The sequence below is a fragment of the Pedobacter sp. GW821-FHT01D05 genome, from assembly GCF_059422505.1.
The window spans coordinates 115,343-173,013 of the sequence record NZ_JBWKXA010000001.1 but is presented as its reverse complement, the minus strand read 5'-3'; the positions used below and the strand labels follow the sequence as shown (position 1 = coordinate 173,013).

Sequence of the window (57,671 nt, the reverse complement as noted above, 5' to 3'; positions counted from 1 at the left end):
TTCGGTTGCCGTTGAGCCGCCAAAGTAATATTTGATCCCATTGGGATCGGTAATCCGCAAGGTCCAATCGGCAGAAAATTCGTTATTGAAATTCGTTTCAATCTTTAAGGGAGAGGCTGCAAGCTGAACCACTTTTGTTTTTTCGGTTTGCTTGAGGTAAAACTTTCCTGAATAGCCGTTACATTCAAAACTGAATAAATCTGCCTGTGTATCATACAAATCCTTTCCGGCACTATCCAGATAATTATACACTTCGGGAGTATTGGCCCCGCTACTTTGCAGATTCGCAGGCGGGGTTAGCCATTTGGTACTTTCATCCGGTTTTCCAAATACCGTTCTGGAAATCACACCACCGGCATTGATATTCCAGTTCGTTCCTACCCTGGATGCCAGCTGGTTGACTTTTACACCGTTTCCAGAATTGTATGATAAACTGATGGGCACGGCTAACGCGCCATCTGTCACCTCGCCCAACGGTATCGTTGCATTAGCTGTACCATTTGAAAGGCTTAAGGGCAAACCACTGTATTTAGTAAGCTGATAAGCATTGGGCGCGGGCGGAAGCACTGCTGAAAGCGAGGGAGCATCAATACTTTGCTGGGTATTGGTCTGGGCCTTTGATACAGACACCATAAACATGAGGCAAAGCCATACAAAAGATTGTTTTAATTTCATTCTAAGCGGTTAATATTGAGATAAAATGTGACTACAGATAATTTTCAAGTTTGTGTCAGATGGATAATGCCATATCGGGGCGCATTGACCAGTCCTGTGTCAGAGGCCAGCACAATTATTTTATTGGCCCTAGCGTGGTAGGTAAGCAAGCTAGCCAGACCGAATGTCAAAAAGAACAAATAAATAAACGAAAGTTTTTGACGAACGAGGGTTTTCTGTTGACGAACGTGGGTATTTTTAATATAACCTAATATCAGAGTTTAAAACGTTCTAGTTAATGTGCTGTGCTAGGTATTAAAATAAGTTTCAAAGCACGTGGCTGTCCTTAGCGCAAAAAACCTTTTGCACATAATCCAGTTCCAAGATAGCCTAACCTGCTCGGCATTTCAGCAAACATATACTGAAATATACCCCTGATTAACCAATTGGAACAAAGACCGGACCGTAGTTCTAAGGTCATTGATTGTACTTTCCCGATTAAAGCTAGCCTTCCCAAACTTGGACTACTCAAGAAATAACAAAGCCCCGCAATTTTTAACCGCCAGGCTTTGTTCTGTAAGTTACATTTTGGTCTCAGCGAGACACTAAGACTAGATGGTTGCTGGGCGCTAATCAAACAAACTGAAGGATCTATGATATAGCTTCAGCATCAATTATAAATGACTTATCTCTTAAGTCTTATTGGTTTCAAAGAACCTCATCGGGAGCTTCATTAACTTAATTAGGAAATCCGTCAGTATAGAATATTTATTCTTGTGCTAATATGCAGTAAAATCCAAGATCGCATAAAATCTACGCTAAGCCGGCCTACCAAGAGCATTAATTGGGCCAGCAGGATAACATAAATAAAATTTAGGTTCCTTGTATTGATCCCAACATCAACGACAGATTGCGTTAAAAACGGAAAAATAAGTTGTAACAGGCTACCAATACCAATTCCTAATATGAGTTGAACAAGCAACGACTTATATCTAAACAGATAACCAAGTATCTGTGACAGATTCGCAGGCTTTACCTCATCCTCTTCATGGGCAAAAAAATTCAGTTGTTGGCGTAAGAGACAACAATATCCCGGTTTTTTGCTGCCCGGAATTTTCGTTTGACCAATGATGTAAAAACTCTCCTGCTATATTCGATCAGACCTTTTGCCGGATCTGCAATGTAAAAAATTTCTTTTCGGATTTTGTATAATACAACGAAGTGATTCTGGTTCCAGTGAAGAATTACAGGAAGCTCTGTTTTCTCCAATAAAGACAGGTTTAACTTTGAGCCTAATGTCCTGAATCCAATTCGTTCCGCGGCATCGCTGAGCCCCAAAAGTGAAACACCTTCGCGGTTATACCAGAAATTTCTCTAAGCCTCTGAAGACTAATGTTTTTTCCATAGTGCTTACCGATCATTTTTAAGCAGGTAGCCCCACAGTCCATTTGATCAGGCTGTTTGTAGAAAATAAATTTTTTCAAGAAGTTTATGGTTTTATTTAGGCAAAAGTTTAGCTAGGATAATTTGCGCATGTACAAAATCCTAAACATATAATTTGAATGGCCGCTTGCCAAACCGCTACCACCTATTATGATATTTTAATTATTTCAGATTTTCACCCAAAAAATATTTTAATTCGATCGGTGAAACATCTGTTGCCACTATCTTACCCTTTTGATCCAAAAGAAGGCTTGTTGGGTATATTTTCACATTGAACCTGTGCGCTTCGACGCCATTTAAATCCAAATACTGCGGCCATGGCAACTTGTGTTTTAAGATCACGGCTTTCCAATCGTTAACATATTTTTCCTTATCTGTGGAGATAGACAAAATCTCGAAACCCTTACCTGAAAACTCGTTATAGATGTCTTTCAGATCAGGGAACTGGGCGATACATGGAGCGCAGTGGCTGTACCACAGATCAATCAGTACGTACTTCTTGCTTGAATATTTTTGAAAATCAATTTTTCTCCCATCTTGGTCTTTTACATTTAACGCAGGAAGCTCGGATCCCGTAGCAATTTGCTTTGCCACATTTATCTTTTTTAACAAAAACTCACCATAAGGCGATTTTTTTAGCGCTGCAGAAAAACTTCCGTATGCCTCGCCAAGCGTCTGATTGTATCCAAAGTCGACAATATGATATAACTTAAGCAAAGCATAATACGAATTCGGATTGGCTTTAATGAAATTCAGCATCGCGATGTCATTCGCGGCATATGAATCCTTTAATTCCTTTCTGCTCGCATATTCAACTTCACCAGGGAAATTTCCCGGGTAAATTACTCTCAGGCTATCATAATGCTTTCTATATAGCTGTATTTTCAGTGCAGCATCTTTTAGGTAGTAGCTATACTTTCCCTCATCAGCCATTACAGAATTGGTATTTTTAGGAGAACTGTTGTTTGAATCTACATTTAGGCTTATTAGCTGTTCTCCCGGAGCAATAGCCGTATTGTTTGAAGAATACTTATCTCCAACCTTGAACGATACCCAGATCGGATACATGGTTTTACCTGTAATTAAAAATTTTCCATTTTTAATCGCAACTGAGAAATTTTTAAATCCGTCAGGATATAATGCCTGGTTTTCAGCCATTTCAACATCCAGCCTTCCGGTATCCAAATTAATCTTACCCTCAACTCTGAACGCTGTGGCATTTACATCTTGAGCTGAAGCAGCTAAGGGCATTAAACCCCATATGATTAAAATAATTCTTTTCAATTCTTAAGTTTTAAATGTCTAAATATAGGAAAAATTGGGTGGCTGTTTACAGACCACCCAATACAGATATAGCTGCTATATTAGCATTTTCCACCGTTTCTTGAAACACAAACGCCTGAAGTATCGCAGCACCAGCTATCCGCCTGGCAAACCACTTTATCACATGGCATAGCAGGTTCAGTATTTCCACCCATTACATTTTTCATGTCCGCACGGCTCAATAAAACTGCACCAGTTGTGTTTTCATTGTTGAATTTTACGCTTTTCATATTGTTTTTGTTGAAATTTAATATCCAAAAATTCTTCTTCGCTGATTTTCCACCTTTTTTTAAATTCGTCCGCAAAAACCACATTACCGTTTTCGATCGATTTTACCAGTACGAAACGTCCACCATTTTCTTTGAAATGCGCTATAAAAGGAAATAGTAAGTCGTGGGCATCGTAATCTTCCCGTTTGATAAAATAAGCCTGGTTTTCAATCTTCCAATCCGAGAGACAATCGCTCAGAGCAAGTAAGCTTGGATAACCAGGGTCCTCCTGCAAACAGTAGTCGGCTGTCGACTTTGTAATCCGGACACTCAAGCTGGTCAATAATTACTGGGTTATACTTTCAAGATTGGGACGGATGACTTTAAAAATCTGCATTGATGTACGGTAAATTGCTAATATGGATTTCGATCCGAAGAACATGCCTCCTTATTGAGCGCAAAATATAACATTAGCAAACACCGTACTATTTAAAAAGACAGAAATCCTTTATGAAGAGTAGTATTTTCGTTATAAATGACGTATTCTTTATTTAACACAATTTAATCTTTATATTACAATACAATATCAATGATTAGTTTTTATTTCAACAAAGCCTTTTAAACTGGCACATTGGTCTCTGCCATAAAAACCATCGTTGATGATTTATCCGGGATTAGCCTTTTTCAAGGTCAATATTTTCCTTTAACTTAAGTAATTCTTCTTTCGTAAACTTTCCTGTCATACTCATTTTGTTCCCGGAAAATTCTCCAAATATTGTTGAAACCTGAATAAGTTTGGAATTGATTACAAGTCCCATCTCCCGTCTTGCAGCAGAACCATCGGCTAAAGATGCAAGTTTTGCGCTTGCCTCATTATCCAGGGTAAAGTTTAGTATTGGATTAACCTTATTACTGTATCTCGCAGTAGCAAGGTCTACACTAATGATATGGTGAATCGATATAAATATATTCTTTTCGATCTTATATCTTCTGTCAGATTTATCTAAATTAATCGACATCGAATTTTTATTGTCCGTTATCAAATACCATCCGGATGCTAAGCTGTTTCTAGGGTTTAAACTCAGCGCACTACCAGATGAAATGATAAGTATGACTATAATGTTAACAATTGTTTTCATAATTCTAATATAGCTATTTAATAGCTTTGCCGATCATGCCGGGTTAGATATACTCATTATTGTTTATTGAGATCAGTTCTTTTAATTACCCACTTCGCTTTTGCTGGAAATCATTTTCCGAACAGAATGACTTCTGGATCACTCACGTACGGTTCCGCACAAGTTTCCATACTGACCAGTTCCAGCCCTTCAGGCATTGTGGATCTGAGCCTAAGCTTCGCCCAGCAGATTTGTGATTGCCGCTGTCTATTCGATCTGTGGGGAAATCTATGCATATAGTTTTTCCAAATTCATGGGCATACATTTTAAGTTAACGGTTTGAGCAGCAGCCAACCAGCTATCGGTGAAAGCAGAATTTTAGTAAGGTGTACATAACAAATGCAGATAAGCGGTGTTAAAAAGATACATCCTTCCGACAGGACACCAATAGCCAGGCAAACGTGCTGAAGTATAAAATAGCGGACCTACAGTATTTTAAACCGAAATCAAAAACCATGAATATTGGTTTGTCACCTACTAACCATTCAAAAATTCGAATTTTACTGGTTCGCCGCTTTCGAGCCAATAATTTTCTTAAAAAACTACCACTTTTTGTCTAAAATTTACATGAAAACCGTTGACAAAGCTTACTGCAATCGCCCTTTTTTGGTATATTTAAAATAATTAATAATGCCCTGTAGCATGTTTAAATGCACTTTATCTGGCTAGTACGTTACGATTTTACTAACCAATGATTCATTGTATTTCTGTGTTTAAAGCTCAAAAACAGAACGGATTAGAAAATACGTTTAAAAAAAGAGCTTTCAAAAATTGATTAGTTTTTCGGAAATATCATTTCAATGAAAATTAATATCTTGTGGAAATAAATTAGCAATCACAAATAACAGAAATGGCAGAATATGCTTTACCATATTTCGGAAATTTATCGACAGAAAATTTGGAAGAATATTATGATGTTGATATTGAATTAAATGGAAATGAAATTCAAGTAGACCTTAACTTTGAACACAAAACGGTTGGCACATTAATACTGGGCAAAGTAAAAAATTTCATTGAAAATTTGGAGAACTTTGACAAGTTGAATAGGACATATATTCTCAATGACTATAATGACGAAGATGGCGACACCGTAAAATTTTACTTAGAACATCACCTTGAGGAAGTTGATAAAGACGAACTTACAAAACTTGTGAACTTTGACGACACAATAATAGAACCCGAACTGCAGCTTCTGTCAAAATTGAAATTAGTTAGAATTGGACTTTATCCTGATAATGAAAACAACTTCGCGACTTTTGACTACTCAATTGGAAAAGATATAACAGATCAGTTGGTAGTAGTAAATACTGATGAAAACGGACAACTGGAGTATTTAACAATGGAAAGCTAAATACCTATTGCCAACATCGGTTTGGCACATTTCCATATCGCTTTAGCAGAGATTTAATTGACGGATTGTTAAGCACAAGTCAGGCCTATACTCTGGCCAGGAGCACTAAGACTTGCGCTAGATGGAGATAATAAGAAAAATTACTGTGAATATTTAAGAACAACAAACATGACAAACAGCTTCATCGCAATTAGAGGTAACCTATTCGACAAGGCAGACGAAATCTTTGAAACTTTTAAATATGTTGACACCAATCAAGACAAACAGTTTAGCGACTGGCAGGAGTTCAACGATTATTTATTTGACAATTATTTTGAGCTTGCAAATAAAGAAACAGCCATTAGAGGAATTTGGACAGATAATGGCTGGACAATAATTAACGATCCTGAAATGGTGGATACGGTTGACGATGAAGCTTTATTACGACTTTCAAGAATTTTAGATACCGACATTATAACATTCCTGATTCAGACTACTTCAAACTCATTTGGATTTACTGTATTTAACAAAATCATAAAAAGACAATTCTTTGTTTCAGACGGAGAAGTAACTGACAATTTAGGTTACCCTTTAGAACAGGAAAATGGTTTGAACATAAACGAGCATATTTTTTCTGACGACATTTTAAAGCTGGCAGGCAAATTTGGAATCGATTTGGAAGGAAAAAATAAACTTACCTATACCGTTAAACAACTAGTCTACAACGATGAAATGAAAAAGGAACTTGAACATTTTAAACAACAGAAGCAAGAGACAACTGAGGATAATAAGCCTTGGTGGAAGTTTTGGTAGTGACAAAATCATAATATTAAATGGAATTTCTGAAAAAGATATTTTCAACAAAGACAAAAGATAAAGACATACCGCTACCAGAAAGGTATCCCGAAAATTCTATTGGAGATTTTTATGTAGAGAACCAGGTTTGTATTACTTGTGGTGCACCTGAAGCAGAAGCACCAGACTTAATAGAACATTCTAAGCTTGAATATGGACACTGCTATTTTAAGAAACAACCTTCTACTCCAAGCGAATTAGACCGAGCAATTAACGCTATGCTAGTATCTTGTATTGCGGGCATTAGGTATGGCGGTAAAGACAAAGCGATACTTAAGCGGCTTTATGATTTGGGTTTACAAGCAGAATGTGATTATAAACTGGAGGATTTAGAATAATACAGATCCCATTACCAGCGCAAGTCTTAGTGTATAGGCTAGCGCGCTGGATGACTTGTGCTTTGATGAGTGATTTAATTGGAAGTCTTTTTAACACAAGTCAAGCTAAGGCTTAAGGCTATGAGCGCTAAGACTCGCGCTAGATGTGGAAATAGACCTTAGCGGCTGCAAGTTCCCCTCGGAGGGCGACTTTATCATGGTAAAGAACGTGTCGAAGCTATTCCTAAGCTGAGGGAATTTATGCTAAAAAACTGGGAAGGTGCTGAGCTGGAACAGGGACTTTCGTTAATAGATAACCTCTATTTTTGCAAAAAAAATACGGCATGACGACTGATGTCATTTCCACTTTGCACAGCGAATATCTTGGCAAAGGTTTCCAGGAAAAATTAGACGGTTTAATAAGGAAATATAATGCTATCTACATTTAATAGAGACCCTGACCACGGCACCAGGAACACATACTCTTAAAAAATATAGAAAGATTTTATCATACCTTGGCCTAAGTTGTATCTAGAAAGGAAACTATGGTCCGCTATTTAGATTTGGATAATTCTGCTGCCAGCAAAGGCATTCCCTTTTTGACCCAGTCTTTCTTTAGGGCATTTCGGATACAGTTACCCAATAAAGGACTTCTCCATAATGCACAGTGCCAATTGTTGTAGATAAACGGTACTTTAGTTGAAAATTATTTTGATGTTATCAGAGGTTCAAAGGCAATCATTTAGTAGCATATAAGGAAATTTTCAAGTCTCCGGCCGCAAAATGAAACCGATCTTTAAAAAATATGGGGATAGAATAAATGGAAGTACTACCAATTTTCACAGCAGAAAAGTCTTTTATTGACCTCTTTAGGGAATTTCTATTGGGGTATAACGAAACTGAACTCGATGATGAAGATGATGACACACTTTTCTTCAATAAGAAGGGAAAGGGATTTCATGAGATTTATTTTCACAACTATTTTGATGATACCAGACACGAGCTTTCGTACAATTATAGCGAGTCAGAAAAGTCAATAATCGAAAAATTCTTTGAAGGGAAGGAAATAAGGTCTTTTTCTATCCAATATAAAGATCTGGAATTCCTAGATATGGTTTTTCGCGACCTTAAATTTTTATTAAAGGAAAAGAAGAACGTGCTGCAATTTACACTCCTAGTCCATCCACTTAAGGGTGTCGCTAAGTTTTCCGATTTTTAATAAATAATTGTTTCATTGTAAGTTTCGCAAAAACTGGTTCTTAGTCGCTTTCTGCGAATAATTAGACATTCATTAATTAAAAAGTTTAGGCTAGATCATTTGGCTCTATGGTTTTTAAATCCTGAGTTAGATGATCGAGGTTATAAAAAAGGTATTATATAAAATCAATTATTTGTGATACTAAAATTACGGCATTAGGTTCTTGAAATTGTTTTTTAGTAAAATTTAAGTGGCTGACTAATGGCTGAGTTTATTATAACAAATCCATTAGGGATAAAGTTAAAACCGATTACAAGCGAATAGTTTTTAATGCAATATTCTCCCCAATTGATAGGATAAAAATAAATTCTGTTCCGAATCGTTCTTCCTAAATTTTATAAACTGGAGGATTTAGAATAACACAAATCCCATTACTAGCGCAAGTCTTAGTGTCTAGGCTAGCGCGCTGGATGACTTGTGCTTTGATGAGTGATTTAATTGAAAGTCTTTTTAACACAAGTCAGGCCAAGGCTTAAGGCTATGAGCGCTAAGACTCGCACTAGAATGAGAATATTTAACCTCCTAAAATTAGATTGATCAATAAAACCTGATTTCAAAGATCTCTCCGTTTCGCTGCTGCCCTAAAAAGGCACGCGCTCCAGTCGAGAAGACGATTTCACTCGAAGAATCGTCCTCCTGAACTTGATTCAGGATCTTAGCTTAACGAATTGTGTATGGTAAATGCACAAGTCATCACCCCAAGCCCCTGCGCGCTAAGACTTGCGTCAGTAGGGGTTGTGCTTTCAATACATTAATCTCACTAAAAATCTTATCGAGTGGCTACAGTATAATACACAAGCTGTTCATCACGCTGCCTTGTAAACGAACACTTCCGACGCTAAAGAGGTTAACAATTAGGAGGTGATATCTACAGATTTACTTCGGGCTTTGTTCGGGTACAATTGTAACAACGCTGTCAGAAGTCCGAACCAACTCCGAACCAACCCCGTCTCAACCCTCTATTAGAGACAACGATTTCACCTTTTTCTCTCCGCATTTACACTAAAAGTAATTCGGTACAATGTTAGGCATGAACAAGAGACCAAAAATTGAAACAATTGAATTTGCACTAAAACGAAAAGACGGAAAAATATGGGAAGACATTGCACTTGGCACAAACGACCTGACCGAAGGTGAAAAAGAATTCATTAAAAATAAGGGTTCATTTAGTACACCGGTCGACATTATAAATGAAAGATGAACTTAAAACTGCCTTTTCTTGTATTTGGCGATATTGGATCTGAAGTACTTTTTCATCTATCAGTTGGTCTCCCAACCACCGAAACCTAATCGGCATCATTACTAGCGCAAATCTTACTATCTGCGCTGGTAGATGGATGACCTACACTTAAACAGAGATTAATTGATCGTTTAAACACAAGTTAGGCCTTTGCTTTTGGCCTAAGCTCCAAGACTTGTGTAAGATATTTTAATAACTCATTTTAAATCAAAAACCCCTATTCCCCACGCGTTAACACCTCATCTATCATTCCAAATTCCTTTGCTTCGATGGCGGTCATCCAATAATCGCGACTGGCAATTTCATTTATCCGCTCATAACTTTGGCCACTATGTTTCGCCAAAATATGGTACAGATCCGACTGGACTTTCAACACCTCCCTGATCCTGATATCCATATCAATGGCGGTTCCCTCTGTCCCACCCGAGGTTTGATGAATCATGACCCTCGAGTGCTGCAGGGCCGAACGTTTACCGGCAGCTCCCGCGCACAACAATACCGAACCCATAGAAAGTGCAATGCCCGTACAAATGGTGGCTACATCTGGCGCGATATACTGCATGGTATCATAAATGCCAAAGCCTGCATACACCGATCCACCGGGCGAATTGATATACAACTGAATGTCGCTTTTGGTATCAACCGACTGCAAAAAAAGCAATTGTGCCTGTATTACATTTGCATTCCGCTCATCAACGGCTTCCCCTAAAAAAATAATCCTGTCCATCATCAAGCGCGAGAAAACATCCATTTGTGCCACATTCAGCTGGCGTTCTTCCGTAATATAGGGCGTCATGGCAACAGGCATGGTATAAGCAGCTGTTCTGCCCATATACCGATCTACATAGAGGCTGTTTAAGCGTTGGTGTTTTACCGCGTAAAGGCGGAATTCTTTGTTGATATCCATCATATTGATTTTAAATTTTTGGCATAACAATGCCCCTGCCCCGATAACGGAGCATGATTGATAAATTAAATTGATTGTTTATTTGCTGAACAAACGCATTACCTTTTGCCTGAAGCTTTGATGCGCATCGGTATTAAACAACGTTTCGTGTATGTTATCGATTTCATTTTTCAACTGCTTCCGGCCATAATCACGCACCATTTGGTAGGTTTTGTTTTGCCAGTAAATCTGCTGCTTCAGTTCAGGCTGCAGGATCATTTTGGCTTCGAAGAGGAAATTTTCTCCATCCTTATCGTCCGACAGCAGATAATGTTCTATCAAACGGAGCTCATTCAACGATGTCTTCATATTTTAAGGATTTTGCTTTAACCGTTTCTTTTACTTTTTCGAGGCATTTAAATTTCTGAGCGGTTGCAGAGCGTGCTCCCGAAAAGCCAAACCGCTGTGCCAGTGTTTCCATATCCAGTTTTTCGTAATAGAAAGCACTGAGCAACTGCATACATTTCTGTCCGGCCTGCTCCAGTAAATGCATCAGTTTACCCGAAGAAACTTCCTCATATCCGGTATCTGCCAAATCGATCTCTTCATTAAGGACAAGGCCAAGTGGATTAAGGGAAAAATGCTTGTCGTTTTCTTTATAACGTTTGATCCATAAATATTTGGAAATCCCAAATAAATAAGCTTTCTCCTGATACTTCAGCCGCAGGCCAGCAACCTGTACTTTTTCGTAATACACCACCAGCGCATCCTGAAAAATGTCTTTCGCTTCCTCAAATGATCCGCCCATCTTGCTTATGTGCCTTGCCACCAAAGGAAAAGCCTCTTTGTAGAGTTTGATAAAAAGTGCTTCGCGATGGCTGGGCTGCTCTTTAGTGGATGTTGCTGTCATGATTACTATGGCTTTTATAGTATGTGGGGATTTTTGATCAGATATCACCTAAAATTAACAATTATTTTTTTCTGTCCTTAAGCCTATTATGAAAACACATATTGTAAAACTTGTTTAGGGCATTATGCTAGCTTGCTTTGAAAACACACAGCCCTTACCGAAGCACGCCCGTCAATCCCAAGGGCCAGAAAATCAAAAAAACAGTAGCACAACAGTACAAATGGCACTACCAAACCTCAAACGCAGTGGTTTTGTATTTCATGTTTGCAAAAACTTTCACCCACCCTTAACTAACAAAACAAAGTGCCGCTGTTTTTTTGATGTGTACGGGGTTTGTGAAAAAGGCCCCTTGCTGGATTGACAAAGCATTTATTTATAGTTTAAGTAGTCTAATTGGTATAAATGAGCTACGCTATCGCTTCGGTTTTGCATACTTTTGATGCCTCAAAAGTTTGATGCCCCCGCTGCATAGAGCGGAAGAAGAATCCACGCAGTACCACATTAACCAATTCCCATCCTAACCCTTCAACTTACCCGGTGTTAAGCTAAATTTCTTTCTAAAAGCATTGCTGAAGTGTTGTACAGATGAGTAACCAAGCATAAATGCCACCGATTTTATGGGTAGACCATCCAGCAGCAACTCTTTTGCATGGTTGAGTCTATAATCACTCAGATAACCGAATATGCTGTTATCAAACAGGCCTTTAAAGCCCTGTTTAAGTTTAAATTCGTTAATGCCACATAATTTAGCCAATTCGGCAACCGATGGTGGTTGATGGATATTGGCAATGAGGTAATCCCTTGCCTGATAAAGGCAATCCCTATCGTAAGCAGAATGTAAAGCGGCTGGCTGTTTTTGGCTAATGGCACGTTCAAAAGCCTCGGCCTGTAGCACAAGCAGTTCAATACATTTCGATTCGATAAACATACTTTTCAGGCCTTCTGGGTAATTACAATCGAGAATATCGCGGATGCAGTGCTGCATGGTCCATGAAATGGGAAGGTTTTGCTCCGCCAGTTGCGTATAACGACCGGTATCGGCATAATCTGCCAAAACCTGCAATGCTTTGGTAGAATGTTCTGCCAGTTGCAAAAACTTTTCTTTAGCAAAATGGACCTCAAAAAAGCGGTAGCTATGGCTGGTATCGTATTCGCCTTTACCATCAAGCTCAGGCATGTAAATAATATTCTGCTGGTTGGAATTAAAGATGTACTGCTGTTTATTTACCCGGTTAAAGATGGTGCCATTGCCGGAGAGCGTAAAACGCAGTTTAACCATATCGGGCACATCGTAAGTGGGCCTGAAATACATCTGTTGCTGTTTAAATATGATATCGCCATACACAATATAGATACCGGGGATATTGATCTGCACCAATTCGGCATCGCTAAAAGAAAAACTGTATTTCTCCTTCCTTTCTGTTACCAATCCATCCCGAGCAGGAAGATCATCAAAGCTGCCCCCTACCTTTTTCCAGGCGCCGTAATCCTTACCAACATTGATTCCCATAAAGGCAATTATCACAAAAAAAGCCCAGCTAAAGTAATGGGGTTATCCACAATTCGGTTTTGTGTAAAAGAAAATCCCTTTGATGTAAAGGCGTACAGCTGCTATTTTTCAATTTTGCCCGAATTGCGAAATGCACCGCAAGAGACTAATAACGATACCATGGAGGAGCAAAAAGACCTGAACACATTAACGCCAGACCAAAAAATTGGCGCTCTCCCACCCAAAAACACCCTAATTTTTAAACTCATACAAGATTTACCGTTAAAAACGAATGCAAGAGTATTGGAAATTAGCCCAGCGGACATCGAACACCTCCCTTATTTGTTTCAAAAAGCAGAAAATATCAGTTATTCTGGCACTTATTCTACCGAATCCGCAATAAAAGAGGCCTTTCTTACTTACCAGGCTGATGGTAATGCTGTAGAGTTGATTAAAACAACGGATAATAAACTCGATTTTCAGGATAATTTCTTTGATTATTGTTTTACCGCAAATACCATTTATTTCTGGCCGGATCCGCTAAAATACTTAACTGAAAGCTACCGTGTGTTAAAACCCCGGGGAAAAATGAACCTTGCCTTTGTTGAAAAAAACTTTGGCGGCGACCTGCCCTGGACACAGCTCGATTTTACATTTTATGAGATTGATGAAGTAAAATCGTTTTTCAAACAATCGGGGTTTGCGAGTATTGAAGTAAAGAAAATGATGGAAACGATAATGGATCAAAACGGAAGGGAAATCAGCAAACCGTTTATCGTGGTGTCTGGCCGGAAATAATGGATGATCTGATTAAATTTAACAAAACATTCCCCTTAAAAGATCGGAGAGGCACAAAAGATTTTGGAAAAATTGCACTATTAAAGGCTCGATATAGCCAATAAAAACACAAAACAGCCAAATGCGCTCAATAGCGCATTGGCTACCTTCGACATTAAATTATTGGCACCAACCTCAGCAGATATTTAAAGTTCTGCCATAATACTTTTGGCATCCTGGTCGTCATATTGATCGATAAGGTTGTTTAATCTGCCTTTTAATTGAGCCACAATATCTTCGTACTCTTTTTTGCCGTATAAATTATTTTCTTCTGAGGGATCATTCTTCAGGTCGTATAATTCCCAACTATTAACACGTTTGTAAAAGCGGATTAATTTATATCGTTCGGTTCTAACGCCAAAATGAGGCGATACGGAATGTTCGCCATTTTCATAATAATGATAAAACATGGCATCCCTGAATGCTACTTTTTTTGTTTGAAACAAAGGCAACATCGATTTCCCTTGCATAGCCTGTGGCACTTTAAGCTTGGCTGCATCAAGCAAAGTTGGCGCAATATCAAGATTCATCACAAAAGCCTCGCTTTTGCTTCCTGGTTTAATCACACCGGGGTAACGCATCACCATTGGTGTTCTGAAAGATTCTTCATACATAAAACGTTTATCAAACCAACCATGCTCGCCTAAATAAAAACCTTGATCTGAAAGGTAAATTACAATCGTATTTTTAGTAAGACTGTGCTTTTCAAGGTAATCAAGCGTACGGCCAATATTGCGATCAAGCGATGCTGCTGTGCTTAAATAATCACGCATATAACGTTCATACTTCCATTCTACTAAGGCTTTGCCTGTTAAATTCCGGCTTTTTAAATCGGCTTCGATTGGCTTATAGTAGGCATCGAACCTGGCTCTTTGTGCTAAGTTCATTCGGTTAACGCTACCCTCTCCATTTTTGCTATATGAAAGCATTTTCAGGTCGTAGCCCATTAACATGGTTTTATCGATGGTCATATCCTGTACTTTTGCCGCTTCCCGGTTTACATAATTATCGTAAAAATTTTTAGGCAAAGGGAATTTCACTTTATCGAATTTCCCCATATCAGCCGTATCCGGAAGCCAGGTACGGTGCGTGGCTTTGTGCCCAATAACTAAACAGAAGGGCTTCGATGGGTCTCTATTATCTAACCACTGCTCAGCGGCATCTTCTATGAGATTGGTTACATAACCTTCTTTATGCACGGTTTTACCATCCATACCGATAAAATCGGGGTTGTAGTACTGCCCCTGATCTGGCAGAATGCTGTAATAATCAAATCCCTGAGGTTTATTACCCAGGTGCAACTTGCCTATCCATGCAGTTTGATAGCCCCCTGACTGAAGGTGTTTGGCAAAGTTATCCTGCCCATGATCAAAATGAGAGGTTTCATTATCTTTAAAGCCGTTTTTATGGCTATACAATCCTGTTAATATAACGGCCCTGCTTGGTCCGCAAATAGAATTGGTTACATAAGCTTTGTTAAAGGTTACCCCCGACCGGGCAATACGATCGATATTGGGTGTTTGCGTTAATTTACTACCATAACTGCTTATGGCCTGAAAAGCGTGGTCATCAGAAATGATGATTACAATATTGGGTTTTTGCTGGGCATAGCCTAGTTTGCAGCATAACAGCGCAGTGATTAATATTATTTTCCTCATAGATGATTTTGATATGAATCGTATATAAAAGGCTTATTATTAACGTTTTTAGCTTCTTGCTAAAGCTGAGTATGATGCGTACCCTATACCCGTAAATTTACAAAATGCCTGTTATTTTATATACTTTGGTAAAACGGGATTTACTATCTACCCTAACAGTTATGATTAATTTATCGTTATGTTGCTTAAAAATGATCTTCTTTGCATCTCCAAGTACTGTAACGTGTGGTACAAAATATACTTTAATTTATACTGATGCATCGTGTATTTTGGGCGTGCCCCCAAGCTGAGCAAGAGGTCGGGCTATGCGCTGCAAGTCCTCGCTCGTGCCTCGCTGTGGGCTTTTCGCTTCTATCCCTCACGCTTAATAACATCAGCAATAGTCCTTTGCTTACTTTGCGAAACCCTTAGCGTTCTTTGCGGTTAATTCATCATTCTAGTTAAGGATATTATTCATATCCGTTTTCAAAAACGATGGTCTGTCGTTTTTTCAGGGTCACTTCGGCAATTCCATCATCGCCCATTTTTACAATCTCAGCAGGTATATCCCTTACCACATAAGTTTTAAAAGGCAGCTTAATTCTAAGTACACCTGCTTTTTCTGCATAAACTTTTACTGTTGTTGGCAAACCGTTTTCTTTATTTCCGCTGACTAAAAAGGCGCCTTCAGCACGCAGATTATTAAAAGCTACATCTTTCCAGCTTTGTGGTACAGCTGGGAATGCCTGTATATACCCATTTCTGCTTTGCAATAAAAGTTCCTGTACGCCTTGTGCAAAGGCAAAATTGCCTTCTAAGGTAAACGGACGATAGGTAAAATCAGAGTATTGCCCACCTTTCTGATCGCCGTTTAAGTGAAAACTATTTGGTGAGCAGAAATTTGAAGCAAAAATTTCCAGTTGTTTTGCGGCTTTATCGGCCTGGTAAGCTCTCGCATACAAAGAAGCCATCCAACTAAAAGAATAACCGCACCATGCCCTTGTACCAATTTCTTCCAGCCGTTTTAAAGAATTGCCAATAATGTTTTTATCCCGCTCGTGGTTAATATCCAATAAATCGAGTGGATATATGGCCATATACTGCGAAAAATGCCTGTGTGAGCTCGCTAAATTAGATCCTGGTGCAATGGTAAAACCAGTTTCATTTATTTCGTAATCTGGTAACTGATTCAGTATTTCCGTCCAATGTTTGCTTTCGTCTATTTTACCTTTTGCCCGGCTTACTTCTGCCGCAGCTTTAAATAAGAACTTGGCTAAGGCCAAATCGAAATTAGTCCAGTTTAAGAACCAGGCTTTAACACTGTTATCGTTATATTCAGGACTAGAGCTCAAAGGCAGTGAACGTTTGCCGTCTTTCAACCTTGTAATATTCTCCAGATAGGTTGCCGCTTCATGAATATACGGATAGGCCCTGGTTTTAAGAAGCCTATTATCCATGCTATATTTCCACTGCCAATAAAAATGTTGCGCGGTCCATGCACTTACGGTTGGCGAAAGCGAGTATTGGATCCAGCCACCCATTGGGTCACCATTTAAGGTGGCCACACCAGGAACATTTAAGCCTTCAACACCAAAATACTGTTTGGTATAGGTCAGGTTACTTTTTCTGATTTTCCATAGCCAATCGGTAAAAGTGGCTCCTTCGACCAGGTGGTTAGCAGTATATGTTGGCCAATAACTTAATTGAGTATTTAAATCGTTATGGAAGTCGCCCTTCCAGGGGGGTAAGCTGCCATTATCGGCTGTCCAAACGGCTTGCAGAGTAATAGCGGGTGCGCCTTTTCTGGCTACACACCCTAATTTATACATTTCTAAATAATATTGTTTTTGAATAAGCTGATCCGGAACAGAGATATTCGATTTATTCCAGAAATCTTTCCACCATCCAGTATGAGAATCCCAGCCCGTCGGCTCTTTCGCTGTTGAAGAAATAGCAGGTAATTTTGCCGCTTTATCACTACTAATGGTCCAGGAACCGATTACATTGCCGTTCTCCATTGTTGTCCATTTAACCAACACTTCATAATAATGGCCATCATAAGTAGGCTGACGGTAACGGACACTATTTACCGTATTGTTAACTGTTCCTTTTGCATAGCCCAGTTTTTGCAAACCCTCACCTGCGTGGCTGTCATCGCCTTTTTCTATCAGATTATTGGCGTAATTATGCACAATCAGGTTAGGTATGATTGCCGTAGATTTAAGATTTTCGAAACTAAAATATCCCTGTTGCCGCTTTGCATGGATGTAACAGTTAAAAACAGTGCCATTATCAAATTTAACCGTGTTTAAAGCCGTTTCGATATCCAATTCGTTCGATACTACTTTACCTAATTTAGCAATATCAAACTCCATTGCCGCCGCAGGCAATTTGGTTGGGTATGGACTGTTATCATAAGGCTCATCACCTATTTTTTGAACGGCAGCGTAGTTGTTTTGATGAACCTGCTCTTCTACCCACTTAAAGTTAATTTTCGAAATATCCAGCGCTTTACGTTCATCCCACAGATCTGCACGATCTAATGAAAGGCGTAGTTTATTGTTCTTTTCCCATATTAATACGCCTAACATCCCATTCCCCAAGGGCATGGCTTCGTCCCATTTATTGGCAAGTTTAGGAAAGGAAAGATTATAAGGTTTTAATGATTGGGCATAAATAAAGTTCCCAATGCACTGAAGCACTAACAGTAAAAGGATTTTAGTTTTCATTTGTGTTTAGAAATGGTTAGTACCTGTTAATGAGGTATCGATTTCTAAAATAATGATATTAAATTACAATAAAATCCAGAAAATTTGCGCAAACGTTTGATAGGTAATATAAAACAGGCTTTTGCGAAAAAAAGGTTAGTGTACAATTTTGAAAACGAGCTCTTTTAACAGCTCTCCATCTTCAACATTTCCGGTGCTATCTAAACCCTTGCTTTTTAAATCGTATTCGCGGAGTAAACCAATCACCTGGAAAACTTTGCCTGTATTGTAATTTCTTGCAGCTACCTCATAATCTTTAATAAAGAATGGAGGCACACCCAAAGCCGATGCCGCATCGGCCTTATTTGGGATGTAATGGTATTTTAAAAGTTTAGTAAAGTAACCGCCTAAATTGGCCAAAACCATTACCGTTGGGTTGGCTTTAGGGTTGCTGGCGAAGTAATTGATAATTTTATTACATTTCAGCACATCGCGGATAGCCAGTGCCTTCTGCAGTTCGAAAACATTATATTCTTTACTAATGCCTATATTTTTCTGAACCAGGTCGGTATTAATGGTTGTTTCTTTTGGAACATTGAGCATTAACTTTTCGATCTCGTTGGCAATTTTAGAAAGGTCGGTTCCTAAATATTCGGCCATTAAAGCCGATGCCTGCTGATCAATCTTGTAACCTTTATCTTTAATAAATTCTTCAATCCAGGGCACCAGTTTATAATCGCGCACAGGATCTGACTGAAAAATCAACCCACTTTTATTAATGGCTTTGTAGATTTTTTTGCGCTTATCGAAATTGGCATATTTAAAAGCCAATACCAAAATGGTGCTGGGCAAGGGTTTTTCGAAATAATTGAGCACAAATTCGCCCTCTTTGCTGCTCGAATCTTCTTTGCCCCACTTTAAATCCTGTGCCTCTTTAACAATTACCACCTGATAATCAGACATCATCGGGTATCGCTTTGCTGCACCCAAAACGGTAGCCATATCAGTATCTTTTCCGTATAGAACCGTCTGATTGAAGCCCTTTTCGGCATCGTTCAACAGCTTATCTTCAATATAATCTGTTACTTGATCGATATAATAAGATTCTTCGCCATGCAATAAATACACAGGTTTGAATTTTCGGGCTTTGATATCTTTAATAATTTCGGCAGCAGTCATTGCCCGTAAAATTACGATTTAGCTTTAAGGATTTAGGCAAATGTTTATAATTTAAGAGAGGTGAGATATTAGAGGTGAGATTTGAGACCCTAGATTTGAGAGGTGAGATGATTGGAAATTTCCTTGCATCGCTTAGAATTAATTAACTTTGCCACAATGACAATTGATAGCCTGTTCCATTGTTAGCGGAGAACTTTCAACTGTTAACTGAAAACTGATTACTGCCAATTGCAAACTGATAACCGCCAACTGAGAAAATGTTTACTCCTACTCCACTTAACCTTCCTCCGTATCCGTTTAAAATTACCCAAAAAGATGATGTGGTTTTTATTTTCGATGAGTTGAGGAAAAAGCACCTCGTACTTACACCCGAGGAATGGGTACGTCAGCATTTTATACAAAACCTGGTTTTGGAAAAGAAATTCCCCCGCACACTGATCCAGATTGAAGGCGGTTTAGTGTTAAACCAATTACAAAAGCGGAGTGATATTTTAGTGTATAATACGGCCGGCGAAAAGCTGATGTTAATTGAGTGTAAGGCACCCAAGGTAAAGATTACGCAATCGGTTTTCGATCAGGCATCGCGGTACAATTCAATCCATCAAGCGAAATGGATTGTGTTAACCAATGGTTTGCAACATGTTTATGCGAAGATGGACGTTGAAAAAGGTAAGTTTAGCTTCGTACAGGAAATGCCAGAATATTTGGGGCTATAGCAAAATAATTTTGCTAGGTAAACACGGTTTTCTGTCGTCCTGATCCGATAGCTATCGGATGCAATGAAGGATCTTTATAGCATAATTCTTCTATTCATTTATCGGTTGGTGTCCCACCGACCGAAACTTAATCCGCATTCACAAAACTAAAGTAGAATAATAGTTCTTCTTGGTCGGTGGTACACCAATCAATAGAAAAAACCTGATTGACGCGAAAATCCTTTTTTGTCACCCTGAGCGGAGTCGAAGGGCAAAATAAAATGAAAGTAGAATAATATTCTTCTTGGTCGGTGAGACACCAGCCAATGGAAAAAAATCAACAGTAGCAGATCTCTCCATTACGCTGCGCTTCAGTCGAGATGACGATATTTAGAATGCTTTCAGAATGACTAAAGAGAATATGATCTAAACACGATATTCATTTATCGGTTGGTGCCCCACCGACCGAAACTTAATCCGCATTCACAAAACTAAAGTAGAATAATAGTTCTTCTTGGTCAGTGAGACACCAACCAATAGGAAAAAACAACAGTAGCAGATCTCTCCATTACGCTGCGCTTCAGTCGAGATGACGATATTTCGAATACATTTTTGTGAAGATGACAGATCACTTATACGCTATACTCAGATTTCCAAAACTGCTTATTACCACTGTAAATCGCCTCGTTACACATGGCCACACAGATAGCCGCTTGCGTTCCCGTATTGATATTTGATACAGGTTCTTTCCTGGTTGTTATCGATTTATAAAATTCATCTAAGGCATAATTTGTACCATCAATGGTGGCTTTATCCAAAATCGGGATTCCGCCATCTTTATTGACCACAATCTTTGTGGCCCCAGTTACGCCGTCAACAATGCCTAATTCTTTTTTAACACTTTCTTCAGGGTAAAACAAACCGGTATTGGTAAGCAAAGAAACCGAACCCTTAGTTCCTTTTATTTTAAACAGGTAACCATCATGTGCATTACCGCAAGTGGCTCCAAAATTGCCAATCATGCCTTTTTCGTTATAACGGAGAATGGCCTGAATATTATCGTAGGTTTCGCGTCCGTCTTTAAACACATCTATCCCTCCCGATCCCATAATTTCATCTGGCTGCGTTTCGAAAGCCCAATTGATAAAATCGATCTGGTGCGATAAAAGTTCGGCAGCTAAGCCACCAGAATATTCCTTGTACATCCGCCAGTTAATTTTGCGTTCTAAAGCTGGATCTGGCACTGCCCTACGCCAATTACCATTGCGGTCCCAACGGCAATCGATCTGGCTAACCTTGCCCAAATAACCACTTTGGATCATATCCTTCACCTTAAAATACAAAGGCGAATAACGATACTGATACCCCACCTGAAAAACCTGATTGGGATATTGTTTCACCAGTTTTTTAAGTTCGAGTGCCTGGGCAATATTGTAGGTCATGGTTTTTTCTACATACACATGTTTGCCAGCCAGTACCGCATCTTTGGCAATTCTGAAATGTTCATTTAAAGGTGTGGCAATAAAAACCGCGTCAATTGTTTTATCGTCTAAAACTTTGTGGTAATCTTTTACGGCCTTTGCATCCGCAGGAACATATTTTTCGGTTTCTTTAAACCTAAAATCGAGCAAATCGCAATAAGCCTTGATTTTATACTTTGCAGGCATTGATTTAATTACCGACAAAACACCTTTGCCACGATCGCCACAACCAATCATTGCCACATTAATAATTTCATCAGCCACTAAATTAGCAAAGCCCTGGTTACCCAAAAGTAAACCAGAGCCTAACAATGTGCTATGTTTTAAAAAAGATCGACGATACATGATATGTTAATATTTTATTCTTTTAAAATGATGATTTGGAGCGCCAGGATAATGCTGCAATTTAGTGGTAGTCCCGCCAATGCTGCAATCTTTTTGTTGCCGGTATCTACTACATTAACGAAAATGCACAAAAAGTATTTCCGCGTATGTCGGGGCTAATTAACATCATTTAGTGCCTATGGGTTTGTTTCCCGGCACAAACGCTAATGATAAACCCGATTGAGCTAAATAGCCCGCAGTGAGGTACGAACAAGGCTATAAGCGAAAGCGGGACTACCGGCCGCCATGTTAAATCAACGCTCATTTTCAAATCAAAAACTTATAAAGTCTTGATTTTAATGGTCCTGAAATCTACTTTATTGCCATGATCCTGCAACAAAATATGTCCTTTTGGTGCTTCACCAAAGTTTTTCCAATCTTTATACTTGCTGATGGCAACCAATTTTTTAAATTCTTCTGAACCGCGTGTATATTCTAAAACTTTTACGCCATTTAAATAATGCTCTACTTTGTTATTTGGGTACACCACCAAACGCCCGTTATTCCAACTACCAATAGGGCGCAGGTAACGGGCTTCTTTTTTCGAAGTCATTAAATCGTATAACGATGCCAAGGTGCGGTTTCCATCTCTGCCCAATTTTGCATCAGGATGTAATACATCATCTAAAACCTGATACTCGAGACCAATAGCAGAACCTGTATTTTTTTCGCTCAGGGTAACAAAATATTTTACACCACTGTTTGCACCAGGAGTAAGCTTAAACTCGAACGACAGATCAAAAGCAGCATATTCATCCTTGGTTACAATATCGCCGCCGTTGGTCGATTCTGCACCACCAGATGGCTCCACACTAATTACACCATCGGCAATTTTCCATCCTTTGGCAGGGAAAGTAGTTTTATAAGCACCAACCCAACCTGCATTGCTTTTACCATCGAACAAAAGTTTATAACCCTCTGACTTTTCGTAAGCAGATAAGGTATTCGGTGTTAAATTAACCGTATAAATTCCTTTTGGAAAGGCTTTGGCTTTTAACCCGGCTGTTTGAATGTTGATATTTTTGAAATAAACTTTCTTGCCATCATTATCGAGGTTATTGCCAATGCCGTGGACCTGTAAACCAATAAACCCTGATTTATCCAAGGTATCGATCACATAAGCAACAGGTGTTCCATTTACCCAGGTTTTGGTTTCGTTACCAATACATTCGATTTTGTAATGGTTAAACTCATTCTTTTTATACAATGGTTTTGCCGATGGGTTAAGCTCCAAAGGGTATAACCATAACCTTCTGGCTTCATCGTAAATCCCCCCGGTCCATGCCCTTGGCGTAGGGTCTATTTCTACCTGCCTACCAAAAACCAATCCTTTACCGTTATTTCCTTCTGGTTTAATATGGCTGCGTGTTTGTACGCCCGAGTTGGTGGTTTCTCCTTCGAGTTTTACATCCAGTTCTAAAATAAAATCGCCATATTCTTTTTCGGTGATTAAGAACGAATTTGGTGTGCCTTTGGTCATCGTTCCGATAATCATTCCATCTTCAACTTTGTATGGAGCGGCTCCTGCAACGGCTTTCCAACCTGTTAAGGTTTTACCATCAAATAATGGCCTTGCTTTTTGGGCAGCGGCTGATAAACTGATTAGCGAAAGGGCCAGAATACTATATTTTTTAAAATTTAACATGATTTGTTTTTTTGCTGTCATTGCGGGGAAGAATGACGAAGCAATCTTTCTTGAAGGTCCGATGGCTTTGCGCTCCCAATGACGATATTTTTTTAATATTTAAATACTTTTCCGTTTGCAATTACTTCTTGTCTGCCTTCATCGAAAATTGCTTTTGCACCTGTTCGTACCGCAGCATTGGTCATGATATTGGCAATAGAGTGCGAGTAACCCGCTTCAACAGGCGCATTTGGTGTTTTACGACTGCGTACACATTCCATCCAGTTACGCATATGGCCAGAGGTTAATGCATCGCCACCCATGTTGGCTCCTGTAGCCGTTTTAATTTCGGTTTTACTTAAATCAAACTCAGGTAAAAGATTGGCTTTTAAACCCATGGCTGCAGCCTCTTTTTCTTTTAAGCCTCCTTTTGGCGATACTTTATTGGTAATCAAATTCAGTTCACCACCGTTCGAATAGTAAACTTCGCCTACATCGCCCACACTATTCTGCATCCGTGAGGTAAAAGTAACCTGGAAACCGTCTGTTGTATCGGGCTGGCCATAATCGAATACAGCAACCATCGAATCCCAGTTTCTACGGCCATCTTTCCAGGTGTAAATGCCTCCGTTTGCCACTACACTCCGCGGATGTTTTAAATTGGTAAACCAGTGTACCGTATCGATCTGGTGCGACATCCATTGCCCTGGCATTCCCGACGAATAAGGCCAGAACAAGCGGTATTCTAAGTATTTTCTTGGGTCGAAAGCTTCAACCGGACGATTGAGCAAAAAACGTTTCCAATCGATATCTTCTTCTTTTAATTTGGCTACTAAATCTGGTCTGCGCCATCTGCCAGGCTGGTTTACATTCCATACTAAATCTACAGCAGTTATTGGCCCAAATTTTCCATCCTGAATAAATTTTGCTGCATTGGTATAATTCTCTCCACTCCTTCTTTGCGAACCAATCTGTACAATCTGTTTGCTTGCTTTAACGGCCTTAAATGCCGCTTTGGCGTCGTCCATGGTTTCGGCAAAGGGTTTTTCCACATAAGCATCACAGCTGGCTTTTACGGCCTCGATGGTGTGAAGCGCATGCTGAAAATCGGCGGTACTGATAATTACGGCATCAAGATCTTTTGTGGCATAAAGTTCATCGTTGTTACGGCAGGCTTTAATATCGTGACCAAATTTTGCTTTTAAATGGGCAATTCCTAAATCTCTCCGGTAGTTCCATAAATCAGAAAGACCTACAATGTCGAAGTTTAATTCCTTGTTGTGGTTCAGGAAACAAGGCAAAAGGGTTTCTTTAAAACGATCAGAAAACCCAACAACACCAACGCGTACCCTATCATTTGCACCGATGATGCGTCCATAACTTTTGGCACTCATGCCCATTGTACCCGCGTAGGTTGCAGCAGCAAATATTGCTGATTGTTTAATAAATTTTCTTCTGGAATTTTCCATTTGGGATATTAGGTTAGATTATCTCTTAGTTTGCTAATCTGACAAACCATTTAAATAAAACCTAAAATATGGTTAATAAAAACAAACCTTAAATATTCGCAAGTAATATTTTTGAAACCTTATATTAAAATAACGGCTTACAATCGCATTAACCTTAAATAAACAGCCAAAAAGCCAATATTTAAGGCAATAGCCTATTTTTATCAATATGTAGGAAAACGTTTGAAATAATCTATTTCTATTGAGATAGTTCTAATTAACTATAAGTAAAAAAGCCTTTCAGAAAATAATCTGAAAGGCTTTTTAGGGAGAGTCGTCACCCTGAATTCATTTCAGGGTCTAGAATATAATAGCAGGAAAGATGCTGAAATTAATTTACTGCGTAGCTTTACGCTGCGCTACAGGTCAGCATGACGATCGCAACGGCTGTTAAGTTATTATTATCCTAAAACCGCTAAACTTTCTTCAATAATTTTGATTTTAGCTTCAGCATCAGCCTTTTTATTACGCTCGTTTGCAATAATTTCTGGCTTTGCATTCTGTACAAAACGTTCGTTGCTCAATTTAGCATCAACCGACTTTAAAAAGCCCTGTAAATACACTAAATCGGCATTTAAACGCTCACGTTCTGCTTCCACATCAATATTTTCGGTCAGCGGGATGAAAAATTCATCTTTGCCCGCCATAAAAGCAGTTGCACCAACAATTTTGTCGTTTACAATTTCAGCTTCTGATACATTGGCCAATTTGAAAACAATGTTCAACCATTTTTCATAATCAAGATCAGAATTTATTTTGATACTTAAAGGCAACGCTTCTTTAGGAGAAATCTGCTTCTGATTCCTTACATTCCTAATTTCGGCTACCACGGTTTTAATTACCTCCGCATCTTTCAATAATTGCTCATCAAAAGCGCCACCTTTCGGGAATTCGGCAACAATACAACAGTCCATTTCTCCGCGCTCGCCAAATAGATCATCATGCCACAGCTCTTCAGTTAAGAAAGGCATGTTTGGGTGCAATAATTTGATAATATTTTCAAAGAAACCGACTGTAGCTTTAAAACTCTCCGCATCAATCGGTTGCTGATAAGCAGGTTTAACCATTTCTAAATACCAGGCACAGAAATCATCCCAAACCAGTTTGTAGGTAATCATTAATGCTTCTGATAGGCGGTATTGCTTAAAGTTGGCTTCAATTTCTACCAAAGCTTCGTTAAAGCGGTTTTCGAACCAAGATATGGCCTGGGTATTCGGGTTCGCCAGGTTTTCGTCAACTTCCCATCCTTTTACCAAACGGAAAGCATTCCAGATTTTGCTGGCGAAATTACGCCCCTGTTCACAGTAGCTTTCATCGAACATTAAATCGTTTCCGGCAGGTGATGACATTAACATACCCACACGAACGGCGTCGGCACCATATTTTTCGATCAATCCAATCGGATCAGGTGAATTACCCAACGATTTAGACATTTTACGGCCTAATTTATCGCGTACAATACCTGTTAAGTATACATTCGTAAATGGCTTTTTACCCATAAACTCATGTCCGGCCATAATCATACGGGCCACCCAGAAGAATAAAATTTCAGGTGCGGTAACCAGATCGTTGGTTGGATAATAATAATTAATGTCTTTATTTTCAGGGTTTTTAAAACCATCGAAAACCGAAATCGGCCATAACCATGACGAAAACCAGGTATCCATCACGTCTTCATCCTGCCTCAAAAATGGCTCTAACTGATGCTTGAATCCAGCTTTTTCCGTTTCTGAGCAGCTTTCGTCCAAATGTTTTTTCTTCCAGAATTCTTCTAATGCTTCATCTTTAGTTTTGGCAACCACCCAATTTCCTTTATCATCGTACCAGGCCGGGATCCGCTGTCCCCACCACAACTGGCGACTAATGTTCCAATCGCGAACATTCTCCATCCAATGGCGGTAAGTATTCTCAAATTTATTTGGAATCAGGTTTACCTCACCATTCAATACATCATCCAAAGCTGGCTGCGCCATTTCTTTCATCTTCACAAACCACTGCATGGAAAGTTTTGGTTCGATAGCGGCATCTGTACGTTCAGAAAAACCAACCTGCGATTTATAATCTTCAACTTTATCTAAATGACCAGCTTCCTCCAGCATTTTAGCAATTTTTTTACGGGCAACAAACCTGTCTTCGCCCACTAAAATAACCGCCAGTTCGTTTAAGGTTCCGTCATCGTTTAAGATATCGGTAACCGGTAAATTATGTTTTACGCCCAGTTCATAATCGTTTAAATCGTGTGCCGGTGTAACTTTTAAACAGCCTGTACCAAACTCAATATCAACATATTCATCCTCAATAACCGGAATTTCGTGGTTAACCAAAGGCACGAACACTTTTTTGCCTTTTAAGTGCATAAAACGTTCATCATTCGGGTTGATACAGATGGCCGCATCAGCCATAATTGTTTCCGGGCGCGTTGTAGCTATCGTTAAAAACTGGTCTTCCGTTCCCGAAATCAGGTATTTAATGTAATATAATTTTTGGTTTACTTCCTTACGGATTACCTCTTCATCAGAAACGGCAGTTTTACCTGCCGGATCCCAGTTTACCATACGGATACCGCGGTAAATCCACCCTTTTTTGTATAAGTGAATAAACGAATCGATCACTGCTTCAGAAAGATCTTCTTCCATCGTGAAACGCGTACGGTCCCAATCGCAACTTGCACCCAGTTTCTTTAACTGTTCTAAAATAATACCTCCGTACTTCTCTTTCCACTCCCAAGCATATTTCATAAACTGCTCCCGCGAAAGATCTTTTTTGTTAATCCCCTGGTCCTTCAACATCGCCACAACCTTTGCTTCGGTAGCAATAGAGGCATGATCAGTTCCAGGCACCCAACATGCATTTTTACCCTGCATACGGGCTTTACGGATCAATACATCCTGAATGGTATTGTTAAGCATATGCCCCATGTGCAGCACACCGGTAACATTTGGCGGTGGAATGACGATGGTGTAAGGCTCGCGTTCATCGGGTTCGGAGTGAAAAAATTTCTTCGATAGCCAATAGCTATACCATTTATCTTCTGTTTCTGCAGGATTGTACTTGGTGGATATGCTCATGAATGATATTAAAAGTCCAAAAATAGCTATTTAAGCTGAAAGACCAAAGCAGAGTAGGCTGAAAGACTCAAGCAAAATCAAGGCCTTTTAATATTTTCTGCGCTTATGCGTTATTTATTTTAGAAAGCAGGTGCAGCATTCCATTTTAAAGTGAATCCTGCTTTTCGTTACAAGTCCGCTCCCGATGAAACCTGTGCAACAAGCAAGCATACCATAAACAAAATTATGAATGCTTAAATCGGAATGGGGGGCTTTACAAGCAATCAGGTTTAAAAACATAGGCTTGTGCCACCAAAATTATATGCTAAATACATACGCTTCAATAGATAATTGTATTTTAGGATAGAAAACATTTAAACGACCATGAATACTAAAAACGCTAAAATTGCTTATGCCATATTACGTGTATCAATAGTCATCATTTTATTATCACACAGTGTGTTGGGCATGTTTGATGGCGGAATTAATGATTTTGGCAATCTCTATTTGAATAAAATTGGATTTGCACCTTATGGGATAGCAATTGCCTGGCTAATTAAACTTTCGCATGTTGTTTGCGCCATACTTTTAGTTATGAACAAATATATCCGGCTGGCGTGTTTTGCAACCATTTTTATATTGATTATGGGCATTATCATGGTGCATTTTAAAGAGGGTTGGTTTGTTGTGGGTGGAGGAAGAAATGGTGTAGAGTACAATTTTGTACTGATATGTGTGCTTATTGCAATTGTATTTTTTAATACTCCTGATCAAATAAAGGAGTAGGCTAACCGATATCCTCAAAAACATCATCCAAAATCAATTCAAAACCTGGTAATACCGATGAAGTGATTTTTTCACTGTGGGTAAATATTTTAGATGGCTGGAATTTGCCCAAATCATTAAGGGTGTAAATGAGGATGCTCTGATCGCTTTGGCTAACCACCCAATATTCTTTGACACCAAATTCTTCGTAAACCTTATACTTATTGAGCAGCTCCATTTTGGTATTGCCGGGAGACAAAACCTCTACAACAAGATCGGGTGCGCCAATACAACCGCGGGCATCTAGTTTACTTTTATCACAGATTACGCAAATATCGGGTTGTAGTACTGTATATACATCTTTATCAGCTTTACTTTCTTTTGGAAAGCGGACATCAAACGGAGCAGAATAAACTTTGCAGGGTTTATCTTTTAGAAAAACGCCTAAATTTAAGAAGATACTGCCAGCAACTTCCTGATGTACTCTTGAAGGCGCAGGACTCATTTTAAAGATCTTACCTTTAATCAGTTCTACTCTTTCAGGAAAAAGCCAGTTTAAATAATTAGAATAGCTGTAAGTTAATGATGCATCAAGTTCTTCGAATTTCCTAACAGGCTCATCATCGTTTAAAACCGGGTATGGAACAGGCTTAGACATAAACGAATATACTAATTTTTATAGTAATCCACCTTCCTACTTTTCAACATATCTTACTTACCATTAATGAGTTAATAGAGATAAAGACTGTTACACCATAATCTTTTTAATGCCCTTAACTTCTTAATGGTAAACGATTATAGACTCCACATACAAATTACCTATTAAAACTTCATTTTCTGTATTCTCACCGCATTTAAAATGGCCAAAAGTGCAACACCAACATCAGCAAAAACGGCTTCCCACATGGTTGCAATACCGCCCGCACCTAAAATCAAAACCAGTGCTTTTACCGCGAATGCCAATACGATATTCTGGATCACAACCTTTTTTGTTGCCTTACCGATTTTAACCGCAGTTGCAATTTTAGAGGGTTGATCGGTTTGGATAACCACATCGGCCGTTTCAATAGCAGCATCGCTTCCCATTGCCCCCATGGCAATACCAATATCACTAATGGCCAATACAGGCGTATCATTTATCCCATCGCCAACAAAAGCCACTACTTTACTTTTGTCGCTTTTAATTTCTTCCAGTCTGGCTACTTTATCTTCCGGTAATAAATCGCCAAAATAAGTATCAATACCTAAACCTGTTGCTACTTTTTTAACAATTGAAGTTTTATCACCGCTCAGCATCACTACCTGTTTTATTCCGTTTTCGTGGAGCTGTTTAATGGCTTCTGCGGCGTCTTCTTTTATTTCATCGGCAATTAAAACATATCCTACATATTTTTCGTCAACCGCAACAACCACAATACTTTCTTCAATAGCTGTAATCTTGGCATCAAAGGCAATATTAAATTTCGCTAACAGCTTCGTGTTCCCTGCCAAAACCGCTTTGCCATTTACCGATCCCTTTAGGCCCATTCCAGCAATTTCCTCAATATTTTCGGCAGGATGAATTTCTTTCACTCCTGCGTATTCTACAATAGCCTTAGCAATTGGATGGGTTGATTTCGCTTCAACGGCAGTTAATAAATTCAAAAACGTTGCTTCATCGATACTGCTTTCTACTTGCTGAACCTTAAAAACACCTTTTGTTAAGGTTCCCGTTTTATCCATTACAACGGTATTCAGCCTCGTAATTAAGTCAAGAAAATTAGAGCCTTTAAAAAGAATTCCATTTGCCGATGCTGCACCAATGCCACCAAAATAACCCAATGGGATGGAAATGACCAGCGCACAGGGGCAAGATATTACCAGGAAGACCAGTGAACGGTACAACCAGGTTTGGAAATGGTATTCGCTCCCTAAAACCAAAATTGGGATAGTAACCAGTGCAAGGGCCAAAAAGAAAACAATTGGTGTATATATTTTAGCAAACTTGCGGATAAAAAGTTCGGTTTTAGCTTTACGCGTAGTAGCGTTCTGAACCATTTCCAAAATGCGCGACAATGCACTATCGGCAAAAGCCTTAGTTACTTTTACTTCAACTACCTTATCCAGGTTAAGCATCCCCGCTAAAATTGATTCACCTTTATTAATTGTACGCGGTTTACTTTCGCCTGTTAAAGCAGCAGTATTAAAACTGCTTTTATCACTGATCAGTTCCCCATCTAGGGGGATTTTCTCTCCAGCTTTTACTTGTATGGTTTCGCCAATTTCTACCTTTTCAGGATTAACATCTTCGTATTTTCCATTGCGGAATACATGTGCTACATCTGCACGGACATCGAGCAATGCTTTAATATTTCTTTTGGCACGGTTTACCGCAGCCATTTGAAACAACTCGCCGATGGTATAAAAAAGCATTACCGTTACACCTTCGGGATATTCACCAATGGCAAAAGCACCGATTGTAGCGATAGACATTAAAGAGAATTCGGTAAAGAAATCTTTGGCTTTAAAAGTTTCCCAAACCTCACGTAAAACCGGAATGCCCACAGGCAAATAAGCCACGATATACCAATAAGGCCGGATAATCTGAAATGCAGGAACCGTAAATAGATTATCAAACACAATTCCGATCAGCAGCATAACCAATGTTACAATGGCTGGCAGATAAGTTTGAAAGGCCGACGGATCTCCACCATGATCGTGGTCGTGTTCGTCGCCTTCTTCGTGCGCATGATCGTGGTTATGTTTTGGAGCGGAATGCACTTTACTGCTGCAACAGCTATCTTCTTTATCGTGTGAGTGGCTCATTATATCTATTGTATGCTAAACATCTTTTTATTTATTATCGATAAAACCTCGCAGGTTTAGATAACCGTTTTCAAATTTATGGAAAATAAAATGCTTTATCCCGAATCGTTCTTAATAGCAATAATTTTTACAAGGACACAATAAATTTTGTTAAAAAATGTTAATAGTGTATAAAAGATTTAAAATCATGAAATCTATTAAAATTTCTTTTTCAGCGTCCGAACTTATCAGACGGCTTGGTTTAGCAAAAATTTACTACTGGTTTAACAAGTAATATTCTTAATATATAACACCAGTATTAATTAGTATTTCATAAATTTCGCATAATTACTAACTTATTAAGCGAATGAAATACCAAAATTTGAAAAGATGTTTTGCGGCGCTAGGTATAGTCGCTGCAGGCTTTTCTGCAAATGCACAAACTAAAAAATTTATCGACCCTGCTAACATGGATCTTTCCGTTAAGCCAGGCGACGATTTCTACACCTACGCAAGTGGTACGTGGGTGAAAAATAATCCAGTTCCTGCTAAAGAAACACGTTGGGGTTCATTTAACGAACTTCGCGATTTCAACATCAATGCAGTAAAGTCTTTAGTTGAAGATGCAGCTGCTGATAAATCTGCTCCTGCAGGCTCGGTGAAACGCAGAGTTGGCGATTTTTATACGGCTGCAATGGATAGTGCAACCATAGAAAAGCTAGGTTACACACCAATAAAAGCCGATTTAGAGAAAATTAAGCAGATTAAAAACATTCAGGGCGTGCTAGATCAGGTTGCTTATATGCGAACCAATGGTTTAGGCGGTGGAATGTTTGGCTTGGGCGTTGGCCAAGACCGCAAGAATGTAAACAAATACATGGTGAATATTGGCCAGGGCGGCACAACACTTCCCGATCGCGATTATTATCTGAAAGATGATACCCGTAGTGTTAAAATCCGCGAGGCTTATAACAACTATATGGTTACGCTATTTACCTTAACAGGAAGTACGCCTGAAGAAGCAAAACAAAAAGCAGCAACTGTTTTTAATATTGAAAAGCAATTTGCTGAAGCACAGATGAGCCGTTTAGAAATGCGTGATCCTTACGCCACCTACAATAAGCTTACTGTTGCAGAACTGAACAAAAAAACTCCAGACATTAACTGGACAACCTATTTACCTAAGTTCAAAATCAAAAATCAAGATACTGTTCTGGTTTCTTCGCCTAAATTTATGGCAAGCCTGGATGGAATGTTGAAATCGGTTCCTGTTACCGATTGGCAAACTTATTTGGAGTGGAACATCTTAAAAGGCTCAGCATCGAGCTTAAGTTCTCCTTTTGTTAAGGCAAGTTTCGCTTTTACACAGGCACAAACTGGTCAGAAAGTACAAACACCACGCTGGCAACGCATGTCATCTTTAACCGATGGCACTATTGGCGAATTATTGGGCCAGCTTTATGTAGCCAAATATTTTAAACCAGAAGCTAAAGAACGCATGAACCAGATGATTGTGAACTTGCGTAAAGCTTTCGAAATCAGAATCAATGGTTTGGAGTGGATGAGCCCTGAAACCAAACAAAAAGCATTAGCTAAATTAAATGCATTTACACCAAAGGTGGGTTATCCGGAAAAATGGAAAAACTACGATGGTTTGGTGATTAATAAAGACACCTACTTCCAAAACTTACGCAATGCAAGTGTTTGGGGCTATAAAGAAATGGTTGATCAGTTAGGTAAACCGGTCGATCGCAAACGTTTTGGTATGACACCTCCAACCGTTAATGCTTATTACAGCCCTACCCTGAACGAAATTGTTTTCCCTGCAGGTATTTTACAGTTTCCTTTCTTCGATCCAAATGCTGATGATGCCGTTAACTACGGTGGTATTGGTGCGGTAATTGGTCACGAAATGAGCCATGGTTTTGATGACAGCGGAAGTCAGTACGATGCTGCCGGTAATTTAAAAAACTGGTGGACGGCTGAAGATAAAGCCAAATTTGATGCTAAAACAAAAGCTTTGGGCGAGCAGTTTGATGGTTATACCGTATTGGATACGGTTCATGTAATCGGTAAATTGACTATGGGCGAAAACATTGGCGATTTAGGGGGCTTAAATGCGGCTTATACTGCTTTTAAAATGACTAAACAAGGTCAGGGCAACGAGAAAATTGACGGTTTTACGCCAGATCAGCGTTTCTTCCTGGCCTGGGCGCAGGTATGGAGAGGTAATATTTTACCAGAAAGTGCCGCTCAGTTAATTAAAACCGATCCACATTCTCCAGGCCCATACCGTACTATTGGTGCACCTGTAAATATGGATGCATGGTACAATGCTTTTGATGTTAAACCTGGCGATAAATTATATAAAAAACCAGAAGACAGGATTAGAATGTGGTAGATTGAGGCAGAAGTTAAAAGGTGAAGGCTTTAAGGCTTTTCCATTCGATAGCTTAAAATCAATTATTTATCATCCCTATATTACAAGCGCCCCGATTAAATCGGGGCGTTTTGTTTTATTAGCGTGGGGCAGAGGTTACCATCTGGCACTGGCTGAAATTATCAATTCAATTCATCGAATTAATCAATTCTTTTTAGATGTTGAATAAATCAATCGGATGGTAACATCCGACTGCACAATTAATTATACAAAAAGACAGAATTAGAATGCACTAGGTTGAGGTTGAAGGTTAGGCGTGGTGTTAGATGTTACCATCTGACACTAGCTGAAATTATCAATTCAATTCATCGAATTAATCAGTTCTTTTTAGATATTGAATAAATCAGTCGGATGGTAACATCCGACTGCACGATTAATCAAAAATTATCCCACTCCTTTCAGCAATTACTAATTATCATTCTATCTTTGGAAAAACATAAGCCCCTTTTTCATGAAAAGTGCATTCAAAACCCTCTTTTTCCTTGGTTTAACTTTATTCTCTTCAGAGATTTTCGCCCAAGACAATAAAGATAATAAATTAATAAGCCTTGAGGCGTTAATAAATAAAACCGATCCGGCTTGGCCATTGGTAAAAAAGTGGATCGATTCTGCCAAAAATAAGGTGGAGATTCTGCCAGTTGATTCTGCAAAAGCAAAAGAAGTTTTATATAATGCGCAAATGACGACCTATGCTACACTAGGCTCGGTAATTTACAATACCGGGGGCATTATGGTTGATAATGGATGGATTAGAATTTTAGGTTCGGGCAGCGAAAGATTGAGCCGGAATGTTGCCGAATGGAACAAAGGAAAAACCATAAAAGAATATGGCGATAACATCCCATACCTGTTAATTGCCGATGATGCTGTGGGTGGTTTCTTTGCTATTAATTACGGCGGCTTGGGTAAAGACATTAAAAACGTGTATTACCTGGAGCCTAACAGCCTAACCTGGCAGCCACTTGGTGCTGGCTACGGTGAGTTTCTTGTTTTTTGTTTTGATAGTGATCTTTCTAAATTTTATAAAGGTTTACGTTGGAGCAGCTGGAACCAGTTTATTGCAAATCTAGATGGCACCAAAACTTATAGCTTTCGCCCTTATTTATGGGAAGAAGGAACCGACATCGATAAATGTACACGGAAACTTGTTGGGATTGAAGAAATGTACCGTTTTAATATCATGAAATCGAAAGAACTGAATGCGGATAAAGGCATAAAAAAAGATGATACGAAAAAGGAGGAAACCAAAAACGAACAATAAGTTCCCGTAGAAAGAAACTTGTATAAGAATTGTATTGAAGTTATTTAGTGCCTCTGCGCCAGATTTAAGCGTACCTTGCCTGTGTTTTCTTAGGTAATTTAGCTAAAACCATAGCTCTTGAATCGGCCACTCTTTTTTTCAGTTCTGTTTCATTAAACACCTCCAGGTTATCAACACGTATCCACTGTCGTTTAGCCATATGGTGAGCCTGTTGTATGCCATCTCTAGCCGTTAATGCATCAAACTCTTCGGGATCACACTTTATAGAAAAACTGTTATCTTCATCAATAGCGATAATGAAATACATTTTTTCTTCAATCATGAAGCATAAATGCCCCCATTTCATTCCTTCGGTTGTACCATGTAAATTCAAACAATATTCTCTGAAAGATTCGATATCCATTTTTAGGGTTTAGGGTAAGATCAAAGCTAAGAACAAAAGATTAAAGCTGAAAGGACAAAGAGAGAGAATTCAGAGGGCGGGATTCCGAAGACTAAAGCTAAAAGACTAAGGACTAAAGCGGGTTAACTTTCCTCCTCCTATCTCTGGATAGTTTATCCCTAAATCCAGCAATCGTTTAAATGCTGCATTCATATCTACACCATGATCCTGAAATCCAAAAATCATATTAATCCTATATCTATATTTGCATCATTATCTTGAAAAAAACCAAGATCCTTTAAATCCTAGCTCATGAATATTATAACGCCCACTGCCGATGGTTCGAATACACTTTACAATGAAACTATAGGCGAACATTACCACAGTAAACATGGCGCATTACAGGAAAGCAAACACGTATTTATTGATGCTGGACTAAAATTCGTGTCCACTAATTTAACTGAAATTTCCGTTTTGGAAGTTGGTTTTGGCACCGGACTGAATTTTATTTTAAGTTTCGAATATTGTGCGGCAAATAATATTAAACTTAACTATACCAGTATCGAAGCCTTTCCACTTACTACAGCAGTAATTGAGCAAACCGGTTATGCAGCATATGTTCCTGAAGCAATATGGACGGATTTTATTTCAAATTACCCTGATGCATTAAAAACACCTCAAAAATTAAATTCGCTCTGCACCCTGGAAATTCCACATACTACATTGGCCGCATACCAGAGCGACCAAAAATTTGATGTGATTTATTACGATGCCTTTTCTGTGCAGCACCAGCCAGAAATGTGGAGCGATGAAATTATTGCACATGCCTGCAGTTTCTTAAAACCAGGTGGAACTTTTGTTACTTACGCCATAACCGGAAAATTGAAAAGAGCCGTTAAAGCCTGCGGATTTACCATCGAAAAATTACCTGGTGCTCCCGGAAAAAGAGAAATGCTTAGGGCAACCAGGGCTGAAGTTTAAAGGTTTAATCATAATAGAATTTACGACAGAAAATTGCTTCTGTACACCCTCATCCAGCCTCTCTTCCGATAACTATCGGACGAAGATTTGTTAAATCAGTTTTTTCGGAAAGCAGATGCAGAAGCTTTTAGCTTACTGCAGCCCCGCTCCCGCTTCTGCCGATGAAATAAATCGGCATCTCGCTTCGATCGGGTTTAGGAGGCTGAAAAAGTACTACTATCTGTGCTAAAATAAACCCGACCGACAGCGTTATCCCGATTGATGATGATTGTATCTAACACTTTATCTATCGGGATTAAGCAAAGGGCGGGACGGGTTTAACCAAAGCACTACAGGCCTTGCTTTCCAAAAAAAGATTTTGGTAATTTTGAAACATGATGCATGCTGAACTAAATTTACTCCGTAGCTTTCCGCTGCGCTACAGGTCAGCATGACGACTGATTACAGGTATTGCTTTTCTAAAAAAAGTAATAGGCTTTGTGATACAAGATTGCTTAGGCTCGCGCTTGCCCAGCTTCGCATCCGATAATTCTCGGATGACGATTTGATTAATTTTTTGCTTCCAAAAATTATTCTCCTCTTATTTTAATATAATTTAGTCCCACGCGAAAACCGCTTGCATTAGGATTTGTTAGTATACTATTAACATTCATACCATGGAAAAAAGAATTTTAGGAAAAACCGATTTAAATATTGCACCTATTGTATTTGGAGGAAACGTTTTTGGCTGGACAATTGATGAACAAAAGTCGTTTGAAATATTAAACCAGTTTGTAGAAAATGGATTTAACTTTATCGATACTGCCAATGTATATTCGCGTTGGGCACCCGGAAATAAAGGTGGCGAATCGGAAACGATTATTGGTAAATGGCTTAAGCAACATAACAAGCGCCACGATATTATTATCGCTACCAAGGTAGGGGCTGATATGGGGCAGGGCAAATCGTTAAAGAGCGATTATATCATAAACGAAGTAGAACACTCTTTATCACGCCTTCAAACAGATTATATCGACCTCTATTTCTCTCATTACGACGACGAGCACACTCCCGTTGAAGAAACTTTAAGTGCTTACGAAACTTTAATTAAAGCAGGCAAAGTACGTTGGATCGGCGCATCAAACTTTTCTGCTGAGCGGTTAAAAGAATCTTTGATTTATGCTACTGAACACGACCTGCCCCGTTACGAAGTTTACCAGCCTGGATACAACCTCTACGATAGAGAAAACTTTGAGCAGGAGCACGAAAAAATCTGCCTAGATTATGGCTTGGGCGTAGTAAGCTATTATTCGTTGGCCAGCGGATTTTTAACAGGAAAATACCGCAGCGAAGATGACTTAAATAAAAGCCAGCGTGGTGGTGGCGTTAAAAAATTTCTGAACGAACGTGGCTTTAAAATTTTAGCTGCATTGGATGAGGTTGCAGAAAAACACCATGTTGAGCCAGCTTCGGTAGCCCTTGCCTGGTTAATTTATCATCCATCAATTACGGCACCGATTGCAAGCGTTACCGATTTAAGCCAGTTAAAATCTTTTACAGATGCAGCGAATTTGAAATTATCTCCAGATGATATTTCACTTTTAGACAAAGCAAGTATCTATTAAAAATAATCTCTTATATTTAAATGCCCGATTGGTGAAACAATTAATCGGGCATTTTGTATTAAACAGGATTTAAATCATATGAAAGACAAATTATCGTTCCTACCTAAGCTTGCCCTGGTTCTTTTCTGTTTAATAAGCTTAACCTACATCGCTATTTTAGGGCAATCGCTGTTGGCACCCCTGCTTTTCTCTTTTTTAATGGCAATTTTATTGTTGCCTGTGGGCAATTTTTTGGAGCAGAGATTTAAGTTTAAAAGAAGCTTATCTACTCTTGTTTCAGTTGTGCTCATGATTGCTGTAATTGGCGGCATTATATACTTCTTTGGCAATCAGTTGAGCGATTTATGGGCCGATTGGCCATTGTTAAAAGAAAAAGCTAATGTTTCGTACCATGAACTGCAGAAATGGATTTCGCACACTTTTGGCGTAAATTCTCAGAAACAACTCGATTATTTAAATGATAGCACCGAAAAAGCTTTGGCTACCAGTGCTGCTATTGTTGCTACCACCCTGGCCACACTATCTTCTACCCTATTATTTTTGGGTTTCACGCTTTTGTTTACCTTCTTCATTTTAAATTACCGCCGTATTTTATTCACTTTCTTAACCGCTGTTTTTAAAGAAGAACACAAAGAAAAAGTTTCAGAAATTGTTAGTCAGATTCAGTTTATCATTAAAAAATACATCATCGGTTTGTTTCTACAGATGCTTATTGTTACGGTATTAATGATTACCGTACTAAGTTTATTAGGGGTTAAATACGCCGTACTGTTAGGCTTGGTGGCAGGCATTTTTAACGTGGTTCCTTATTTAGGGATATTTTTTGCTTTACTGGTAAGCTGTTTAATCACCTTTGCAACAGCTGGTGCAGGTAAAGTGCTTCTGGTTTTGATTGCCTTTGTCGGCGTACATGCAATAGATGGAAATGTACTAATGCCGCTGGTAGTGGGCTCGAAAGTAAAAATTAATGCGCTCTTCGCCTTTATTGGTATTGTAGTTGGCGAAATGATCTGGGGGATATCGGGCATGTTTTTATGTATACCTTATCTGGCCATGCTAAAGATTATCTTCGACAGAGTGGATAATTTAAAGCCATGGGGCATTTTAATGGGCGAAGAGCATAAGCCCGACAAAAAGAAACGTGTTTACCGGATTACGAAAAAGATTAAATTAGAAGAAAAAGATTAATATGGCCGAGAACAGATCGCCTCATATTTTAAGCACTTCTGCCAATCTGTTGGGCATCTGCTTTATTGTGCTTACTTCTTTAAAAAAACTCGCACTTACCGATGGTTCCTTAATTGATGAGTTTGCTGTGGCTGCCGTCATGTTTTTTATGACCAGCTGTATCCTATCTTTTATCTCGATGAGAAGACAAAAAACTGCAAGCCAGCGACTAGAAAAAGTTGCCGACTTTGTATTTTTATCCGGATTATTGGTATTGTTTGTTGCTACAATTTTAATTGCGTTTAATTTAATAAAATAGATTAAATATACCGTTCATGAAACCCTTATTCGTATTAATCATTGTTTATGTTGCGCTATTGGCTTTTGGCGGTCATACTACTTTTGACAAGGGAAATATTTTTGCAGGCAATATTGCAATGGCTGTGATGTTACTTTTTACCGCTATCGGGCATTTTAAGTTTAAAACGAGTATGGCTGCTATGGTCCCCTTATTTATTCCTAAAAAGGTAGAAATTGTGCTTTTAACCGGTGTTCTGGAAATCTTATTTGCCCTTGGCCTGGCGATTGAAAGCACCAGATATTTTACCGGGATAACCCTAATTATTTTTTACATTGCTATTTTACCTGCCAATATTTATGCTGCCAAACACCGCATCAATTATGAAGATTTGTATAAGCCAGGGCCGGGACCAAAATATTTATGGTTCAGAATACCTTTTCAGCTTTTCTTAATCGCTTGGGTTTGGTACTTTAGCGTTCGATAAATATAGCTTAACCATAAAACATGCCGAACAATCCAATTCCTGCCAGTGCCAATAATCCAGCTGATGCCTTTACACGATTACTCACCGTTTTAGATACACTGCGTACACAATGCCCATGGGATAAAAAACAGACTATGGAAACATTGCGCCATTTAACGATAGAGGAAACTTATGAGTTGAGCGATGCTATTTTAGAGGGCGATTTAGACGAAATTAAAAAGGAACTTGGCGATGTGATGATGCATCTGGTTTTTTATTCGAGAATTGCCTCCGAAACCAATGATTTTAACATTACAGATGTTTTAAACGGGGTTTGCGATAAACTGGTAAACCGACATCCACATATTTATGGCGATGTTGAAGTGCAGAACGAAGAAGATGTTAAACGCAATTGGGAGCAGATTAAACTTAAAGAAGGCAACAAATCGGTATTGGCCGGTGTTCCATCTTCATTACCGGCGCTGATTAAAGCTGCCCGCATTCAGGAAAAAGCCCGCGGCGTAGGTTTCGATTGGGAAGATAAAAATCAGGTCTGGGAAAAAGTAGAAGAAGAACTACAGGAGTTTAAAACCGAATTTAACGTTGCCGATAATATAGCTATCGATATTGAAAAAGCAGAATCAGAATTTGGCGATGTACTTTTCTCCCTCATCAATTATGCACGTTTCATTAACATCAATCCTGAAAATGCATTGGAAAAAACCAATAAAAAATTCATCAAACGTTTCCAGTACCTCGAAACCAAAGCAAAAGAAAACGGGAAAGTCCTGGCTGATATGACGCTTGCAGAGATGGATGTATATTGGAATGAAGCAAAGAAATTATAGCCAAAAGGAGTGAAATCGCAAAATTCACATTAATTCTGCGAATGGAATCGCAAATTTTATATGAATTTTGCGATTTCAGCCTTATTCATAAAATTCCCCATCCACATAATACCATTTCCCATCTGCTAACCTGAAATTAGATTTTTCATGCAATACTTCAGTCTGAAATTTCTTATTGAGGTAATAGGCCTTAAATTCCACAATATCAAAATCCGAAAAAACAATTTCGAGTTTTAGCCATCTGGTATTTTTCGCACTATTTAAATATGCGCTTTTCGAATGATTCTTTCTTTTACTGATGTGTGTGGTTTCATAAAGATAATCTGCATCAGCAACTACAAAAGCCGAATATCTGGAACGCATTAGGGCTTCTGCCGTTGGTGCCGCTTTCACTTTTAAATGATAAGGCTGGCAACACTGGTTAAAGGCAGTTCCGCTTCCGCAAGGACAGTTTGTTAAATCCATGATTAAAATTTACCGCACAAAAATATGATTTAATATTCCTGCTGCTAAAATTTCCGTAAAATTGCAGCTGAAAAATGAGGTATTTCTTTCACATTGCCTATCAAGGCCAATACTTTAGTGGGTGGCAAAAACAACCTGGGGTAAAAAGCGTTCAGGAAGTTATTGAACAAACGCTATCGAAAATTTTAAAATCGCCGACTGCTATTAATGGCTGCGGGCGGACTGATGCGCATGTGCATGCCAGTCAGTTCTTTTTTCATGCCGATATCGAAAAAGAGATTGATTTCGATCTGCTTTATATCCTGAACAAGGCTTTACCTTATAATATCGCGGTATTCGACATTATTAAAATGGAGGGGAAACCGCATGCCCGGTTTGATGCTGTACAACGAAAATACGATTATTTTATCCATACCTATAAAGATCCTTTTTTAAGCACCCAAAGTTCCTTTTATCAATTAAACAATCTCGATTTTGATAAAATGAAAGCCGTTGTAAAATTATTACCCCAATACAAAGATTACAGGGCTTTTTGTACACATCCTGATAAATATGAGCATACCATCTGCAATGTAATGGAAGCTGATTTATTTGCAAATCCAAAAGGCGACAGGCTGAGGTTTCATATTGCCAGCAACCGCTTTTTGGGCAAAATGATCCGCATTATTATGGGTAAAATTCTCATGGTTGGCAAAGGAGAGCTTAGCTTTGACGAATTTGAAAGCGAATTGATTACCCGGCAATCCTCAAAACTATCATTGCCCGCTCATCCTACAGGCTTATACCTTTCGAAAGTCACTTATCCTTATCTAAACCTCGAGCCAAGAACTGAATTTATCCATAATACACAAGGTGTAGAATGGATTTCAATTTAAATGTAGCGTTTTCATTTTGAACTCCGTTTTAGGGGTATGAAAGTTCAAATCTGTATTTTTCTTTTTGCCCTGATCTTATCTTTAGGCTGTAAAAAATCTACAAACGTAGATGTTTTATTGGATGGCAATTATACAGGTGTGTTGGTAATTACCAATAGTGTTAAGTCTGTGCCGGTAACCCGACCAATTTCAATTTCTTTACAGGGTGGGAAATTCAACATTACTCCTAGTGCTGATGCTAACCTGAAACCATCGGGAGGTAAGGGAACCTATAACTTTAAGAATGGGATCGGATATTTTACCGATGAGGGCGTTTGGACAGCAGATTTTGATTGGAATATGATTTTAAACGGCGAATACGATATTAGAAGCAGCGGAGTAGATTTAACCCTTAGAAAAAGATTCAGTGCAAAAACAGATTTTTCTCCGGCTACCTCCTATGCTACCGTAGATTATGAATACATTTTAAAAAGAAGTAATTAATCCATATCTAAATGAAAAATTTAATATTCTTCTTTATTGTCTTATCTATTTTTGTTTTTGGATGTGAGAAGAAATCTGAAACAAAAACGACGAATTACGATTTTGAAATCAATACTTCAAAATCAATCGGTGCATCTACATTAATATTAAAATCGATTAGCGATAGCCGTTGCCCAATAAATGCTGATTGCATTGGCGCTGGGGGAGCAACAGCATACTTCAAGTTAACAGCCAATAATATTGATCAGGAAATTATCTTATGCAAAGGAGATTGCGGCACACTAACAAGTGTAGCAAACATTAAAATTAACGGCATAGATTATTCACTCAAATTGATTGACATTACACCATACCCTCAGCTTCAGAAAAGTGATCGTACACAAACTGTAAAAGTTGAGTTGACAAGAGCTTAAGTTTAGGTTTGCTTGGGCATCGGAAAATGATCTGTCCGGTGACCCAAGTTTTTTCCTTATTTAAATCGGATTGCTTTAAGCGGAGAAACCTTACTGATCAATAGCGAAGGGATAATCAAAACCGTTAAACATACCACTACTGTAACGATATTAAGCAGCAGCACATCGATAAAGTGAAATTCTATTGGTGCATAAGCCAAAAAGTAAGAGGCCTGGTTAAGTTTGAAAATGTGAGTGGCCTGCTGTAAAAAACCAAGTCCTAAGCCCAGAATATTTCCTAGTAATAAGCCAATGCCGATTAAATAAGCTGCGTTGTAAAGGAAAATTTTCATAATACTCCAGTTACTGGCCCCAAAAGATTTTAGCATTCCAATCATATTTGTTTTCTCTAAAATCATAATCAGCAATGCGGTAACCATGTTAATTACACCTACAATTAACATCAGGATTAAAAGTACATTGGTGTTTACATCAAGAAGACCTAACCAGGTAAATATATTAGGAAAATTTTCTTCGATAGAATACGAGCGCAAATTGCGTGGAAGCTTTTCATAGATATTACTGGCTATAGGCTTAAGTCTGTTAAAATCATTGATCCTGATTTCTATACCACCAATTTCGTTGGCCTCCCAGTTATTCAGGCGTTTAATAATATTCAGGTTACCCAGTACAAAACCCTTATCAATATCTTCTACACCAATATCGTAAATGCCTACAATTTTAAATTTACGCGGCCGCAACTGGTTTTGAACAAAATACATGATAAAATCATCACCGGTTTTGAGTTTTAAACGATTAGCTGTATAATTCGAAATGAGCAGTTCTTGCATGGCAGCGGTACTGTCAGAAAAATCGATAATGGTTCCGCTGATGATATGCTGCTTAATGTAATCCCACTTATAGTTTTTATCTATCCCTTTAAAATTAATGCCTTCAATTTCATTATTGGCCGAAAGGATGGCAGGTTTTGTAGCAAAAGGATAATAATATTCAATATTGGGATCGTTTTTGAGCATTTTTTTGGTTTCTCCATCAAGTACGAAGGGAGAATGCTCAAAAGAATTATTCAGATCGTAACGGGTAATCTGCACATCGCCCAAATAGCCCCTTACTTTATCCTGAATTTCAGTTTTAAAACCTTTAATAATGGCTATAGAGAGAATCATAACAGCCAAACTCAACATCACACCTGCTATTGCAATGCGGACGATAAGTTTTGAAAAAGTACGCTCAGATTTAATGGCTATCCGCCCGGCTATGAAATATTCGAAATTCAATTTAATCAATTTGTATTAACAAAAATGCTCAATTCCTTTTTAAAAATGGCATTTTCGAAAATAAATAACCAACTTTAAACATCAATCATTAAGTTGTAACAAGAAAATACCAATAGCATAATCGAAATATATTGTAAATTGTTTTGTTATAATACCGGAAGATTAGAATAATAAGAAAATGAAAACTTACATCAGCTTTGCTTTAAGCAGTTTAATTGCATTATCAGCCTGCGGACAACCCAAACCACTCGAACAGGAAGTTCTCGGAAAGAAAAGCCCTGAAAACAGAAAACTGATGATCAGGACTGTTAAACTGCCATCGACAATTAAAACCGGTGCAGAGCAGACCGAAAAATACCTCCCACTTTTAAAAGGAAAACGTGTTGGAATGGTAGTTAACCCCACATCGATTATCGGCACACAGACTTCGGTTGATAGCCTGCTGAAACGAGGTGTTAAAATCCAGAAAATATTTGGTCCGGAGCATGGTTTTAGAGGCAATGCCAGTGCAGGCGTTACCGTTAACGATGATGTTGATACCAAAACAGGTATAAAAGCCATTTCACTTTATGGCAAACACAGTACGCCTACGGCTGAAGATTTAGCAGATATCGACATTATGGTGTTCGATATCCAGGATGTGGGTGTTCGTTTTTACACCTATATCAATACCTTACAGCACGTTATGGAAGCCTGTGCAGCAAACAATAAAACACTGTTGATTTTAGATCGCCCCAATCCAAATGGTTATTTAATTGATGGACCGATTTTAGATCCAAAATTTAAATCAGGTATTGGTGTGCAACCCATCCCTATTGCGCATGGCTTAACCGTTGGCGAATATGCACAGATGTTAAATGGCGAAGGCTGGTTGAAAGATAAGGTGAAATGCAAAATTACCATTATCAAAAACGCCAATTACAATCATGATATGGAGTATACCTTACCGGTTAAGCCCTCTCCTAACCTGAATACGCAACAATCTATTTTACTTTATCCATCTACCTGTTTATTTGAAGGCACTTATTTAAACCACGGCCGCGGAACAATGTTTCCATTTACCGTTGTTGGGGCACCATACCTTAAAGGAAAATTCGATTTCAGTTTTACGCCAAAAAGCATAAAAGGCATGTCAGAAACACCATTATTTCAGGATCAGGTTTGTTATGGTTTAGATTTAAGAACTTACGATACCTCAAAACTGGTAAAATCGAAACAGGTAAACATCAGCTGGTTAATCGAACTGTATAAAGCTTCGCCAAGAAAAGAAGATTTCTTTAATACCAAGCTGAGCAAAGAAATGGGGACTATTGAAAGATTAGTTGGTGTGGCAGATTTTAGGCAACAGGTAATAGACGGAAAAAGTGAAGCGGAAATTAGAGCCAGCTGGGAGCCAGGCCTAAGTGCCTATAAAGCCATGCGTAAGAAATATTTGCTCTATAATTAAGGATTGAGTGAGAGAAGGATTGAATGATTGAATTGCCCTTACAATTATTTTCAAACTTAACAGAAAGAGGTTTGTTATTATTGATAGTTGATAAGCGCTGTGCTATTCAATCATTCAAAAACTCAATCATTCAATCATTTTAGCTATGAGCGGTCCAAAAATTAAAAGCGATAAACCAGGAAGCAATTACCAGGAAGAAGTGCCTAAAGGCCGAGAACCTGTTGACCATAAAACGGTGAGGCATGAAAATGACAGTAGCCCCAATAAAGCGCCAAAAACAAATAACCCTGCAAAACAGCGTGAGCTTGAGGAACAACCTGTTCATCCGATAAAAAAGGCACCTAAAGAATAAAAAGTTACACTCTTTAATCGTGAATTAGGGTAATTAAATTTTTAGTGCAAAATAAAATGTGGCGCCTTGCCCCTCTTCGCTCTCTACCCAAATTCTGCCCCCTTCATTTCTGATAATTTCTGCAGAAATGTAAAGTCCCAAGCCTAAACCCGGATAGGTATGTTGCAGATTTCCACCCACCCGATAAAACTGATCGAAAACCATATGCTGTAGCGCTTTCGAAATCCCGATTCCGTAATCGCGTACGCACAAAATGACTTCATCGTTCAATGCATAAGTATGCACATCGATCTGATTGGCATCATTAGAGTATTTAATGGCATTTGATAAAAAATTGGTAATCACCTGGCCGATACGTTCGCGATCGGCATAAACGCTGCTGTTGCTATTTAAATCGGTTTTGATCTGATGTTTAGAAGTGATATGCTGCATTTCATCTACTATTTCTCCTACAGCCTGATCAAAATCAAATTTTACGGGATTAAAAGTCATTTTGCCCGATTGTATTTTGGTTACATCAAGTAAATCGCCAACTAAACCGGTTAAGCGGTTCAATTGTTGATCCATTTTGCGTACCATGCCAGCCTTTTTCTCATCACCTTCATTCCTGATCATCCTTTCCAATACCTGTGCATAAGCTTTTATACTGGTTACCGGCGTTTTTAGCTCATGGCTCGCAATGCCCAAAAACTCGTCTTTCTGTTGCTGAAGCTGAACTTGTTTCGTGACATCCATTGCTGCATGTAAAATAGCATAAACCTTTCCCTGGGCATTTCTCAAAGGTTTATAGGTAAAATTAAACCAAAGCTTTTCCATCTTACCGTTAACAGGTAATAGCGCCTCCTGCTGATCGGCATGATAAGGAACTCCTGTACGATAAACCTCTTTTAATATCGATAAAAGGTTGTCCTTTTAATTCAGGAATGGCTTCTTCCATCGGCTTCCCGATTACATCCTTATCTTTCCCCCAAAACCTCAGCATTTCATCATTAGCCAGCGAGATGATAATATCTTCCGTTTCGTAATAACCTGTGGCCATTGGAGTATCCAATAATAAATTCCTGAAACGTTCTTCGCTTTTGGCCATTTCCATCCGCGAATGTACCAGTGAGGTAATTTCGTTCGCAACTACCATAATGCCAGTCACCTCATTGTGCTGATCGCGGATTGGGTCATATACAAAATTGAAATAATAATCCTGAAGTACACCATCTCTTTCTATCCTCGCCATTGTCTCGTAACCATGGTGGGCCACCCCTGTATGGTAAACCTGAGTTAACAAATCGGGAAAGGGCTGTCCCTTTAGTTCGGGCAAACCATCAATTAAACGAAGACCGATTACCTCTTCTGTTTTACCCCATAGCTTTAAAAGATCTGCATTAGCCTGTTCGATTATAAAATTTTCACCCCTCAAAATGCCAATGGCTACAGGTGCATCCTGAATCATCTTGCGAAAAAGTTCTTCACTGGCTTTAACCTTTAATCGGGCATTTACCAGTTCGGTAACATTAGTAGCATTATTCAAAATCCCCCAAACGTTTCCATCATTGTCTTTTAGGGGTTTATAAATAAAATCGAAATAAAAGGTCTGTAAAACGCCATCATTAATCAGCATTACCCGGTCTTCTTTGGTTTCGTAAGCAATACCGGTTTTGCGTACGTTCTGAAGGATCTCTAAAAAAGGCTGCTCTTTAAGCTCGGGCAAAGCAATGGCAAGCTCTTGTCCAATAACCGAATGATCTCTCCCCCATGCTTTAAGCATTGCTTTATTAGCAACTTTAATGTTCATTTTCTCCCCAATGTACAGTCCGATCGGCATTGGAGATTCTTCGATTAATGTATAAAAAATAGCAGTGTTATCGTCAAGGTTAATTTGCATAAAGGGATAAAAAAACAAATATAATGGGTTTTCTATTTACTACTTGATTTTAAGAATGATAATAAAACTTTCTCATCGTGTTCTAAACCTGATTTACCAGTTACTTTGTTATTATTCATTTTTTTCATGTATTTACCAAGCTCGTTGTTTTCGTAAGCGGTGAGCAATAACGGATATACGTAAGAACTCTTACAAACGGCTCTGGTATTGCCTAATTTTTTCGCTACGCAATCTAAAACATTAACGATGGCCTTTTTTGAATTTAGGTTAAAATTTTCATCGGCACTGCACTTCGAAAACTGGCGCAACGCTTCTAATGTTCCACCCCAGGTTCTAAAATCCTTAGCCGTAAAATCATCGCCTGTAATTTCTTTAATATAAGCGTTTATTTTACCTGAATCGATACTTTTATGTTCTTTCCCGTTCGAATAAAACTGAAACAATTCCTGTCCGGGAATGTCCCTGCATTTCTTGACCAGTTTCGCCAGCGACCGATCATTTAACTCTACTTTTTGCCGAACACCTTTTTTCCCAACAAAATCCATGGTAATTTTACTTCCTTCTATTTTAACATGTTTATCGCGAAGTGTAGTCAAACCAAAAGAACCATACAATTGCTTATAACTTTCATTACCCACGCGGATTAGCGTTTTTTGAAGTACATCTACCGAAATAGCCAACACTTTACGCTCATCGAAATCTTTTCTGCGGAGGTCTTTTTCCAGATTTTTCCGTGCATTGGGCAATGCTTTTCCAAATTCCAATAAACGGAAATATTTAGCTTCCGATCGGCGGCTGGTCCACTTTGCATGATATTTATATTGTTTCCTGCCTGCAGCATCAATACCGGTAACCTGTAGGTATGCATTGGGTCTATTAGCAATCCATACATTTTGCCATGCGGGAGGAATAACTAAGGCTTTTATCCGGTCGAGGTGTTTCTCTTCGGTAATTTTGTTTCCATCTTTATCTTCGAAATGAAATTTACCAGGTTTTCCTTTACGGTAAATCCCAGGTAGCGCATCAGTTACGTACACCAATCCATTTGCCTGAACAACATCTTTGCCTTGTACCATTTTTTGCCTATAAGTATGGGTTTATTTTTAGTTATTTTGCAAAACTTTAACATGGGTAGCCACGTTATTTTTAGAAACACAACACTTTCTTTATGAAAATAGTTTTTATGGGTACGCCCGATTTCGCGGTAGCCTCTTTAGATGCCTTGGTACAAGCCAATTTCGATATAGTTGCAGTGGTTACTGCGCCAGATAAACCTGCAGGCCGCGGCCAAAAATTGAATGAAAGTGCAGTAAAAAAATATGCTGTAGAAAAAGGAATTCCTGTATTACAGCCTGAAAAATTAAAAAACCCTGAGTTTATTGAAGAACTAAGATCTTACCAAGCCGATTTACAAGTGGTAGTGGCTTTCAGGATGCTACCAGAAATAGTTTGGAATATGCCGGCTAAAGGAACCATCAATTTACATGGTTCGTTGTTACCGCAATACCGTGGCGCAGCCCCGATTAACCATGCTATTATAAATGGGGAGAAAGAAAGTGGCGTAACTACATTTTTCCTTAAACAGGAAATTGATACCGGTGATATTATTCTCAGCGACAGTGTGCCCATTGCCGACGACGAAACTGCGGGTGAGTTGCATGATAAACTGATGGTAGTTGGCGCAAATCTTTTGGTTAAAACGCTACGTGCTATCGAAGCCAATAATATAACAGAGCAGCCGCAGCCACAAAATGCTGATTTAAAACATGCTCCAAAGATTTTTAAGGAAGATTGCAAAATCGACTGGAACAGCCAGGCGCAAACCATCCACAATTTAATCCGCGGTTTAAGCCCTTACCCAACTGCTTTTACCGTGCTCAACGAGAAAAACTTAAAGGTATTTAAGGCCGAAATAGAAGATAAAGAACCAGGTATTGTTGCCGGAGGCTTTTTAACGGACGGTAAAACTTATTTAAAATTTGCCGCAAAAGATGGCTTTATCAAGCTTTTAGATATCCAATACGAAGGTAAAAAACGGATGCTGATCGAAGATTTTTTAAGGGGGATGCGGTTATAATAATTAATACAGACCCTTGATTCCGTTGCACTCCAATCGGGATGACGACTGACAAAAGATACGTCATTTCGAGCGGAGTGCAACGAAGTCGAGAACCACGTAGTGCTCAGCGAAGCTAAATCTATTTAGCTGTATCGGATATGAATCAAGTTCAGAGATCCCTCCATTCCGTTGCACTTCAGTCGGGATGACGATCGACTTAAGTTATTCTTTTTAGGAAAGCAATTGCAGTAGCTTTTTGGTTATTTCAGCCCCGCTCCCGCTTCTGCCAACCCGATGTAAAATCGGGGGGCATCCCGCTTTGATCGGGTTTAGGTGGCCACAAAAGTGCTTCTGTCTAGGGTTAAATAAACCCGACCGACAGCGTTATCCCGATTAAGAATTGTTTATCTTATGAAGTGAAATTTAATTGGGATTAAGCAAAGGGCGGGACCAGCCCGAACCGATTAGCACAGGTATTGCTTTCCAAAAAAATAATGAGTTAAGTAAGATCTCTCCATTTCGCTACGCTTCAGTCGAGATGACGAACCAATGGCACTAATCTCCTAATGACCAATGAACCAGATTACAAAGCATTCAGTTTTTCGATCAAAAATTTCGATACCTCGTTAAAATAACGTTTCCTGCCGTAGCCCATTACCCATTGAATGCCTTGCGTAGCGTTGGTGATAAAAACTTCTTCAGCTTCTTTTAATATTTCAGGATTAATCTGCGCTTCGATTAAAGGCATATCGTTCATTTTGCACAACTGCATAATGGCCGTACGCATTACACCGCTTATACAACCTTCAGCTAACGACGGGGTATAAATCTGCTTGTTGTACACCACAAAAACGTTAGCGCTAATGCTTTCGCATAGAAAACCATGTTGGTTCAGAATCATCGCTTCATCTAAACGGTTCTGGCTTTTAAAAAGCCCGGCCATTACATAAAGCAGCGCATTGGCTGTTTTAAAATTAGAGAGTTTATTAACCGGCTTGGTCATTTCATCAAAAACATCTATGATCAAACCTTTGCTGTTCAACTCATATGTAGATGCTTTTAAGGGAATGCCTTCTAAAATGTATCCTGCTTTATTGATTTCGGGCGTATAAACACCTGCTCCTCCCCTATAAACTGAAAGGCGAAAACGGACATTACCGTTCCACTTGTTCCTTTTAGCCAGATCAGCCGTTTTTTGGCGTAAGAAATAATCATCCATTAAAGCATGACCATCAATTTTAAGTGCTTTCATGCCAGCCGTTAATCTATCGGCATGTAAATCGGCAAATTGCAACTTATTATTAATCATTCGCATGCTTTCGAACAGTCCATCGCCAAATTTGAAGCTTCTGTTAGAGGCCGTTAAAATCGGAAGATCAACTGCTTGAAATTCATCATTAAATAAAAGGTACTCTTGAAGCATATTTTATGATGTAGCGATATAATTTTCCCATTTGGTTAAGCCAGCTTTAAAATCGGGTGGCAATGGTGATTCAAAATACATATACTCTTTAGTGGTAGGGTGAATAAAACCCAAACTTTGTGCGTGTAATGCCTGACGGGGCAACAATTCAAAACAATTATCTACAAACTGTTTGTACTTATTAAATGTAGTACCTTTTAAAATCTTATCGCCACCATACATTGCATCGTTAAAAAGCGGATGCCCAATATGTTGCATATGCGCCCTGATCTGGTGCGTACGCCCCGTTTCTAACTCACAACTGATCAAAGTAACGTAACCCAAACGCTTTAATACTTTATAGTGTGTTACAGACCATTTCCCTTTTTCTTCATCATCGTAAATATCCATCACACGACGGTCTTTCACACTTCGGCCAATGTAGCCGGTAACCGTTCCATCGTTTTCGATATCGCCCCAAACCAGTGCAATATATTTACGGGTAATGCTGTGGTCGAAAAACTGACGTGCAAGGTGCGTAATCGACTTTTCATTTTTACTGATCAGCAATAAACCTGAGGTATCCTTATCAATACGGTGCACCAAACCTGGTCGGCCATCATTGCCGGGCAACTGAGGCAGTTGCTCAAAATGGAATGCCAAAGCATTAACCAAAGTTCCGGTATAATTATTAAAACCGGGGTGTACAACCATTCCTGCGGCTTTATTCACCACCAAAAGATCACTATCTTCATAAATAATATCAAGTGGTAAATCTTCAGGATAAACTTCGGTATCGCGCGGTGGGTGAGGTAAAACGATAGATATCTCATCATAAGGTTTAACCTTATAACTCGCTTTTATCTGTTTCTGGTTAACCAGTACATTCCCTGCATCAATTGCATTTTGAATACGGTTTCGGGAGGCATTTTCTACGCGTACCATCAAAAACTTATCAATACGAAGCAGCGATTGCCCCTTATCAACAATAATTTTTAAATGTTCATACAATTCCTGCTCTTCTGATTCCTGCAATTCGACCACATTTTCCATGGGGCAAAAATAAACTTTTAACTTCAAGAATTTTTTAATGATTGCAGTTTTCGAAAAAACAACCCTATCTTTAATACAATCAAATCATCCTAAATCATTTATATGAAAAAATGTTACGCTTTAAAGGTATTATGTGCCTTGTTTTTATTGACAGTGGCTCAAAAAGCAAATGCTCAACAAGATGTTGGAGACTTATTTGTGGGCGGACCAGCTGATGCAACTAAATTGATTAATGCCTATTTCGACCCACTATACAAGGGCTTAGGGCTGGGTTTAACCGATGGGTGGTCGAACACCGCTCAATCGAAAGGTTTTTTAAAATTCGATGTCAGGGTTTCGGCCTCGGGCGCTTTTGTACCCCAATCGGGCAGAAGTTATGATGTAAATACCTTGGGTTTAAGTAATATTAAACCTGCTCTAGGCGCATCATCTATAGGCCCTACTGCATTTGGCGATGACCATGAAGGTGGTAAAATGGAAGTTTACACGAGCAATGGTATTCCAACAGGTAAATTTTTCAATTTGCCACAGGGTGTAGGTTTCCATGTGGTGCCTTCGGCACAAATTCAGGCAACATTAGGCTTACCTAAAAATATCGATGTTACTTTAAGGGCAATGCCTAAAATTAAATTAGGTGATGACCTGGGAAGTTTATCGATGATCGGTTTTGGTGCCAAAATTGAACTTTTACCCTTATTTATGGGTTCGACAACAGAAAAACTGATTCCTGTAGATATTGCCATTGCCGGTGGTTTTACGCAGTATAAATATTCTTTAGACCTGAATATCGATAATGTGGCAAATTCAGATCAGCGTATTGATGCTAAATTCAATGGCGTAAATTTTGATGCCATTGTTTCCAAAAAGATCCTGTTTTTTACGCCTTTTGCCAGTATTGGTTACCAAACATCTAATACCAATTTAAAAGCCTTAGGTACCTATAAATTTGCAACAAGTGCAACAACCTCGGCAACTTATGTTGATCCGATTTCGGTTAAACAAACCGATATTGATGGTGTAAGAGGAAGTTTAGGCTTTCAGTTGAAGTTTGGTTTCTTTAAATTTTACGGCTCATATACCCAGGCAAAATACAGTATGGTTAATGCAGGTATAGGCCTTGGTATCGGCAAATAATTAATTTTCGAATATAATAATGCTTAAAACACCTGAAATACTCAGGTGTTTTTTATTTTTACACGTGTTCGAAGAAATATATAGCCCGGTACAAAAAATAGCATTTGCACCTTTAAACAACTTGTTTGTGAAAAGGGATGATCTTATTGATCCTTATATTTCAGGCAATAAATGGCGTAAGCTTAAATATATTTTAGCCAAGGCTAAAGCTGATCACAAAACGCATCTGGTCACTTTTGGAGGTGCTTATTCCAATCACCTTGTAGCCACTGCCGCCGCAGCATCAAGATCAGGCTTAACCGCTACGGCCTTTGTACGTGGCGAAGCAGTAAAGAATGAGCTATTATTGCTGTGCAGTTTATTTGGGATGAAACTCATTTTTACCGACCGAGAAAGTTATCGGGATAAACACCAATTGTTTGACCAATATTTTGCGTCCGACGTACAGGCTTATTTTATAAATGAAGGGGGTGCATCACTTGAAGCCACTATTGGTTGTGCAGAGGTAATTGAAGAACTGGAGCAACCATACGACCACATTTTTTGTGCTGCCGGAACAGGAACCACAGCTGCAGGTTTGTTGAGGGGAATTCAACAACAACAGTTAAATACCAAGTTACATATCATCCCCGTATTAAAGGGCGCTTCCTTTATTGAAGAGGAAATAAACAAATATGCCCCCATATCTCATCACCTCGAACTTCATCTTGATTATCATTTTGGTGGCTATGCGAAAACCACTCCTGAACTGATCAGCTTTATCAAAACCTTTACGGCAAAAACCGGATTGCTCCTAGACCCTGTTTATACGGGAAAAATGTTTTATGCCATTCAAGATTTAGCGAAACAAGGAATTATTGGTAAAGATGAAAAAGTATTGGCCATCCATACTGGAGGGCTAATGGGCCTTTTTGGCATGAAGGATAAGTTTTAATATTCCTCAAAACTTAATTAAGATATCCGGATAATCATTAGGTGATGATTGTACCCATTCTAAATTTTAATCTGAACTATTTTCTATTATTTAAGTATAGATGCTGAAATAAACCCCACAGCTTTCGGATCAGCATGCCGATCGTGTTAGAAAAGCTCAAATCTATTTGTCAGCAAAAATTAATTTAAATAAAATTTTAAAGTAAACAAACGTTTACTTACTTTTGAATCATATTTAATTATGTGAATTATGCGGCCAAAAAATTTAGCGAAAGAAGAAGCCATCAGATCGATTGCCCTTCAGATTATTTCTGAAGAAGGACTGGAAAACCTGAGTATGCAGAAACTGGCCAAGGCAGCCAATATATCGCCGCGTACCATTTATATCAAATATGAAAATAAGGAAGACCTGTTGATAAAACTTTTTATCGAAGAAGTATTGGGCAAGTATGAAAAAGCGATATTGGAAAATTTTGATCCAAAAGTAGCTTTTGCTGATGGTATGAAAAGATTATGGCTAAATACCTTTCATTACCTAAGAAATAATAAACCTGCTTTCTCTTTAATCCGACATGGAAAATCTTCTCCCCTTTTAAATAAGGCTTTTCAAGAGAAAAACATTCAACAAGGTGCATTTTTTGCACCCATACATATCTTTTTAAGAACAAATGTTCAAGCGGGGTTGATTGCAGATCTCCCCCATGATGTACACAGAGCACTTCTATTTTCGCCGATCCAAGATCTGGTAGCTGAATATTTTGACCATTTAGATCGGCCTATACAAATTATTACCGAGGAAGTTATTTTAACCTCCTGCGAAATCGTAATTAAAGGCATCCTTAAATAAAAAAACAATGAACAACATTAAAGATAAAAAAATAGCCATCATAGGTGCTGGGCCGGGAGGTTTGACCCTAGCCAGACTTTTGCAAATGGATGGCTTCAATGTAAAAGTTTACGAACGTGACAACGATAAAAATGCTAGACCAAAAGGTGCTACATTAGATCTGCACGAGGAATCCGGATTAGCTGCCTTACGTGAAGCTAAACTCATGGATGCCTTTATGGAAAATTATCGTCCGGGTGCAGATCGTACACGTATTATTGATCAGCGCGGCAATATCGTTTTTGAAGATAGCGATATACAAAACAGAGAAGCTTTCCGGCCTGAAATAGACCGCGGTCCATTACAAAAGATCCTTTTAAATTCGCTAATAAAAGATACTGTAATTTGGGACAGTCATTTTGAAACACTTACGCCCAGCAACGGTTCATGGTTGATCGGATTTAAAAATGAAACTTTAGCGCAGGCTGATATAGTAATTGCCGCAGACGGGGCAAATTCAAAAATCCGTCCATACATTACACCTATTAAACCTTTTTATTCGGGCATTAGCATTGTTGAAGGCGCCATTTATTCATCGGCAACTGCTTGTCCGAAAATGCATGCGCTTTTAAACGGCGGCAAAATATTCGCTATGGGTGATGAAAAATCACTGATCGTAAGTTCAAAAGGTGATGGCAGTTTGGTGTTTTACACGGGTTGTCATGCGCCAGAAAACTGGGCGAAAGCGTCGGGTATTAATTTTTCAGATAAAAACCAGGTGATCGACTGGTTCAGGAATGAATTTTCTACCTGGGACTCCATGTGGCTGGAACTATTTGAAAATGCATCAACAGCCTTTGTTCCCCGGCCTCAATATTGTATGCCTTTGGATCAGCATTGGGAAACCGTCTCCAATTTAACCATGCTGGGCGATGCAGCCCATTTAATGCCGCCTTATGCTGGCGAAGGGGTAAATATGGCCATGCTTGATGCTTTAGAACTAAGCCAGTGCTTCAAAAAAAACCACTTTAATACGCCTAAGGAAGCCATATCAGCCTATGAAAAACAAATGTTAAAAAGAGCTTCTGAAACCGCAGATATTACGATGCAATCTACAATGGCACTTCATTCTATCGATGCAATTAGCTACATGCTTAACATTATGGACCCTGAATAAAAAAAGGGTCCTCATTGCTGAGGAACCCCAATAAGATCTCTAAATCGTCCCGTTAATTTGATTCTTCTTATAAAAGTATCGCTACTTTCTTTCGAATGAAATAAAAATAGAGCAAAACCGCTAAATAATAGATGAAGATGCACTATCTATACACATTGAGTAATAACTCGTTCCAAACAACCGGCTTTTGGTTCTTTTTAAAGGTTTAATCAACCCATATACAATTTCTTGCCGATTTTCCAGAACCATGAAATATTAGTGTAACTTTCTGAGGTTAATGCTAATATTGTTTATTGATTAATCGTTTTCACGCACTTTGTTCCAGATATCACCGTAAAGATCTTCGTGGCGTTTAAATTGCAGATGTACGTAAGGGCACAGTGGAATTACCTTCAGGTTATTAGCCCGTACATAATTTACCATCGCATCTAGCAATAGTTTTGCATAACCTTTGCCTTCTTTTTCGGGATCAATTTCGGTATGGTAAACCGTTAGATTTTCTCCCTGGATATCAAAAACCATTTCTCCGTATTTTTCTCCCTCATCATAAAGTTCGAATGCACTAGGTTCTTCTTTTTGGATATTTAATTTAACTTCTACCATAATAATTAAGCTGATATAATTTTAAAATTTGCTCATCAAACTGATGCGGCATTAAATAGCCGCCAAATCAATTAAAGATAACCAATATCTACTGATTTATGAATG

The 57,671-nt window shown here is 38.7% G+C and carries 53 protein-coding genes and 1 pseudogene (1 of these 54 cut by a window edge); 26 read left to right on the top strand and 28 right to left on the bottom strand.

The genetic code is table 11. From position 1 onward, the window contains the following. From AC07VK_RS00735 to AC07VK_RS00710, 6 genes and pseudogenes are all read right to left on the bottom strand, one after another. On the bottom strand, positions 1 to 675 hold the beginning of the coding sequence (locus AC07VK_RS00735; RefSeq protein WP_492957606.1) for a DUF5977 domain-containing protein. Its footprint begins 3,300 nt before the window's first position; 675 of the gene's 3,975 nt are visible here — the first part of the coding sequence; its start codon is at positions 673 to 675; its stop codon lies off the left edge, out of view. A gap of 1,041 nt (positions 676 to 1,716) precedes the next feature. Further along, positions 1,717 to 2,138 (bottom strand): annotated as a pseudogene (locus tag AC07VK_RS00730) (cysteine peptidase family C39 domain-containing protein). 121 nt (positions 2,139 to 2,259) lie between these two features. Then, entirely contained in the window at positions 2,260 to 3,381 is a 1,122-nt protein-coding gene (locus tag AC07VK_RS00725) for a TlpA family protein disulfide reductase (protein ID WP_492957604.1), read from the bottom strand. Between the two features lie 80 nt (positions 3,382 to 3,461). Further along, positions 3,462 to 3,650 carry a hypothetical protein gene (locus tag AC07VK_RS00720; RefSeq protein ID WP_492957602.1) on the bottom strand — a complete coding sequence of 63 codons (189 nt, stop codon included), beginning with the start codon at positions 3,648 to 3,650 and terminating at the stop codon, positions 3,462 to 3,464. Beyond that, complete coding sequence (locus tag AC07VK_RS00715) at positions 3,625 to 3,924, bottom strand: cysteine peptidase family C39 domain-containing protein (protein WP_492959833.1); 300 nt, start codon at positions 3,922 to 3,924, stop codon at positions 3,625 to 3,627. Before AC07VK_RS00715 ends, AC07VK_RS00720 begins: the two co-directional genes overlap by 26 nt. 379 nt (positions 3,925 to 4,303) lie before the next feature. Beyond that, positions 4,304 to 4,768 carry a SecDF P1 head subdomain-containing protein gene (locus AC07VK_RS00710; RefSeq protein WP_492957600.1) on the bottom strand — a complete coding sequence of 155 codons (465 nt, stop codon included), beginning with the start codon at positions 4,766 to 4,768 and terminating at the stop codon, positions 4,304 to 4,306. An 889-nt stretch (positions 4,769 to 5,657) separates the two neighbouring features. On the opposite strand from AC07VK_RS00710, the gene AC07VK_RS00705 reads away from it, so the two are divergent. From AC07VK_RS00705 to AC07VK_RS00685, 5 genes are all read left to right on the top strand, one after another. Then, positions 5,658 to 6,158, top strand: coding sequence for a DUF2004 domain-containing protein (locus AC07VK_RS00705; RefSeq protein WP_492957598.1), 501 nt, complete (start codon positions 5,658 to 5,660; stop codon positions 6,156 to 6,158). Between the two features lie 168 nt (positions 6,159 to 6,326). Then, a complete protein-coding gene (locus tag AC07VK_RS00700; protein WP_492957597.1) occupies positions 6,327 to 6,950 on the top strand; it encodes a hypothetical protein in 624 nt (207 codons plus the stop codon). A 20-nt stretch (positions 6,951 to 6,970) separates the two neighbouring features. Then, positions 6,971 to 7,330 (top strand): ferredoxin, encoded by a 360-nt coding sequence (locus AC07VK_RS00695; RefSeq protein ID WP_492957595.1) that lies wholly within the window; start codon positions 6,971 to 6,973, stop codon positions 7,328 to 7,330. Between the two features lie 799 nt (positions 7,331 to 8,129). After that, on the top strand, positions 8,130 to 8,528 hold the full coding sequence (locus AC07VK_RS00690) for a hypothetical protein (protein WP_492955757.1): 399 nt from the start codon (positions 8,130 to 8,132) through the stop codon (positions 8,526 to 8,528). A 1,069-nt stretch (positions 8,529 to 9,597) separates the two neighbouring features. After that, positions 9,598 to 9,768 (top strand): hypothetical protein, encoded by a 171-nt coding sequence (locus AC07VK_RS00685; RefSeq protein ID WP_492957594.1) that lies wholly within the window; start codon positions 9,598 to 9,600, stop codon positions 9,766 to 9,768. A gap of 256 nt (positions 9,769 to 10,024) precedes the next feature. On the opposite strand, the gene AC07VK_RS00680 is transcribed toward AC07VK_RS00685, so the two are convergent. From AC07VK_RS00680 to AC07VK_RS00665, 4 genes are all read right to left on the bottom strand, one after another. Further along, positions 10,025 to 10,714: an ATP-dependent Clp protease proteolytic subunit gene (locus tag AC07VK_RS00680; RefSeq protein WP_492959831.1), complete on the bottom strand. Its 690-nt coding sequence runs from the start codon at positions 10,712 to 10,714 to the stop codon at positions 10,025 to 10,027. Positions 10,715 to 10,792: 78 nt separating this feature from the next. Continuing rightward, positions 10,793 to 11,062, bottom strand: a complete 270-nt coding sequence (locus AC07VK_RS00675; RefSeq protein WP_492957592.1) for a hypothetical protein — start codon at positions 11,060 to 11,062, stop codon at positions 10,793 to 10,795. Further along, the gene (locus AC07VK_RS00670) at positions 11,043 to 11,603 is read right to left on the bottom strand and encodes an RNA polymerase sigma factor (RefSeq protein ID WP_492957590.1); all 561 of its coding nucleotides are present in this window, start codon (positions 11,601 to 11,603) and stop codon (positions 11,043 to 11,045) included. The genes AC07VK_RS00675 and AC07VK_RS00670 overlap by 20 nt, the downstream gene beginning before the upstream one ends. 517 nt (positions 11,604 to 12,120) lie before the next feature. Continuing rightward, on the bottom strand, positions 12,121 to 13,113 hold the full coding sequence (locus AC07VK_RS00665) for a helix-turn-helix domain-containing protein (RefSeq protein ID WP_492957588.1): 993 nt from the start codon (positions 13,111 to 13,113) through the stop codon (positions 12,121 to 12,123). Between the two features lie 159 nt (positions 13,114 to 13,272). Between AC07VK_RS00665 and AC07VK_RS00660 the strand changes: the two genes are divergently transcribed. Then, the gene (locus tag AC07VK_RS00660; RefSeq protein ID WP_492957586.1) at positions 13,273 to 13,890 is read left to right on the top strand and encodes a class I SAM-dependent methyltransferase; all 618 of its coding nucleotides are present in this window, start codon (positions 13,273 to 13,275) and stop codon (positions 13,888 to 13,890) included. Positions 13,891 to 14,075: 185 nt separating this feature from the next. Here AC07VK_RS00660 and AC07VK_RS00655 read toward each other — a convergent pair whose 3' ends face one another. The 3 genes from AC07VK_RS00655 to holA form a co-directional block, all read right to left on the bottom strand. After that, entirely contained in the window at positions 14,076 to 15,587 is a 1,512-nt protein-coding gene (locus tag AC07VK_RS00655) for a sulfatase family protein (RefSeq protein WP_492957584.1), read from the bottom strand. Between the two features lie 449 nt (positions 15,588 to 16,036). Further along, positions 16,037 to 18,295 (bottom strand): glycosyl hydrolase family 95 catalytic domain-containing protein, encoded by a 2,259-nt coding sequence (locus AC07VK_RS00650; RefSeq protein ID WP_492957582.1) that lies wholly within the window; start codon positions 18,293 to 18,295, stop codon positions 16,037 to 16,039. Between the two features lie 135 nt (positions 18,296 to 18,430). Beyond that, on the bottom strand, positions 18,431 to 19,453 hold the full coding sequence (holA, locus tag AC07VK_RS00645; protein WP_108199923.1) for a DNA polymerase III subunit delta: 1,023 nt from the start codon (positions 19,451 to 19,453) through the stop codon (positions 18,431 to 18,433). A 257-nt stretch (positions 19,454 to 19,710) separates the two neighbouring features. On the opposite strand from holA, the gene AC07VK_RS00640 reads away from it, so the two are divergent. Further along, on the top strand, positions 19,711 to 20,169 hold the full coding sequence (locus tag AC07VK_RS00640) for a type I restriction enzyme HsdR N-terminal domain-containing protein (protein WP_492957580.1): 459 nt from the start codon (positions 19,711 to 19,713) through the stop codon (positions 20,167 to 20,169). Positions 20,170 to 20,780: 611 nt separating this feature from the next. Here AC07VK_RS00640 and AC07VK_RS00635 read toward each other — a convergent pair. The 4 genes from AC07VK_RS00635 to AC07VK_RS00620 form a co-directional block, all read right to left on the bottom strand. Next, entirely contained in the window at positions 20,781 to 21,974 is a 1,194-nt protein-coding gene (locus AC07VK_RS00635) for a Gfo/Idh/MocA family protein (RefSeq protein WP_492957578.1), read from the bottom strand. A gap of 319 nt (positions 21,975 to 22,293) precedes the next feature. Continuing rightward, positions 22,294 to 23,658: a 3-keto-disaccharide hydrolase gene (locus AC07VK_RS00630; protein WP_492955748.1), complete on the bottom strand. Its 1,365-nt coding sequence runs from the start codon at positions 23,656 to 23,658 to the stop codon at positions 22,294 to 22,296. A gap of 92 nt (positions 23,659 to 23,750) precedes the next feature. After that, positions 23,751 to 25,106: a Gfo/Idh/MocA family protein gene (locus tag AC07VK_RS00625; protein ID WP_492957576.1), complete on the bottom strand. Its 1,356-nt coding sequence runs from the start codon at positions 25,104 to 25,106 to the stop codon at positions 23,751 to 23,753. A gap of 440 nt (positions 25,107 to 25,546) precedes the next feature. Beyond that, positions 25,547 to 28,213: a valine--tRNA ligase gene (locus tag AC07VK_RS00620; protein WP_492957574.1), complete on the bottom strand. Its 2,667-nt coding sequence runs from the start codon at positions 28,211 to 28,213 to the stop codon at positions 25,547 to 25,549. A gap of 363 nt (positions 28,214 to 28,576) precedes the next feature. Here AC07VK_RS00620 and AC07VK_RS00615 point away from each other — a divergent pair, with 363 nt between their 5' ends. After that, the gene (locus AC07VK_RS00615; protein ID WP_492957572.1) at positions 28,577 to 28,978 is read left to right on the top strand and encodes a DoxX family protein; all 402 of its coding nucleotides are present in this window, start codon (positions 28,577 to 28,579) and stop codon (positions 28,976 to 28,978) included. A gap of 1 nt (position 28,979) precedes the next feature. On the opposite strand, the gene AC07VK_RS00610 is transcribed toward AC07VK_RS00615, so the two are convergent. Beyond that, the gene (locus tag AC07VK_RS00610; protein WP_492957570.1) at positions 28,980 to 29,615 is read right to left on the bottom strand and encodes a Uma2 family endonuclease; all 636 of its coding nucleotides are present in this window, start codon (positions 29,613 to 29,615) and stop codon (positions 28,980 to 28,982) included. A gap of 164 nt (positions 29,616 to 29,779) precedes the next feature. Beyond that, positions 29,780 to 31,762: a heavy metal translocating P-type ATPase gene (locus AC07VK_RS00605; protein WP_492957568.1), complete on the bottom strand. Its 1,983-nt coding sequence runs from the start codon at positions 31,760 to 31,762 to the stop codon at positions 29,780 to 29,782. Between the two features lie 346 nt (positions 31,763 to 32,108). Here AC07VK_RS00605 and AC07VK_RS00600 point away from each other — a divergent pair, with 346 nt between their 5' ends. After that, a complete protein-coding gene (locus AC07VK_RS00600) occupies positions 32,109 to 34,142 on the top strand; it encodes a M13 family metallopeptidase (protein ID WP_492957566.1) in 2,034 nt (677 codons plus the stop codon). Positions 34,143 to 34,632: 490 nt separating this feature from the next. After that, positions 34,633 to 35,442 (top strand): DUF2625 domain-containing protein, encoded by an 810-nt coding sequence (locus AC07VK_RS00595; RefSeq protein ID WP_492955741.1) that lies wholly within the window; start codon positions 34,633 to 34,635, stop codon positions 35,440 to 35,442. Between the two features lie 64 nt (positions 35,443 to 35,506). Here the strand turns inward: AC07VK_RS00595 and AC07VK_RS00590 are convergent, their stop codons facing one another. Further along, positions 35,507 to 35,845: an MmcQ/YjbR family DNA-binding protein gene (locus tag AC07VK_RS00590; RefSeq protein ID WP_492957564.1), complete on the bottom strand. Its 339-nt coding sequence runs from the start codon at positions 35,843 to 35,845 to the stop codon at positions 35,507 to 35,509. Between the two features lie 291 nt (positions 35,846 to 36,136). Between AC07VK_RS00590 and mnmC2 the strand changes: the two genes are divergently transcribed. From mnmC2 to mazG, 6 genes are all read left to right on the top strand, one after another. Continuing rightward, positions 36,137 to 36,805 carry a tRNA (5-methylaminomethyl-2-thiouridine)(34)-methyltransferase MnmC2 gene (gene mnmC2 / locus AC07VK_RS00585; protein WP_492957562.1) on the top strand — a complete coding sequence of 223 codons (669 nt, stop codon included), beginning with the start codon at positions 36,137 to 36,139 and terminating at the stop codon, positions 36,803 to 36,805. A 656-nt stretch (positions 36,806 to 37,461) separates the two neighbouring features. Beyond that, entirely contained in the window at positions 37,462 to 38,409 is a 948-nt protein-coding gene (locus AC07VK_RS00580; protein WP_492957561.1) for an aldo/keto reductase, read from the top strand. 78 nt (positions 38,410 to 38,487) lie between these two features. Next, the gene (locus AC07VK_RS00575) at positions 38,488 to 39,597 is read left to right on the top strand and encodes an AI-2E family transporter (protein WP_492957559.1); all 1,110 of its coding nucleotides are present in this window, start codon (positions 38,488 to 38,490) and stop codon (positions 39,595 to 39,597) included. Between the two features lies 1 nt (position 39,598). Beyond that, on the top strand, positions 39,599 to 39,895 hold the full coding sequence (locus tag AC07VK_RS00570; protein WP_131532825.1) for a hypothetical protein: 297 nt from the start codon (positions 39,599 to 39,601) through the stop codon (positions 39,893 to 39,895). A 16-nt stretch (positions 39,896 to 39,911) separates the two neighbouring features. Continuing rightward, positions 39,912 to 40,361 (top strand): DoxX family protein, encoded by a 450-nt coding sequence (locus tag AC07VK_RS00565; RefSeq protein WP_492955735.1) that lies wholly within the window; start codon positions 39,912 to 39,914, stop codon positions 40,359 to 40,361. A 20-nt stretch (positions 40,362 to 40,381) separates the two neighbouring features. Next, the gene (gene mazG / locus AC07VK_RS00560) at positions 40,382 to 41,188 is read left to right on the top strand and encodes a nucleoside triphosphate pyrophosphohydrolase (protein WP_492957557.1); all 807 of its coding nucleotides are present in this window, start codon (positions 40,382 to 40,384) and stop codon (positions 41,186 to 41,188) included. 81 nt (positions 41,189 to 41,269) lie between these two features. On the opposite strand, the gene AC07VK_RS00555 is transcribed toward mazG, so the two are convergent. Next, a complete protein-coding gene (locus tag AC07VK_RS00555; protein WP_492957555.1) occupies positions 41,270 to 41,653 on the bottom strand; it encodes a YchJ family protein in 384 nt (127 codons plus the stop codon). Positions 41,654 to 41,727: 74 nt separating this feature from the next. Between AC07VK_RS00555 and AC07VK_RS00550 the strand changes: the two genes are divergently transcribed. From AC07VK_RS00550 to AC07VK_RS00540, 3 genes are read left to right on the top strand one after another with little or no spacing between them, the layout of a single operon-like run. Then, positions 41,728 to 42,528 (top strand): tRNA pseudouridine synthase A, encoded by an 801-nt coding sequence (locus AC07VK_RS00550; RefSeq protein WP_492957554.1) that lies wholly within the window; start codon positions 41,728 to 41,730, stop codon positions 42,526 to 42,528. Positions 42,529 to 42,564: 36 nt separating this feature from the next. Continuing rightward, positions 42,565 to 43,011 carry a hypothetical protein gene (locus AC07VK_RS00545; protein WP_492955731.1) on the top strand — a complete coding sequence of 149 codons (447 nt, stop codon included), beginning with the start codon at positions 42,565 to 42,567 and terminating at the stop codon, positions 43,009 to 43,011. 11 nt (positions 43,012 to 43,022) lie between these two features. Continuing rightward, positions 43,023 to 43,424, top strand: coding sequence for a hypothetical protein (locus AC07VK_RS00540; protein WP_492957552.1), 402 nt, complete (start codon positions 43,023 to 43,025; stop codon positions 43,422 to 43,424). A gap of 56 nt (positions 43,425 to 43,480) precedes the next feature. On the opposite strand, the gene AC07VK_RS00535 is transcribed toward AC07VK_RS00540, so the two are convergent. After that, positions 43,481 to 44,701, bottom strand: coding sequence for an ABC transporter permease (locus tag AC07VK_RS00535; RefSeq protein ID WP_494939773.1), 1,221 nt, complete (start codon positions 44,699 to 44,701; stop codon positions 43,481 to 43,483). A 178-nt stretch (positions 44,702 to 44,879) separates the two neighbouring features. Between AC07VK_RS00535 and AC07VK_RS00530 the strand changes: the two genes are divergently transcribed. Next, positions 44,880 to 46,148, top strand: a complete 1,269-nt coding sequence (locus AC07VK_RS00530) for an exo-beta-N-acetylmuramidase NamZ family protein (RefSeq protein WP_492957548.1) — start codon at positions 44,880 to 44,882, stop codon at positions 46,146 to 46,148. 145 nt (positions 46,149 to 46,293) lie between these two features. Then, positions 46,294 to 46,500, top strand: coding sequence for a hypothetical protein (locus AC07VK_RS00525; RefSeq protein WP_492955727.1), 207 nt, complete (start codon positions 46,294 to 46,296; stop codon positions 46,498 to 46,500). A gap of 33 nt (positions 46,501 to 46,533) precedes the next feature. On the opposite strand, the gene AC07VK_RS00520 is transcribed toward AC07VK_RS00525, so the two are convergent. Genes AC07VK_RS00520 through AC07VK_RS00510 form a run of 3 tightly spaced genes read right to left on the bottom strand, consistent with a single transcriptional unit; the run spans position 46,534 to position 49,455 of the window. Beyond that, entirely contained in the window at positions 46,534 to 47,316 is a 783-nt protein-coding gene (locus tag AC07VK_RS00520; protein WP_492957547.1) for a sensor histidine kinase, read from the bottom strand. Between the two features lie 7 nt (positions 47,317 to 47,323). After that, the gene (locus AC07VK_RS00515; protein WP_492957546.1) at positions 47,324 to 48,379 is read right to left on the bottom strand and encodes a PAS domain-containing protein; all 1,056 of its coding nucleotides are present in this window, start codon (positions 48,377 to 48,379) and stop codon (positions 47,324 to 47,326) included. A 32-nt stretch (positions 48,380 to 48,411) separates the two neighbouring features. Then, the gene (locus AC07VK_RS00510; RefSeq protein WP_492957545.1) at positions 48,412 to 49,455 is read right to left on the bottom strand and encodes a DNA topoisomerase IB; all 1,044 of its coding nucleotides are present in this window, start codon (positions 49,453 to 49,455) and stop codon (positions 48,412 to 48,414) included. A 92-nt stretch (positions 49,456 to 49,547) separates the two neighbouring features. Between AC07VK_RS00510 and fmt the strand changes: the two genes are divergently transcribed. Next, positions 49,548 to 50,456 carry a methionyl-tRNA formyltransferase gene (gene fmt, locus AC07VK_RS00505; RefSeq protein WP_492957543.1) on the top strand — a complete coding sequence of 303 codons (909 nt, stop codon included), beginning with the start codon at positions 49,548 to 49,550 and terminating at the stop codon, positions 50,454 to 50,456. A 565-nt stretch (positions 50,457 to 51,021) separates the two neighbouring features. Here the strand turns inward: fmt and AC07VK_RS00500 are convergent. Beyond that, positions 51,022 to 51,861 (bottom strand): aminotransferase class IV, encoded by an 840-nt coding sequence (locus AC07VK_RS00500; protein WP_492957541.1) that lies wholly within the window; start codon positions 51,859 to 51,861, stop codon positions 51,022 to 51,024. Positions 51,862 to 51,864: 3 nt separating this feature from the next. Next, a complete protein-coding gene (locus AC07VK_RS00495; RefSeq protein WP_131032353.1) occupies positions 51,865 to 52,893 on the bottom strand; it encodes an RluA family pseudouridine synthase in 1,029 nt (342 codons plus the stop codon). A gap of 102 nt (positions 52,894 to 52,995) precedes the next feature. On the opposite strand from AC07VK_RS00495, the gene AC07VK_RS00490 reads away from it, so the two are divergent. The 4 genes from AC07VK_RS00490 (at position 52,996) to AC07VK_RS00475 (ending at position 56,963) form a co-directional block, all read left to right on the top strand. Beyond that, the gene (locus AC07VK_RS00490) at positions 52,996 to 54,027 is read left to right on the top strand and encodes a DUF6588 family protein (protein ID WP_492957539.1); all 1,032 of its coding nucleotides are present in this window, start codon (positions 52,996 to 52,998) and stop codon (positions 54,025 to 54,027) included. 64 nt (positions 54,028 to 54,091) lie between these two features. Beyond that, a complete protein-coding gene (locus AC07VK_RS00485; RefSeq protein ID WP_492957537.1) occupies positions 54,092 to 54,961 on the top strand; it encodes a 1-aminocyclopropane-1-carboxylate deaminase/D-cysteine desulfhydrase in 870 nt (289 codons plus the stop codon). A 249-nt stretch (positions 54,962 to 55,210) separates the two neighbouring features. Beyond that, positions 55,211 to 55,807, top strand: coding sequence for a TetR/AcrR family transcriptional regulator (locus tag AC07VK_RS00480; protein WP_492957535.1), 597 nt, complete (start codon positions 55,211 to 55,213; stop codon positions 55,805 to 55,807). 7 nt (positions 55,808 to 55,814) lie between these two features. Beyond that, positions 55,815 to 56,963: an FAD-dependent oxidoreductase gene (locus AC07VK_RS00475; protein WP_492957533.1), complete on the top strand. Its 1,149-nt coding sequence runs from the start codon at positions 55,815 to 55,817 to the stop codon at positions 56,961 to 56,963. A 297-nt stretch (positions 56,964 to 57,260) separates the two neighbouring features. Here AC07VK_RS00475 and AC07VK_RS00470 read toward each other — a convergent pair whose 3' ends face one another. Further along, positions 57,261 to 57,566, bottom strand: a complete 306-nt coding sequence (locus AC07VK_RS00470) for a GNAT family N-acetyltransferase (RefSeq protein ID WP_492955718.1) — start codon at positions 57,564 to 57,566, stop codon at positions 57,261 to 57,263. Between the last annotated feature and the right edge of the window lie 105 nt (positions 57,567 to 57,671).

Excerpts from the sequence above, each read along its gene's own strand:
- AC07VK_RS00565 (WP_492955735.1), top strand. The coding sequence starts at position 39,912 with ATGAAACCCTTATTCGTATTAATCATTGTTTATGTTGCGCTATTGGCT.
- mazG (WP_492957557.1), top strand. The coding sequence starts at position 40,382 with ATGCCGAACAATCCAATTCCTGCCAGTGCCAATAATCCAGCTGATGCC.
- AC07VK_RS00700 (WP_492957597.1), top strand. The coding sequence starts at position 6,327 with ATGACAAACAGCTTCATCGCAATTAGAGGTAACCTATTCGACAAGGCA.
- AC07VK_RS00675 (WP_492957592.1), bottom strand. The coding sequence starts at position 11,062 with ATGAAGACATCGTTGAATGAGCTCCGTTTGATAGAACATTATCTGCTG.
- AC07VK_RS00635 (WP_492957578.1), bottom strand. The coding sequence starts at position 21,974 with ATGTATCGTCGATCTTTTTTAAAACATAGCACATTGTTAGGCTCTGGT.
- AC07VK_RS00710 (WP_492957600.1), bottom strand. The coding sequence starts at position 4,768 with ATGAAAACAATTGTTAACATTATAGTCATACTTATCATTTCATCTGGT.
- AC07VK_RS00515 (WP_492957546.1), bottom strand. The coding sequence starts at position 48,379 with ATGCAAATTAACCTTGACGATAACACTGCTATTTTTTATACATTAATC.
- mnmC2 (WP_492957562.1), top strand. The coding sequence starts at position 36,137 with ATGAATATTATAACGCCCACTGCCGATGGTTCGAATACACTTTACAAT.
- AC07VK_RS00575 (WP_492957559.1), top strand. The coding sequence starts at position 38,488 with ATGAAAGACAAATTATCGTTCCTACCTAAGCTTGCCCTGGTTCTTTTC.
- AC07VK_RS00670 (WP_492957590.1), bottom strand. The coding sequence starts at position 11,603 with ATGACAGCAACATCCACTAAAGAGCAGCCCAGCCATCGCGAAGCACTT.
- AC07VK_RS00590 (WP_492957564.1), bottom strand. The coding sequence starts at position 35,845 with ATGGATATCGAATCTTTCAGAGAATATTGTTTGAATTTACATGGTACA.
- AC07VK_RS00550 (WP_492957554.1), top strand. The coding sequence starts at position 41,728 with ATGAGGTATTTCTTTCACATTGCCTATCAAGGCCAATACTTTAGTGGG.
- AC07VK_RS00695 (WP_492957595.1), top strand. The coding sequence starts at position 6,971 with ATGGAATTTCTGAAAAAGATATTTTCAACAAAGACAAAAGATAAAGAC.
- AC07VK_RS00520 (WP_492957547.1), bottom strand. The coding sequence starts at position 47,316 with ATGGAAAAGCTTTGGTTTAATTTTACCTATAAACCTTTGAGAAATGCC.
- AC07VK_RS00655 (WP_492957584.1), bottom strand. The coding sequence starts at position 15,587 with ATGAGGAAAATAATATTAATCACTGCGCTGTTATGCTGCAAACTAGGC.
- AC07VK_RS00720 (WP_492957602.1), bottom strand. The coding sequence starts at position 3,650 with ATGAAAAGCGTAAAATTCAACAATGAAAACACAACTGGTGCAGTTTTA.
- AC07VK_RS00500 (WP_492957541.1), bottom strand. The coding sequence starts at position 51,861 with ATGCTTCAAGAGTACCTTTTATTTAATGATGAATTTCAAGCAGTTGAT.
- AC07VK_RS00480 (WP_492957535.1), top strand. The coding sequence starts at position 55,211 with ATGCGGCCAAAAAATTTAGCGAAAGAAGAAGCCATCAGATCGATTGCC.
- AC07VK_RS00625 (WP_492957576.1), bottom strand. The coding sequence starts at position 25,106 with ATGGAAAATTCCAGAAGAAAATTTATTAAACAATCAGCAATATTTGCT.
- AC07VK_RS00620 (WP_492957574.1), bottom strand. The coding sequence starts at position 28,213 with ATGAGCATATCCACCAAGTACAATCCTGCAGAAACAGAAGATAAATGG.
- AC07VK_RS00545 (WP_492955731.1), top strand. The coding sequence starts at position 42,565 with ATGAAAGTTCAAATCTGTATTTTTCTTTTTGCCCTGATCTTATCTTTA.
- AC07VK_RS00605 (WP_492957568.1), bottom strand. The coding sequence starts at position 31,762 with ATGAGCCACTCACACGATAAAGAAGATAGCTGTTGCAGCAGTAAAGTG.
- AC07VK_RS00570 (WP_131532825.1), top strand. The coding sequence starts at position 39,599 with ATGGCCGAGAACAGATCGCCTCATATTTTAAGCACTTCTGCCAATCTG.
- AC07VK_RS00525 (WP_492955727.1), top strand. The coding sequence starts at position 46,294 with ATGAGCGGTCCAAAAATTAAAAGCGATAAACCAGGAAGCAATTACCAG.
- AC07VK_RS00580 (WP_492957561.1), top strand. The coding sequence starts at position 37,462 with ATGGAAAAAAGAATTTTAGGAAAAACCGATTTAAATATTGCACCTATT.
- AC07VK_RS00540 (WP_492957552.1), top strand. The coding sequence starts at position 43,023 with ATGAAAAATTTAATATTCTTCTTTATTGTCTTATCTATTTTTGTTTTT.
- AC07VK_RS00600 (WP_492957566.1), top strand. The coding sequence starts at position 32,109 with ATGAAATACCAAAATTTGAAAAGATGTTTTGCGGCGCTAGGTATAGTC.
- fmt (WP_492957543.1), top strand. The coding sequence starts at position 49,548 with ATGAAAATAGTTTTTATGGGTACGCCCGATTTCGCGGTAGCCTCTTTA.
- AC07VK_RS00665 (WP_492957588.1), bottom strand. The coding sequence starts at position 13,113 with ATGGGAATCAATGTTGGTAAGGATTACGGCGCCTGGAAAAAGGTAGGG.
- AC07VK_RS00510 (WP_492957545.1), bottom strand. The coding sequence starts at position 49,455 with ATGGTACAAGGCAAAGATGTTGTTCAGGCAAATGGATTGGTGTACGTA.
- AC07VK_RS00595 (WP_492955741.1), top strand. The coding sequence starts at position 34,633 with ATGAAAAGTGCATTCAAAACCCTCTTTTTCCTTGGTTTAACTTTATTC.
- AC07VK_RS00470 (WP_492955718.1), bottom strand. The coding sequence starts at position 57,566 with ATGGTAGAAGTTAAATTAAATATCCAAAAAGAAGAACCTAGTGCATTC.
- AC07VK_RS00640 (WP_492957580.1), top strand. The coding sequence starts at position 19,711 with ATGTTTACTCCTACTCCACTTAACCTTCCTCCGTATCCGTTTAAAATT.
- holA (WP_108199923.1), bottom strand. The coding sequence starts at position 19,453 with ATGACTGCTGCCGAAATTATTAAAGATATCAAAGCCCGAAAATTCAAA.
- AC07VK_RS00650 (WP_492957582.1), bottom strand. The coding sequence starts at position 18,295 with ATGAAAACTAAAATCCTTTTACTGTTAGTGCTTCAGTGCATTGGGAAC.
- AC07VK_RS00555 (WP_492957555.1), bottom strand. The coding sequence starts at position 41,653 with ATGGATTTAACAAACTGTCCTTGCGGAAGCGGAACTGCCTTTAACCAG.
- AC07VK_RS00690 (WP_492955757.1), top strand. The coding sequence starts at position 8,130 with ATGGAAGTACTACCAATTTTCACAGCAGAAAAGTCTTTTATTGACCTC.
- AC07VK_RS00530 (WP_492957548.1), top strand. The coding sequence starts at position 44,880 with ATGAAAACTTACATCAGCTTTGCTTTAAGCAGTTTAATTGCATTATCA.
- AC07VK_RS00615 (WP_492957572.1), top strand. The coding sequence starts at position 28,577 with ATGAATACTAAAAACGCTAAAATTGCTTATGCCATATTACGTGTATCA.
- AC07VK_RS00705 (WP_492957598.1), top strand. The coding sequence starts at position 5,658 with ATGGCAGAATATGCTTTACCATATTTCGGAAATTTATCGACAGAAAAT.
- AC07VK_RS00495 (WP_131032353.1), bottom strand. The coding sequence starts at position 52,893 with ATGGAAAATGTGGTCGAATTGCAGGAATCAGAAGAGCAGGAATTGTAT.
- AC07VK_RS00660 (WP_492957586.1), top strand. The coding sequence starts at position 13,273 with ATGGAGGAGCAAAAAGACCTGAACACATTAACGCCAGACCAAAAAATT.
- AC07VK_RS00685 (WP_492957594.1), top strand. The coding sequence starts at position 9,598 with ATGAACAAGAGACCAAAAATTGAAACAATTGAATTTGCACTAAAACGA.
- AC07VK_RS00610 (WP_492957570.1), bottom strand. The coding sequence starts at position 29,615 with ATGTCTAAGCCTGTTCCATACCCGGTTTTAAACGATGATGAGCCTGTT.
- AC07VK_RS00630 (WP_492955748.1), bottom strand. The coding sequence starts at position 23,658 with ATGTTAAATTTTAAAAAATATAGTATTCTGGCCCTTTCGCTAATCAGT.
- AC07VK_RS00475 (WP_492957533.1), top strand. The coding sequence starts at position 55,815 with ATGAACAACATTAAAGATAAAAAAATAGCCATCATAGGTGCTGGGCCG.
- AC07VK_RS00490 (WP_492957539.1), top strand. The coding sequence starts at position 52,996 with ATGAAAAAATGTTACGCTTTAAAGGTATTATGTGCCTTGTTTTTATTG.
- AC07VK_RS00680 (WP_492959831.1), bottom strand. The coding sequence starts at position 10,714 with ATGGATATCAACAAAGAATTCCGCCTTTACGCGGTAAAACACCAACGC.